This window comes from Burkholderia sp. LAS2 (assembly GCF_018417615.1).
Classification (GTDB): domain Bacteria; phylum Pseudomonadota; class Gammaproteobacteria; order Burkholderiales; family Burkholderiaceae; genus Burkholderia; species Burkholderia sola.
In genome coordinates this window covers 1,254,190-1,309,174 of the sequence record NZ_CP071053.1, presented here as the reverse complement: position 1 = coordinate 1,309,174, position 54,985 = coordinate 1,254,190, and the positions used below count along the sequence as shown (strand labels likewise).

Sequence of the window (54,985 nt, the reverse complement as noted above, 5' to 3'; positions counted from 1 at the left end):
GCCGCTCGCCCGCCAGCTGCGCGTGCTGGCCCAGCCGCGCCTGCTCCTCGTCTATGCGATGACGGCGGTCGGCTACGGCGGCTCGCTGATCGCGTTCACGTACATGGCGCCGCTGCTCGAACAGATCGCCGGCTTCACGCCGTCGCAGGTCAGCCTCGTGCTCGTCGGCTACGGCGTGTCGGTCGCGGTCGGCAACGTGTGGGGCGGCAAGCTCGCGGACGCCGTCGGCCCCGTGAAGGCGCTCAAGCGGATCTTCCTGCTGCTCGCGATCGTGCTGCTCGCGCTGACCTTCACGATCCACGTGAAATGGCTCGCGGTGCTGACGATGCTCGCGTGGGGCGCCGTGGCGTTCGGCAACGTGCCGGGGCTGCAGGTGTACGTCGTCAAGCAGGCGCGCCACTTCGCGCCGGACGCCACCGACGTCGCGTCGGGCTTCAACATCGCCGCCTTCAACCTCGGCGTGGCCGGCGGGTCGTCGCTCGGCGGCCTGATCGTCGCGAACGTCGGCCTCGGCCACACGCCGTGGATCGCCGCCGTCGTCACGCTCGGCGCGTTTGCGCTCACCGCGCTGAGCGGCCGTCTCGACAGCCGTCAGGGCCTGCCGGAACGCACGGCCGAACCCGTCGAACTCGCCCATTGAACGCCATCCTTTTGCAGGAGCCACCCGCATGAACGCATCGACCCAACGTCCGCCGTTCGCCGGCAAGACTTTCGAAGTCCGTTACGACGGCCTCACCGCGCTCAACGCGTACGACGAAGACGGCCTCCACATGCGCTACGAGATCACCGAAGGCCCGTACGCGGGCGCGAAGGGTGAAGTGGCCTATACGTGGCAGCCCATCGCCGACGACACCTACGCGATCTCGTGGCAGGAAGCCGATCGCGCCACCGTCGTGCATATCGACGACTTCGCCGCGGGCACGTCGCGCTCGTTCTTCACCGCGCCGTCGCTCGATTTCTACCGGCTCGACGGCAGCCTGCGCGCGATCTGAACGGAGCCCGACCATGTCCACTTCACTCGACACGCTCGCCGCCGGCGGCTTCAGCATCGGCATCGAACTGCCGCTCGACAACGACTGGACCCCGTCCGGCAACGCGAAACGCCGGCATGACGGCCGCCACCCCGGCGTGCCCGACCTCGACATCCACGCGGAGCTCGCGCAACTGGCCGACACGCTCGGCTTTCGCGCGCTCTGGGTGCGCGACGTGCCGGTGTACGACCCGTCGTTCGGCGATGCCGCGCAGGTGTTCGAAACGTTCTCGTATCTCGGCTACCTCGCCGGAATCACGCACGACATCCTGCTCGGCACCGCGGCCGTCGTGCTGCCGCTGCGCGAACCGCTGCTGACGCTGAAATCGGCCGCGACGATCCAGGAACTGAGCGGCGGTCGCCTGCTGCTCGGCGTCGCGAGCGGCGACCGGCCGGTCGAATATCCGCTGTTCGGCCGCGACTTCGCCACGCGCGGCGAAAACTTCCGCGACCAGATCGCGCTGCTGCGAGACGGCGCGCGCGGACACTTGCCGCCCGGCCTGGAAGTGCTGCCCGCCGCCCGTTCACCGGTGCCGCTGCTCGTCGCGGGCCTCGCACAGCAGACGCCTGCGTGGATCGGCGAACACATGGACGGCTGCCTCGCGTATCCGGGAACGCCGGCCGATCACCTGCAGCGCGCCGCGAACTGGCACGCAGTGGCCGGCGACAAGCCGTACGTGAGCTTCATCCATCTCGACCTCGCGGAAGATCCGCACGAACCGCTGCAGCGGCACCGCTTCGGCGCCCGCGCGGGGCGCATCGCGCTGACGGAAGAACTCGCGGCGATGCGCGACGCGGGCGTGCAGCACATCGGCCTGCATTTCCGCCGCAACCGGCGGCCGCTCGACGAGACGATGGCCGAAATCGCATCGGACGTGCTGCCCGCGTTCCATCCGAACACGACGCCGCAGACGCGCGCCGCATAAGCGGCGACCACGGTCCGGACGCCCATGGCGCGACCTATATTTGACTTCAAATCAAATATTTTTGACTGATGAACGCGTTTATCTCATCAGTCTCACGCGCCAGAATGACTTCCATACCGCAATCGTTCCCCCTCTTTCAGGAGCACATGATGAGCAAGATTCCCGCATTCGGCCTCGGTACGTTCCGCCTGCAAGGCCAGGTCGTCATCGACTCGGTCCGCAACGGCCTCGAAGTCGGCTACCGCGCGATCGACACCGCGCAGATCTACGGCAACGAAGCAGAAGTCGGCGAAGCGATCGCCGCGTCGGGCGTGCGCCGCGAAGACCTGTTCCTCACGACGAAGATCTGGGTCGACAACTACGCGCCGGAAAAACTGGCGGCCAGCCTCGAGGAAAGCCTGCGCAAGCTGCGCACCGACGTCGTCGACCTGACGCTGATCCACTGGCCGGCGCCGGGCAACGGCGTGTCGATCGACGCGTTCATGACCGCGCTGGCGGACGCGAAGGCGAAGGGCCTCACGCGCCAGATCGGCATCTCGAACTTCAACATCGAACTGACGAAGGAAGCGATCGCGGCCGTCGGCAAGGACGCGATCGCGACGAACCAGATCGAACTGAGCCCGTACCTGCAGAACCGCAAGCTGGTCGAGTTCCTGAACGCCGAAGGCATTCACGTGACGTCGTACATGACGCTCGCGTACGGCAAGGTGCTCGGCGACCCGGTGCTCGGCGCGATCGCGCAGCGTCACGACGCGACGCCGGCCCAGGTCGCGCTCGCCTGGGCGCTGCAGCTCGGCTACTCGGTGATTCCGTCGTCGACCAAGCGCGAGAACCTCGCGAGCAACCTGCTCGCGCAGACGCTGCGCCTGACCGGCGAAGACATGGCGCAGATCGCCGCGCTCGAGCGCAACGGCCGCGAAGTCGACCCGGACGGCCTCGCGCCGAAGTGGGACTGAGCACACGCCGCCTTCATCCGACATGACCCGTCCGCGGCCCGCCGGCCGCGGCACCGACAGGAATCCACCATGACCCAGGACCCGCTTTTCCAACCGCTGCGACTCGGCGCGCTGACGCTGCCAAACCGCATCGTGATGCCGCCGATGACGCGCTCGCGCGCCAGCCAGCCCGGCGACGAAGCCAACGAACTGATGGCCGCGTATTACGCGCAGCGCGCGAGTGCGGGCCTGATCGTCAGCGAAGGCACCTACATCGCGCCGCTCGGCAAGGGCTACGCATGGACGCCCGGCATCCACACGCCGTCGCAGGTCGCCGGCTGGCGCAAGGTGACGGACGCCGTGCATGCCGCGCACGGCCGCATCTTCGCGCAGCTGTGGCACGTCGGCCGGCTGAGCCACACGAGCCTGCTCGGCGGCGCGCAACCCGTGTCGTCGTCGCCGCTCCAGGCGAAGGGCGTGAACGTGTTCATCGCCGGCGAGGACGGCAGCACGCCGGGCTTCGTGCAGGCGTCCGAGCCGCGCGCGCTGTCGATCGACGAGATCCACGAGATCGTCGACCAGTACCGCACCGCCGCCCGCCACGCGATCGAAGCCGGCTTCGACGGCGTCGAGCTGCACGGCGCGAACGGCTACCTCGTGAACCAGTTCATCGATTCGAACGCGAACACGCGCACCGACGCATACGGCGGCTCGCTGGAGAACCGGCTGCGCTTCCTGCGCGAAGTCACGCAGGCGCTGATCGACGGGACCGGCGACGCATCGCGCGTCGGCATCCGCCTCGCGCCGCTGACCACGCTGAACGGCTGCGTCGACGACGATCCGGAAACGACCTACCTCGCCGCCGCGAAGCTGCTCGGCGAACTCGGCGTCGGCTACCTGCACATCGCGGAAGCCGACTGGGACGACGCGCCGCTGATGCCGGTCGCCTTCAAGCAGCAACTGCGTGCCGCGTTCCCGGGCGTGCTGATCTATGCCGGCGCATACACCGCCGAGCGCGCGCGCGAGGCGATCGCCGCCGGCTGGGCCGACCTCGTCGCATTCGGCCGCCCGTTCGTCGCGAATCCCGACTTGCCCGAGCGGCTGCGCACCGGCGCCGCGCTCGCGCCGCACGACCGCAACACGCTGTTCGGCGGCGACGCCCACGGCCTGACCGACTACCCGACGCTCGCGCAAGCCGCGGCATAACGATCGACAGGAGTCTCGAATGAAAGCGACGCTCGCCCGGCTCGCGCTCGCCGCGATCCTGCCGTTCGCGGCCGCGCAAGCGGCCCACGCCGCCCCGTCCGAGGCGGCGGCGGCCGGCTGGTATCCGTCCGTCTATGGCGCCGATGACGAAATCGGCGCGGCCAACCTGCTGACGCCCGACGTCGTCAAGCAGGCGGTCGGCCTCGTGAAAGCCGGCAAGACCTATCCGCTGGCCGTGCCGGTGGACAAGAACCTGCCGGCGTACCGCCACCGCAGCTTCCGGCTGTACAACGTGCAGGTCGGCCAGCAGGCCGGCAAGAGCCTCGGCCCGAACAAGTTCACGTTCAACGACGAACTCGTCAACGCATGGACCGGCGTCGGCACGCAGTTGAACGGCATCGGCCACATCGGCATCGACAACGTGTACTACAACGGCAACCGCGCGGCCGATTTCGTGACCGTCGACGGCGTGAAGAAGCTCGGCGTCGAGAAGGTGCCGCCGATCGTCACGCGCGGCGTCGTGCTCGACATGACCGCCCACTACGGCAAGCCGATCGTGCCGGGCGGCACCGAGTTCACGGTCGCCGATATCCAGGCCGTGCTGAAGAAGCAGCGGCTGACGCTGCGCAAGGGCGACGTCGTGCTGTTCAACACCGGCTGGCTCGAACTGGTCGGCAAGGACGACAAGCAGTTCCTCGCCGTCGAGCCCGGCATCGGCATGGAAGCCGCGAAGTGGCTGGCCGATCAGGGGATCGTCGCGTTCGGCGGCGACACGTGGGCGTCGGAGGTCTATCCGAATCCGCATACGCAGGACGAATTCCCGGTCAACCAGTACATGCTCGCGAAGCGCGGCATCTACAACCTGGAGCTGGTCGACAGCCGCGCGCTGGTGCGCGACAAGGCATGGGAATTCCTGTTCGTGCTCGGCCAGCCGCTGTACGTCGGCTCCACGCAGGTCAATATCAACCCGGTCGCGATCCGCTGATCGCGCATCCGCCCTCCGGCAATCGCGGCGACTATCGCCGCGATCGTCATTTCCGAGTTGCGGCCTGGGCGATCGGCGTCTAACGTTGACGGGATCGACGCCATACGACCGTCACCCGACCTGAAAGGACGCCCCGTCATGCCAAGCCGCTCCCCGACACGCGACATGCTGCTGGCCCTTGCGGCCGGTTTTTCCCTCGCGGCCTTTACCGCGCCTTCGCACGCCAACGAGGCTGCCGGCCTCACGGCGCCAGCGCCGGCCACGCCGGTGCTGACGACCACCGCGAGCGGCTTGCAGGTCTACACGTGCGAATACGATGCCGAACACCGGCTCGCGTGGACATTCCAGCACCCCGAAGCGCTGCTGTTCGATGCCGGCGGCACGCTCGTCGTCCGGCACGGCGCGGGACCGTCGTGGGAAGCGCTCGACGGCAGCCGCATTACCGGCAAGAAGCTCGCGGAAGTGCCGAGCGCCAGCCCGGCCAGCATTCCGCAACTGCTGCTCGCGGCGACGCCGGCCGCAACCGGCACGCTCGCCGGCGTGCGCTTCGTGCAGCGGCTCGACACGGCGGGCGGCACGCCGCCGGCCGCGACGTGCACGACCGAGCATGCGGTCGGCCGCTTCCCGTACTTCGCGCGCTATGTGTTCCTGAAGTGACGCGCACGGCGTCGCAGCGACGGGGATCATCCCTTCACCTTTCGCCCCGCTTCCGCTTAATCAGTTTTCCTATATTTGATGCGGGGAAGCGTGAAATCGTCGACACCCTCGCTCCGTCCGGTCAGCGCAGCCGCATCGACAATTCGACGTCGCCGCCGAACGGCACCGACAGGTAGCCGTGTTCCGGCGCGCGCACGTAAGCAAGATAGTCGGGGCTGTATTCCGCGTTGTCGGCCACGACGAACGCGCCCGCCCTGAGCCGCGGCTCGACCAGCGCGAGTATCTCCGGATACAGCGCCTTCGCCCCGTCGAGCAGCAGCAGGTCGACCGAATCCGGAAGATCGGCGGCCAGCGTGCGCAGCGCATCGCCTTCGCGAATCTCCACGAGATCGGCCAAGCCGGCCGCCGCCAGGTTGGCCTGCGCGCGCACGACCTTCGACGGCTCGAACTCGCTCGTGATCAGCCGGCCGCCGCCGTTGTCGCGCAGCGCGGCCGCGAGATGCAGCGTCGAGATGCCGAACGACGTGCCGAATTCGACGATTGCCTTCGCGCCGCCGCTGCGCGCGAGCATGTACAGCAGCATACCCGTCTCGCGCGACACGGGAAGCGGGTAGTCCTTCAGGCGCGCATACAGATCGGCGTAGTCCGTCTTGCTGCGCATCAGCCGCGCTTGCTCGTCGCGCGACACGTTGGTGAAGGCCGGGCTCGTCGCGGGCGACGACGCGTCGGCTTCGTCGAACAGGCGCGCCAGCAGCGAAGCCAGCGGGTCGAGCATCAGGGTGGTCATGCGATATCTCCGTATCGGGTTGAGTGCGTCAGTGCACCCGACTAGAATATGACGAACTATTCAGGTTTTACTATTCGCATTGGCAAACCGCTCATGACCGACCGCCGAAACGCCCCGATCGCCACGCGCAAGCAGCCTCGGCAGGCGCGCTCGACCCGCCTCGTCGAGGACGTCCTGCAGGCGGCTATTCAGGTTTTGGCGAGCGAAGGCGCGCAGCGCTTCACGATGGCGCGCGTCGCCGAGCGGGCCGGCGTGAGCGTCGGCTCCCTATACCAGTACTTCCCGAACAAGGCGTCCGTGCTGTTCCGGCTCCAGCACGACGAGTGGCGGCAGACGCACGACATGCTGTGCGCAATCCTGCAGGACACGCAGAAGACGCCGCCCGAGCGGCTGCGCACTGCCGTCCACGCGTTCATCCGTTCGGAATGCGACGAGGCGCCGATGCGGACCGCGCTCGACGACGCGGCTCCGCTCTATCGCGACGCCCCCGAGGCGCAGGACGTGAAGGCCGAGGGCAACCGGGCGTTCAGCGCGTTCATCCGCGAAGCGCTGCCCGACGTGCCCGACGCCACGCATGCGCTCGCGTGCGAGCTGATCCTGACGACGCTCACGACGGGCGGCAAGGCGTTCTCCGAAACCGCGCGCACGCCCGCGGAAATCGACGCGTACTCGGACGCGATGGCCGACATGTTCTGCGCGTATCTCGCGCATCTCGCGCGCAGTTGAAGCCCGCATCGGGACGGAAACCATGCACGCGCGCCGGCCTCCCGGGCCACCTTGAAAGCCATTCGTAACGTCCAACGCCCCCCGCCCGCCGACCCTGCATTCAAATAGTCGCCTTAACGGATTCGAACTAGGCGTATACACGCGTGTCGGCGCGACGGAGCCCCGTTGCACGCCGATATAAGCGCTGCGACATGCGCTGCATGCTCTTCCCCCGATGGGACGTGATGAGCCGCTCGCCTAACCTTCGCTACGGCAAAGCACACGTGACGGGGTCGACCACACCATGCGTCGTCCGACGCGACACCCTCGCGATCGTTTCGATTCGCCCGTCACGACACGCACCGCGCGTCATGCGTCCCCGCGACGTTGCCGATCAATCCAACCAGATACGAGACACCCTGACGACGGTTCGCTGCGAGCCGTTTCAGCATGCTGATAAAGGAGCAAGCTCATGAGTGATACCCCGGTGCAGCCGACGCTCGGCGTCGGCGCGGAAGAAACCGGCTTGGGCGCCAACGGCGCCATCGACCGGTACTTCGGCATTTCGTCGCGCGGCAGCACGCAACGCCGCGAGATCATTGCCGGCGTGACCACCTTCCTCGCGATGGTCTACTCCGTGTTCGTCGTGCCCGGCATGTTCGGCAAGGCCGGCTTCGACACGAGCGCCGTGTTCGTCGCGGTCTGTCTCACCACCGCGTTCGGCTCGCTGCTGATGGGCCTGTGGGCGAAGCTGCCGATCGCGATCGGCTGCGCGATCTCGCTGACCGCGTTCACCGCGTTCGGGCTCGTGCTCGGCAAGGGGCTGCCTCCGACGGTCGCGCTCGGCGCGGTGTTCCTGATGGGTCTCGTGTTCACCGGCATCTCGATCACCGGCGTGCGTTCGTGGATCCTGCGCAACCTGCCCGCGGGCGTCGCCCACGGCACGGGGATCGGCATCGGGCTGTTCCTGCTGCTGATCGCGTCGAACGACGTGGGCCTCGTGATCAAGAACCCGGGCGCCGGGCTGCCGGTGTCGCTCGGCCAGATCACCGCGTTCCCGGTCATCATGTCGGTCGTCGGACTCGCCGCGATCTTCGGCCTCGAAAAACGTCGCGTGCCGGGCGGCATCCTGCTCGTCGTGATCGCGATCTCGGTATTCGGGCTGATCTTCGATCCGGGCGTGAAATACCGCGGCATCTTCGCGCTGCCGTCGCTGAGCGCACCGGGCCACGCGTCGCTGATCGGCGCGATGGACATCAAGGGCGCGCTGTCGATGGCCGTGCTGCCGAGCGTGCTCGCGCTGGTGATGACCGCCGTGTTCGACGCGACCGGCACGATCCGCGCGGTCGCGGGCCAGGCCGGCCAGCTCGACGCGAACGGCCGCATCATCAACGGCGGCCGCGCGCTGACCGCCGATTCGATCAGCTCGATCTTCTCCGGCTTCCTCGGCGGCGCGCCGGCGGCGGCCTACATCGAGTCGAGCGTCGGCGTGGCCGCCGGCGCGAAGACGGGCCTCGCGGCCGCGGTGGTCGGCCTGCTGTTCCTCGTCGTGATGTTCTTCTCGCCGCTCGCGGGCCTCGTGCCGTCGTATGCGACCGCGCCCGCGCTGATGTACGTCGGGCTGCTGATGCTCGGCAGCGTGAGCAAGCTGCACATGGACGACATGGTCGACGCGATGTCCGGCCTCGTGTGCGCGGTGTTCATCGTGCTGACCGCGAACATCGTGACGGGCATCATGCTCGGCTTCTCGACGCTCGTGATCGGCCGCGTCGCCAGCGGCGAATTCCGCAAGCTCAACGTCGGCACCGTGCTGATCGCGGCCGTGCTCGTCACGTTCTATCTCGGCGGCTGGGCGATCTGAGCGCGACACATGCGCGACGTCGCCTGCAGAAGGGCGGCGCGCATCGGGACGATACCGTCTCCTCCACCATCGTCGTTGATGGCCTCGAGCCTGGGAACGCGAGTTTCCAGGCTTTTTTTATCGGTGCGACGCAGCGCGACGCACTGCGCGAAAACGTCGCGGCGCTCATTCGCGCGCGGTGCTACGATCGCGTTTTGCCCCTTCAGGAGTCGCGATGAACCCACTTGGCATCGTCTCCGAATCGACCACCCGGGCCTCGGCGCGCAAGCCGCCGTTCATTCCGTCGTTCGGCTTCCACGAAGTGCATGAATCGCAGCCGATCGACGCGCCGCCCGCATCCATCATCGATGTCGTCGCCTCGCTCGACATGCGCGCCGATCCCGTCATCGACACGCTGCTGACGATGCGAGAATTCCCGGCAGCCGTCGCGGGCGCGCTGCGCCACGCGCCGGCCCGCCCCGAACGCGCGCGTTTCGGCTTCGACACGTTCACGCCGCTCCATCGCGACGACACGTCGCTGTCGCTCGGCCTCGTCGGACGCTTCTGGCGCCCGACGCCCGACGTGCGCGCCGTCGCCGATGCCGACGCGTTCGTCCGGCACGACGACCCGCGCGACGCGAAGCTGGTGCTCCGGTTCGAGGTCGTCGGGCTCGCGTCGGGCGCGCACATCCTGCGCACCGAAACCTTCGTCCATTGCCCGAGCGCGCGCACGCGCTGGCTGTTCACGCCGTACTGGCTCGCGATCCGAGTGGGCAGCGGCTGGATCCGGCGCCGCACGCTGGCAGCGGTCGAGATGGCGCTCGCCTGAACGCGCCACGTCAGAACGGCTTGATCACTGCCAGCCCGACGACGAGCGCCATCCCGACGATCACCGCGCCCGCCGCGTGCCCGAGCCACGGCGCCGGCACGACGACGAGATCGTCGCGCGCCATGCGCCGCAGCGTGCCGGCCAGGATCCCGTGCAGCACCGACAGCGCGACGACGAGCGCGAGCTTCACCGACAGCCACGCGGCGCCGAACCAGTGACCGCTCAGCGCGAGCGCGATGCCGGCGATCCAGACGATCGCGAGCGCGGGCGCCGTCACCGTGCGATCCCAGCGCCGCACCGCGCGATGCACGGCGAGGTTCGCGATCCGGACCGCGACGGACGACAACAACAACCCGCCGACGAACGTGACGACGGCCGCCAGATGCACCGCCTTCAGCACCAGATAGATCATTGCGCGTGCCGCCTGCGCGCGATCCAGCCGGCGCTCGCGAGCCCCGCGAACGGCACGACGGCCGACAGCACGAGCCGCGCGACCTCGCCCTTGCTCCATAGCCCGCTCGATGCGGTGACGACTACCGCCCACACGTACATCGCGAACGCGATGCCGTGAACCGGGCCCATGATCGACACCGCGACCGGGTAGCCGGCCAGATGCTTGAGCGGCACGGCCACGCAGACCAGCGCGACGAGCGTGGTCGCCTCCAGCAGCGACAGGTATTGCAGGTTCCGCAACGCGTTGCGATCGTCTTGTTTCATCGGCAGGGCTCCAGGTGGTCCGCCGCGATTGTCGCGTGTGGTGCCGGCCCGAGCCATTGGCTAGAATGACATCTTTCAACGGATTCTGGCCACGGCCGCAACGCCATGCACACGGTCGCCGTTCTTGCCTTGCCCGATGTCGTCCCGTTCGATCTGGGCGTCGCCTGCGACACGTTCGTGCGCGTGCGGGCCTCCCATGTCGAACAGGCGTACCGCGTACGCGTGTGCAGCGAACAGCCGCGCGTCGGCGGCGACCTGTTCGAGCTGCGCCCGCCGTTTCGCCTCGACGCGCTGGCCGACGCCGATACGATCATGGTGCCCGGCACGTCGGTGCCGCTCGCGCCGACGTCGCGCCGCGTGCTCGACGCGCTGCGCGCGGCGGCCACGCGCGGGCGCCGGATCGCGTCGATCTGCAGCGGCGCGTTCGTACTCGCGGAAGCCGGGCTGCTCGACGGCCTGCGCGCGACGACGCACTGGCTCGCGGCCGCCGAACTCGCGCGCCGCTATCCGACCGTCGACGTCGACCCGAACGTGCTGTTCGTCGACAACGGCCGGATCCTGACCTCGGCCGGCGCGGCGGCCGGCCTCGATCTGTGCCTGCACATGATCCAGGCCGACTACGGCGCGGCCGTCGCCGTCGACGCGGCCCGCAACGCGGTGGCGCCGCGCGTGCGCGAAGGCGGCCAGGCGCAGTTCATCGCGCCCGAATGGCCGGCCGGCGGCGACGGGCTGCACGACCTGATGGACTGGCTGCACGCGAACCTGCGCCAGCCGCTGACGCTCGACGCGATCGCGCGCAAGGCATCGACGAGCGTGCGCACGCTGACGCGGCGCTTCCAGGAGCAGACGGGCACGTCGCCGGGGCAATGGCTGCAGACCGCGCGCGTCAGGCATGCGCAGCAGTTGCTGGAGGTGACCGAACTGTCGATCGAACATGTGGCGACGGAAGCCGGGTTCGGCTCGGTCAGCGCGTTTCGCGAGCGCTTCTCGCGCATCGTCGGCACGTCGCCGCAGCGCTATCGGCAGGCGTTCCGCACACGCGCCGATGCGTGACCTTCATCGGGCTCGCCGCCTGAACCCGCCGCCCCCTTTCGCGCCAACCGGACCCGACCGATGACCCGCATCCGCAATCCCCTGAACATCGCGCAGCTCCAGGCGTTCGTCTCCGCCGCGCATCTGAAGAGCCTGCGCGCCGCCGCGCGCGAGCTCGGCGTCACGCAGCCGGCGATCACGCACACGATCCGCGAGCTCGAAACGGCGCTCAACGCGGAGCTGCTCGTGCGCAGCGTGCGCGGCGTCGAACTGACCGCCTGCGGCGAGGCGCTGCTGCCGCGCGCCGAGCAGTTGCTCGGCGACGTCCGCCGCACGGTCGAAGCCGTCGAACAGGTGAAAGGCGAGATGTCGGGCCGCGTCGCGGTCGGCACGATGCCGTCGATCGCGCTGACCGCGTTGCCGCACGCGGTGACGGCGTTTCGCCGGTCGATGCCGAACGTGAGCCTGCATCTGGAGGAAGTGACGGTGCCGGACGCGCTCGCGCAGTTGCGCAACGGCACGCTCGACATCGCTGCGATGCACCATGTGCCCGCGCTCGACCGCGATTTCACGCAATTGCCGCTGCTGTCGACCGAATTCACGATCGTGATGCGCGACGGCCACCCGCTCGCGCACGCGCGCCGGTTAGAGGAACTGCTCGACGCCGAGTGGATCGTCACCGTCGGCGCCGAGCAGTTTCCGCACAGCGTGATGGTCGGGATGTTCGAGGCGCACGGGCTGCCGCTGCCGAAACGTTTGCTGCGCTCGCCGATGTCGTTCGCGGTGACGCTCGGGCTCGTCGCGCGCTCGGACGTGATCGGCTGCTTCACGCGCCCGCTTGCCGCGATGGTCGCGCCGCTCGGCATCCGCACGGCCGAACTCGACGAAAGCATGCCGCGCTTCGACCTGTCGATCATCGCGCGGCGCGACCTGCTGCCCACGCCGGCCGTGTCGCACTTCGCCACCTGCCTGCAGCGCGCGGTCAACGAAACGCTCGGCTGAATCGTTCCTGTGTATGAAACGGCCGCGCGTCCGACGCGCCGCCGCCGGGCCCGGTATCGGGGCTTGTCCTAGGCGCCCCGCCGGTATTTTGTCTTGATAATCTTCCGCACGTCGCGCGCCCCCATCGGGCGGGCGAAACGGACTGTCCGACGCGAAGCCGCGGCGGGCCGAAGGCTTACGGCGCGGCACAACCGCGCACCCATCGAACAAAACGAGGAGTCACCGAGTGAAAAAGATTCTTGCGGCAGTGACCGTGGCCCTGCTCGCCGTATCGGCCGGCAGTGCATACGCGAAGGACTGGTCGACCGTGCGGTTCGGCGTCGACGCCAGCTACCCGCCTTTCGAATCGAAAGGCGCCGACGGCAAGGTCGTCGGCTTCGACGTGGATCTCGGCAACGAGATCTGCCGCCGCATCAACGCGAAGTGCGTGTGGATCGAAAACGACTTCGACGGGATGATCCCGGCGCTGAAAGCCCGCAAGTTCGACGGCGTGCTGTCGTCGATGTCGATGACGCCGGCGCGCGCCGAGCAGATCGCGTTCTCGTCGAAGCTGTTCAACACGCCGACGCGCCTCGTCACGAAGAAGGGCGCGAACCTGCAGCCGACGGCCGAATCGCTGAAGGGCAAGTCGGTCGGCGTCGAGCAGGGCACGATCCAGGAAACCTACGCGAAGACGTACTGGGCGTCGAAGGGCGTGAACGTCGTGCCTTACCAGAACCAGGACCAGGTCTACGCCGACCTGATCTCCGGCCGTCTGGACGGCGCGCTGCAGGACGCGGTGCAAGCCGAGATCGGCTTCCTGAAGACGCCGCGCGGCGCGAACTTCGACTTCGCCGGCAAAGACCTCGACGATCCGAAGACGCTCGGCAATGGCGCCGGTATCGGCCTGCGCAAGGAAGACACCGACCTGAAGACGAAGATCGACGGCGCGATCGCCGGCATGCGCAAGGACGGCACGTACGACAAGATCGCGAAGAAGTACTTCGATTTCGACGTCTACGGCAAGTAATCCGGCCGAACGACGCGCGATTCGGCGCGACGGGAACGGGCTCCGCGAGGAGCCCGTTTTTTTTGCGCGCGGCGCGGGCAGCGTTATTTTTTCTGCGCCAACCCGATGATTCTCAACGGAAAACAGAACGCTCCGGCACCGGTTTGATGGCGGCGAGGAAGGCAACGTACAATCGATCTTCCACGCACACGGATCATTCGCGGCTGCGCCGCACTCCCCTCATCATGCAAACGCAGACCCATCCGCTGATTTCCCCCGCCGTCGGCACCGAACGCCAGATCACCAGCTTCCACTACGGCCCGCGCGGCGGCAAGAAGGTCTACATCCAGTCGTCGCTGCACGCGGACGAGTTGCCCGGCATGCTGGTCGCCACGCTGCTGCGTCGCAAGATCGCCGCGCTGGAGACGGCCGGCAAGCTGCAAGGCGAAGTCGTCATCGTGCCCGTGCCCAATCCGATCGGCCTGTCGCAACACGTGTTCGGCGATCACCTCGGCCGCTTCGAGCTCGGCTCGATGCAGAACTTCAACCGCAATTTCCACGATCTCGCGGCGCTCGTGCTGCCGCATGTCGAAAGCCGCCTCACGAACGACGCGCAGCGCAATCTCGCCGTCGTACGCGCGGCGATGCGCGAAGCGCTCGATGAACAGAAGCCGCGCACCGAACTCGACTCGCAGCGTCTTGCGCTGCAGAAGCTGTCGTTCGACGCCGATATCGTGCTCGACCTGCATTGCGACAGCGATGCGGTGATGCACCTCTACACGAATCCCGATCTGTGGGCGGACGTCGAGCCGCTGGCGCGCTACCTCGATGCCAAGGCGTCGCTGCTCGCGCTGAATTCGGTCGGCAACCCGTTCGACGAAATCCACAGCTTCTGCTGGTCGGATCTGCGCAACCGCTTCGGCGACCGCTTCCCGATCCCGAACGGCGCGATTTCCGTCACGGTGGAACTGCGCAGCGAACGCGACGTGTCGTACGAGTTCGCGGAAAAAGACGCGCAGGCGATCGTCGACTACCTGACCGAGCGCGGCATCGTCGAAGGCACGCCGGCGCCGCTGCCGCCGCTCGCGCATCCGGCCACGCCGCTCGCGGGCACCGATCCGCTCGTCGCGCCCGTGTCGGGCGTGATCGTGTTCCGCACGCCGGTCGGCGCGATGATCGAGGCCGGCCAGGCCGTGGCCGACATCGTCGATCCGCTGACCGATCGCGTCGTCACGCTGAAGAGCAGCGTGTCGGGCGTGCTGTACGCGCGCCAGGTCGTGCGCTTCGCGACGGCCGGCATGGAAGTCGCGCGCATCGCCGGCGCGACCGCGATCCGTACCGGTTCGCTGCTGTCGGCCTGAGCCTGAGCGCGGCCCGCGCGCCGGGCCGCGGCGCGCATCGCACGCCATCGGCCGCATCAAACGAAATCGCCCGCTTGCGCGGGCGATTTGCTTTCCGGAGCCGGCGTCGGCAGCCGATGCTGCGCCGCCGCGCGCTGCGCGCGAAGGACGTTCAGAACGCCGGCACGATCGCGCCGCCGAACTTCTGGTCGATGAACTTGCGCACGTCGTCCGATTCATAGGCCGCGACGAGCTTCTTCACCCACGGCTTGTCCTTGTCCTGCGCGCGCACCGCGATCAGGTTCGCGTACGGCCCGCGCAGATCCTCGATCGCGATCGCATCCTTCACCGGCGTGAGCCCGGCCTTCACTGCGTAGTCGGTGTTGATCGACGCGGCGTCGAGGTCGGGCAGCGCGCGCGGCAGTTGCGCGGAATCAAGCTCGACGATCTTGATCTTCTTCGGGTTCTCGGCAATGTCGAGCGGCGTCGCGTTCACGCCGTTCGCGCCGACGCCCGGCTTCAGCTTGATCACCCCGTACTTCTGCAGCAGCAACAGCGCACGGTTGCCGTTCGACGGATCGTTCTGGATCCCGACCTTCGCGCCCGCCGGCAAATCCTTCAGCGACTTGAGCTTCGTCGAATAGAAGCCCATCGGCGCGGTATAGGTGAGCCCCACGTTGACGATCTTGTATCCGCGCTGCTTGATCTGGCTGTCGAGGAACGGCTGGTGCTGGAAACCGTTCGCGTCGAGATCGCCGGAATCGAGCGCCGCGTTCGGCTGCACGTAGTCGTTGAATTCGATGACCTTGATCGCGAGGCCTTCGCGCGCGGCGACTTTCGTCACCTCGGTCCAGATCTGCGCGTCGGGGCCGCTCATCGTGCCGATCTTCAGCGTTTGGGAGTCGGCGTGCGCGCCGGGCGCGGCGAATGCCAGCGCGGCGGCGAGTGCGCCGAGGCCGGTCAGAATCGAACGTCGCATGGGGTGTCCTCTTGTCCCGTGTCGTTTGTTGGAGGACGGATCGTGGCACGGGGCGCGGATGCGGCAAACCAAGCTTATTTCATGTGCATATTCCGGTTCGGAATCGAATCTCAGCCGAAATCGGTATAACCCCCCCTATACAACCCGGGCAGAATTCGGTGTCGCATCGGCACCACAGATTCGTCATATGACAGTCGCTGTCATATTCATTACGTGGCCCGCCGATAAAGTTGCGCCGGTCCGTGAAAGCGCTCCATAGAGAGCGCCGGAACCGCAACTGGACACGCCATTCATTCGCTCGGAGAATCCTTTGAACAAGAAACTGTTGACCATCGCCGCCCTCGCAGCAACGGCCGGCACGGCGCACGCACAAAGCAGCGTGACCCTGTACGGCGTCATCGATGCCGGTATCAGCTACGTGAACCACAGCAAGACCGCCAACGGCGGCAGCAGCAAGCTGTTCAAGTACGACGACGGCGTGGCCCAGGGCAGCCGTTGGGGCCTGCGCGGCACCGAAGACCTCGGTGGCGGCCTGAAGGCGATCTTCGTGCTCGAAAACGGCTTCAACAGCGGTAACGGCACGATCGGCCAAGGCGGCGCGATCTTCGGTCGCCAGGCTTACGTCGGCCTGAGCCAGGCGCAATACGGCACGGTCACGTTCGGCCGCCAGTACTCGTTCTCGACCGACATCCTCGGCTCGAACTACTCGACCGGCGGCAACACGGTCGCGGGTAACTACGCTTACCACGTGAACGACATCGACCAGCTGACGTCGAGCCGCATCAACAACGCGGTGAAGTTCCAGAGCGCGAACTACGCCGGCTTCACGTTCGGCGCGTTGTACGGCTTCTCGAACTCGACCGACTTCGCCGGCGCACCGTCGACGACGACGGGCACCACGACGACGGCCGGTTCGTCGCGCGCCTACAGCTTCGGCCTGAACTACGCGAACGGCCCGTTCTCGCTCGGCGCCGCGTACACGGACATCCGCTTCCCGAGCCAGTCGACGCCGGCCTTCTCGACGTCGATCGCGAACATCGCGCTGACGAACATCCGCGACCTGCGCACGTATGGCGTCGGCGGCCGCTATGTCTTCGGCCCGGCAACGGCATGGCTGCTGTGGACGCGCACGCAGTTCACCCCGATCGCGGCAGGCGCATCGGGCACGTTCTACAACGCATACGAAGCAGGCGTGAAGTATGCGTTCACGCCGGCGCTGTCGGCGGCAGCGGGCTACACGTACACGAACGCGACGCAAAGCGGCAGCTCGGCGCACTGGAACCAGGGCAACGTGGGCCTCGACTACGCACTGAGCAAGCGTACGGACGTGTACGGCCTGGTCATCTACCAGAAGGCATCGGGCAACAACGTGCAGGCGCAGATCGGTTCGAGCACGAGCTACTTCAACACGTCGGGCAACGGTTCGTCGAACCAGCTGGCTGCTCGCGTCGGTATCCGTCACAAGTTCTAAAGCATCCGCTTAACTGTCCGCGTCACGCGCGGATCAGGACGGCACGCAGCGCCCCGCTCCACGCGGGGCGCTTTTTTATGCGCTTTTAAGTTTCGCTTAATTCTGGGCTGAGACGATGCTCTCACCCCCCCTGTTGGCCGCCTGAGCATCGGCGGCTTTTTTTTTGAGACTCCCTACGGCACCGCCATCAACTGCCCACAAGACAGGATCGGAGGCCACGATGATCGAAGATACCGTTTTCAGCCATCTGCACGCGATTCTGACGTGCCAACACTCGCTGCCGGTCCAGAGCTGCCGCGTCTCGGTGGAAATGCAGCGGCCATGGGGCCGTCCGTATCGTCTCGTCGAGTGGACGATGCATCTCGATGCACCCGCGCGGCGCCAGATCGTGCCGGCCGAATCGACCGACGAAGAGATCGCCGAGGTCGTCGCGTCGCACGTGCCGGGCCGGCTTTACGGCGACGGCCGGCTGCAGTTCTGAACGCGTTTCCATTCCACCCGCTTCCCGTCCGCCGGCCGCGCCGCACGCATCGTGCGGCAGTCGGTCTCGTTTGACGCGGCAACGAAACCTGCTACGCTGCGCGTTTTCGTCCACGTCACACACGATGGAAAACGCATTCAACGAACGTGGCGTCATGGTCACGCGCAACGGCCTGTCGGCCGCCGGGCAGGTATTCGCACTGCGTGACATCCGCCAGGTCGATGTCGTCAAGATTCCAAAGAACCGTCTCGTGCCGTCGCTGATCTCGCTGATCGGCGCGGCCGTCGCCGTCGCGGGCGGCATCGGCGCATCGAGCGCCGCGCTGGTGGTCGGCGTGATGCTCGTCGTCGTCGGCTATCTCGCGTGGGCCACGCAGGACATCACGTATCGGCTGATGGTCGAGATGCCCGACGGCAAGCGCGAAGCGCTGTCGAGCGTCGACGCCGCGTTCGTCGAACGCGTCGCGCAGGTCGTGCGCGATGCGCAGTCCGCCACCGCCGCCGGCTGATTCCACTCCATTCGTGCACGCTTCGATTCGCGCTTGCCGCACGCCCGCGGCGAGCGTCGGTGTGCGCGGCCTGCCCGTCGAATCGCGTGCCATGCGCCGCTCCACACGCATCTCGCCTCCACGGCGGACGCCAACCGCCTAGTATGGAAAGAGCGGCTCGCCGCCGCATCGTCCGAGGAGGCCAGCATGAACGCTCAATCGCTGTCCGGCATGCTTCGCGCGCAGGAACTGCTGATCGTGTCGATGATCCGCGCGCTTCCCCCTGACACACGTCGCGCGCTCGTCGAGCTCTACACCGAACAGATCGCGTTCGCCGAACAGGCAGGCATCGAAAGCCACAGCGATCGCGCGACGCACGACGCGTTCATCGCGCATGCGCGCAACCTGCTGATTCGCATCGAAGCGCTGGCTTAGCGCCTGTTTCTCTCAAATTTTGCGCCACGGCTCGCCCGAGCCGTGCATGCAAGTGCTCACTCGCATGAGCCGCTTTGCGTTCTTGTATTGATAACAATTCTCATTTACACTGACAAGGTTGTCAGTTGCCTTTCAAATCGCCGTTTGCCGCCTATCGCGCGCAAACGGGCCAGCCAGGTGAACGCGTCGCCCAGCCAGCCTTCGGGCTTGTTATCGTCAATGGGAGACCACCTGTGCATTGCTATACGCTGGCGCGGCGGCCGATCTGTGCCGCGCTGTTCGGCGCGTTCGGCCTGTCCGCTGCCCCGGCTCACGCCGATTCGTCGCCGCAAGGCGCCAACCCGCCTTCCGCCGTCCTGACCGCCGCCGCGTCCGCGCGCGGCGATGCGGCGCTGCTCGATCCCGTCACCGTCACGGCCACCCGCACCGCCACTGCGGCGAGCCGCACGGCGGCGTCCGTGTCGGTGATCACCGACGAGGATCTCGAAGAACGGCAGGTCACCAACATCAAGGACGCGCTGCGCTACGAGCCGGGCATCACGGTGCGCCGCACCGCGTACCGGCCGGGCAGCGCCGCGCTCGGCGGCGGCCGCGACGGCGATTCGAGCATCAACATCCGCGGCCTCGAAGGCAATCGCGTGCTGCTGATGGAAGACGGCATCCGCCTGCCGAACGCGTTTTCGTTCGGTCCGCTCGAAGCGGGCCGCGGCGACTACGCCGATCTCGACACGCTCAAGCGCATCGAGATCCTGCGCGGGCCGGCGTCGGCGCTGTACGGCAGCGACGGCCTGACCGGCGCGGTGAACTTCATCACGAAGGACCCGCGCGACCTGCTGTCGATCTACGGAAAGCCCTACTACTTCTCGTTCCGGCCGAGCTACGACTCGACCGACCGCAGCATCGGCGCGACCGTATCGGCCGCGGGCGGCAACGATCGCATCCAGGGGATGATCATCGCCGACGGCCGGCGCGGCCACGAGGTCGACACGCGCGGCAGCAACAATTCGGCGAGCACGCTGCGCACGACGTCGAACCCGCAGGACGTCTATTCGGAATCGCTGCTCGGCAAGCTCGTGCTGACGCCCACCGCGCGCGACACGATCAAGTTCACCGCCGAAACGGTGCAGCGGCGCGTGAGCACCGACGTGCTGTCGGCGATCAGCCCGCCGACCACGCTCGGCCTCACGACCTACGACCGGCTCGAGCGCAATCGCTTCAGCGTCGACTACGACTTCCGCGACGACGCGTTCCGCTGGTTCCAGACCGCGCACGTGCAGTTCTACTACCAGGACGCGAAGCAGGACCAGTACGCGTTCGAGACGCGCGGCCGGGCGGCTTCGCGTTCGCGCGACAACCAGTACAAGGAACGCACGTTCGGCGGCACCGCGTTCGCCGAAAGCGGCTTCGCGACCGGCCCGTTCGCACACAAGCTGCTCTACGGCGTGGACGGCAGCGTGTCGCGCGTGACGAACCTGCGCGACGGCACGGTGCCGGGCGTCGGCGAAGCGTTTCCGAACAAGGCGTTCCCCGACACCGACTACACGCTGTTCGGCGCGTTCATGCAGGACCAGATCGGTTACGGCCGCCTGCTCGTCACGCCGGGCCTGCGCTTCGACACGTACCGGCTGAGTCCGACCGCAAACGATCCGCTGTTCACCGGCAAGGCCGTGTCGACGAGCGCGAACGAACTGTCGCCGCGCGTCGCCGTGCTCTACGAGATCACGCCCGCGGTCATTCCGTACGTGCAGTACGCGCATGGCTTCCGTGCGCCGACGCCCGATCAGGTGAACAGCAGCTTCTCGAACCCGGTGTACGGCTACACGTCGATCGGCAATCCGAACCTGAAGCCAGAAACCAGCGACACGTTCGAAGCCGGCCTGCGCGGCAAGGCCGGCACCGGCTACGGCGTCGTGCGCTACAGCGCGGCCGCGTTCACCGGCCGCTACCGCAACTTCATCTCGCGCACGACGATCGCCGGCAGCGGCCGGCCGGTCGACCCGTTCGTGTTCCAGTACGTGAACTTCGCCGACGCGCGCATCCACGGCCTCGAAGGCCGCGCCGAATGGGTGATGCCGAACGGCATCACGCTGAAGACGGCAATGGCGTTCACGAAGGGCTCGACGCAGGACAACGGCGCGGCCAGCCAGCCGCTCGACACGATCAATCCGTTCTCGGCCGTGTTCGGCGTGCGGTACGAACCGAGCGAACGCTGGTTCGTGCAGACCGACCTGCTGTTCCAGGCCGCCAAACGCGACAAGGACATCCCGGCGAACGCGTGCCCGGGGGCGAGAACGTCGTGCTTCGCGCCACCGTCTTCATTCGTCGTCGACCTGCACGGCGGCTACCGCTTCAACAAGCACGTGAGCGCGACGATCGGCATCCGCAACCTGTTCGACCGCAAGTACTGGAACTGGTCGGACGTGCGCGGCCTCGCGTCCGACGCGCAGGTGCTCGACGCGTATTCGTCGCCCGGCCGCACCGTCGCCGTCAGCATGAAAGTGGATTTCTGATGCGCGTCGCCCGCGCGCCCATCCCAACCGTTACTCGAAGGAGTCCGACATGATGCAATCCGCCCTTCCCGGTCAATCGGCCACGCCGGCCCGCGCGGCCGCCGCGCTGCGCGACGCGTTCGTCAAGCTCAAGACCGAGCGTCAGCTGCGCAACCGCGACGTCGCGCAGGCGCTCGGCGTCAGCGAAGGCGAGGCGCTCGCCGCGTTCGTCGGCGAGCACGTCGTGCGGCTCGACGCGCGCTTTCCGGCGATGTTCGAGGAAATGCCGCGCCTCGGCCGCGTGATGGCGCTGACGCGCAACGACACGGCCGTCCACGAAAAGGACGGCGAATACGCGCAGATGAGCCACGACGGCCCGGTCGGCCTCGCGCTCGGCGACATCGACCTGCGCATCTTCTATCGTCACTGGGTGTCGGCGTTCGCGGTGCGCGACGAGACTGCGCACGGCCCGCTGAAGAGCCTGCAGTTCTTCGATGCGCAGGGCCATGCGATCCACAAGGTCTATCTGCGCGCGCACAGCGATCACGCCGCGTACGACGCGTTCGTCGAACGCTGGCGCGCGTCGTCGCAGGAGCCGGGCCTCGCGGTCGCGCCCGCTGCGCCGAAAACGCCCGAGCGCGCCGATAGCGAGATCGACGTCGCGGGCTTTCGCGCCGCATGGGACGCGATGACCGATACGCACCAGTTCTTCGGCATCACGCAGCGCTTCGGCGTGAGCCGCATGCAGGCGCTGCGCCTCGCCGATCCGCACTACGCGTATCCGGTCGAAACCGCGCATGCGTTGCGCCACGTGCTCGAACACGCGGCGCAAAGCGGCCAGCCGATCATGGTGTTCGTCGGCAACGCGGGGATGATCCAGATCCATACGGGCCCCGTCGCGAACGTGCGCGAGGTCGGCGCGTGGATCAACGTCCTCGATCCGGGCTTCAACCTGCATGTCCGCGAGGACCTGATCGCCGCCGCATGGGTCGTGAAGAAGCCGACGAGCGACGGCATCGTCACGTCGCTCGAGCTGTTCGACCGGCAGGGCGACCACGTCGCGCTGCTGTTCGGCGAGCGCAAGCCCGGCAAGGTCGAGCGCGACGACTGGCGCGCGCTCGTCGCGACGCTGCCGGCGGCCGCACGCGGGGGCGCGCGGTGAGCGCGCGGCCGTTCGATCCGCGCCGCCGGTCGCTGCTGGCCGGCGCGGCGGCCGGTGCGCTCGCGGGCGCACTGCCCGCCGGCGTGCTCGCCCAGGTCGCTGCCGCCGCGCCGAAACGCGTGATCGTGATCGGCGGCGCGCTGGCGGAAACCGCGTTCGCGCTCGGCGGCGCCGAGACGCCGCGTTACCGGCTCGTCGGCGCCGACACGACGTGCACGTATCCCGACGCCGCGAAGCGCCTGCCGAAGGTCGGCTACCAGCGCGCGCTATCGGCCGAAGGGCTGCTGTCGCTGCGGCCCGATCTCGTGCTGGCCACCGCGGAAGCCGGCCCGCCGACGGCGATCGCGCAGGTGAAAGGCGCCGGCGTCACGGTGACGACGTTCGACGAGCGCCACGACGTCGAATCGGTGCGCGCGAAGATCACCGGCGTCGCGCAGGCGCTCGACGTGCGCGATGCCGGCACCCTGCTGCTGCAACGCTTCGATCGCGACTGGCAGGCCGCACGCGACGCGGTCGCCGCGCGCGCGCCCGGCGGCGCGCAGCCGCCGCGCGTGCTGTTCGTGCTGAACCATACCGGCACCCAGACACTCGTCGCGGGCCAGCGCACGGCCGCCGACGCGATGATCCGCTACGCGGGCGCGCGCAACGCGATGCAGGGCTTCGAGCACTACAAGCCGCTGACGACCGAGGCGCTCGCGGCGGCCGCGCCCGACGTCGTGCTGATCTCCGACGAAGGGCTGGCGGCCGTCGGCGGCCACGCCGCGCTGCTCGCGACGCCCGGCTTCGGCGCGACGCCGGCCGGCCGCGCGCGGCGCGTCGTGTCGCTCGACGCACTGTTCCTGCTCGGCTTCGGCCCGCGCCTGCCGCTCGCCGTCACGACCCTGCATCGACGCCTGTCGGATGCGCTCGCCTGATTCCGGATCGACCCGATGCCCGCTCACGCTTCGCCCTTCAACGCGCCGTCGCCCGCCTCGCGCGCCGGCGCCGCCCGTGTTGGCACGTCGCGCCGCTTCGCGCCGTTCGTCCTCGCCGCGCTCGCCGTTCTGGTGGGCGCGATGGCCGTCGTCGCGCTGTGCGTCGGCGCATACCGCATTCCGCTGGCGCAAGCCTGGGCCGCGCTGAGCGGCGACGCGGCCGCTCAGCAGGCGCGCGCGGTGCTGCTCGACATCCGCGCGCCGCGCGTCGTGCTCGCGCTGCTGGTCGGCGGCGGCTTCGGCGCGACCGGCGCCGCGATGCAGGCGCTGTTCCGCAACCCGCTCGCCGATCCGGGGCTCGTCGGCGTGTCGAGCGGCGCCGCGCTCGGCGCGACCACGCTGATCGTGCTCGGCCCCGCGCTCTTTGCCGCCCACGCGAGCGCGGCCGCGCTGCCGGTCGCCGCGTTCGCGGGCGGCCTCGCGGTCGCGGCGCTCGTCTACCGGCTGGCCGCGTCGCGCGGCCGGCTCGCGCTGCCGCTGCTGCTGCTCGCCGGCATCGCGATCAATGCGCTGGCCGGCGCGGCGATCGGGCTGCTCACGTTCGTCGCCGACGACGCGCAGCTGCGCTCGCTGACCTTCTGGAGCCTCGGCAGCCTCGGCGGCGCGCAATGGTCGACGCTCGCGGCCGTCGCGCCGTGCGTGGCGCTCGGCTGCATGCTGCTCGTGCGCGAACGCGATGCGCTGAACGCGCTGCAGCTCGGCGAAACCGAAGCGCTGCATCTCGGCGTGCCCGTGCAGCGACTGAAGCGGCGCGTGCTCGTCGCGGTCGCGCTCGCGGTCGGCGCGCTCGTGTCGTGCGCGGGCATCATCGGCTTCATCGGGCTCGTCGCGCCGCATTGCATGCGCCTTGCGTGCGGCCCCGACCAGCGCATCGTGCTGCCCGGCGCCGCGTTGCTCGGCGCGTTGCTGACGCTCGCGGCCGACCTCGCCGCACGCACGGTCGCCGCGCCCGCCGACATTCCGCTCGGCGTGCTGACCGCGCTGCTCGGCGCGCCGTTCTTCCTCGCGCTGCTGTGGAAGAACCGCGGCGCGCTCGGCGGCTGATCCCTTCTTCACGACGACCATGCTGACTGCCCATCACCTCGACGTCACCCGTCGGCACGACACGATCCTGCGGAATCTGTCGCTGTCGATCGAACCCGGCCGCGTGACCGCGCTGCTCGGCCGCAACGGCGCGGGCAAGAGCACGCTGCTGAAAACCTTCGCCGGCGAGCTGACCGGCAGCGTCGCGCCGAACGGCGTGCGCGTGACGGGCGACGTCACGCTGAACGGCGAACCGCTCGCGCGCATCGATGCGCCGCGGCTCGCGCGCCTGCGCGCGGTGCTGCCGCAGGCCGCGCAGCCCGCGTTCCCGTTCAGCGTCGACGAAATCGTGCTGCTCGGCCGCTATCCGCATGCGCGGCGCAGCGGCGCCCGCCACGTCGTTGCGCACCGCGATCGCGACATCGCGTGGCGCGCGCTCGAACGCGCGGGGGCCGACGCACTCGTCGGCCGCGACGTCACGACGCTGTCGGGCGGCGAACTCGCGCGCGTGCAGTTCGCCCGCGTCCTCGCGCAGCTGTGGCCGGACCACGACGCGACGGAAACCGGCCCGCGCTACCTGCTGCTCGACGAACCGACCGCCGCGCTCGATCTCGCGCACCAGCACCGGCTGCTCGATACCGTACGCGCCGTCGCGCGCGAATGGCAGCTCGGCGTGCTCGCGATCGTCCACGATCCGAACCTCGCCGCGCGACATGCGGATACGATCGCGATGCTCGCCGACGGCACGATCGTCGCGCAGGGCACACCGCGCGACGTGATGACGCCGGCCCATATCGCGCGGTGCTATGGCTTCGCGGTGAAGAGGGTGGACACCGGCGACGGGACGCCGCCGGTGATGGTGCCCGCGTAGCGCGGGCGTGTGTCGCATGATCGTAGCGTCGTGCGCTGCCGTCAGCGGCGGCGTTCGCTCGAGATCGTTCGTCTGCCCCTTTCGAGGAAACCTCCGTGCCGCTTCCGATGACCCGCATCATCCTGTACGTCCGCGACGTCGCGTTGCTGAAGGCGTTCTACCAACGATATTTCGCACTGCCCGTCATCGGGAAATCGACGTCGAATGGGTCGTGCTCGACGCAGGCGCGATCGCACTCGCGCTGCATCGGGCCGGGCCGGCGTTCCGTGATGCGGCCGCATTCGCAAACACGAACGCGTACGCAACCACCAGCAACGTGAAACTCGTATTCAGGATCGACGCCGATCTCGACGCGCATCGCGACCGGCTCGCCCGCGATGGCGTGACCGTGCGCGATCCCAAGCGCTACGATGGCTTCCCGTTCCGACTGTATGACGGCGTCGATCCGGAAGGGAACGTCTTTCAGGTAATGCAGCCGGACTGAATGCCGGCACGGCAGGCATGAGCACGAACGCTCAATGCTCGACGTCCGCCGCGCCGAAGGTCCGCATCTTCCAGCCGAGCCGCACCGCGAGCATCCGCATCGAGAAGCCGGCCGCCAGCGCGACGAGCGTCGCGAATCCCGCATCGATGTCGACATGCTGCATCCCGACATACAGCGCGCCCGTGGCGAACGCGACGCTCGCATACAGTTCCTCGCGCAGGATCAGCGGCATCTCGTTGCAGAGTAAATCGCGCAGCATCCCGCCGCACACGCCCGTGATCGCGCCGGCCAGCACGACGATGATCGGCGCCGTGCCGGTCGATGCGCCGATGTCGCAGCCGATGATCGTGAACGCCGCAAGGCCGATCGCGTCGACGGTGACGAACAGCGTCTTCATCCGCGCGACGTGCCGCGCGGCCCATGACGCGACGGTCGCCGCGACGAGCGTGATCACCAGGTATTCGGGATGCGCGATCCAGCCGAGCGGATAGTGGCCGAGCAGCACGTCGCGCACGGTGCCGCCGCCGAGCGCCGTCACCGCGCCGACGAGCGCGAGCCCGAAGCGGTCCATTCCGCGCCGCATGCCCATCAGCGCCCCCGACATCGCTTCTGCGACGATCGCAATCAGATAGAGCGTATGCATCGCGCGCGTCAGTCGTCGGTCCGGAACAGGTCGAGCACGCGTTCGCGCTCGGCCGCATCGACGGCGGCCGGCATCGGTTCGTCGCGCTGGCCGTGGTCGGCCGATGCATCCGGCGCATCGACGGCCGCCGCGCCGCCGCACGCAAAGCGGCTGCGGATATACGCCGGCACGTCGGCCGTGCACGTGCCGCGCGTGTATTCGGCGTAGACGAAATCGCCGTCGACGAGCGCGACGTCCTGCGGCGGCGTCGCATCGACCGGCGTGCGCCCGTCGACGGCCGTCTTCATGTAGTCGAGCCAGACCGGCAGCGCAAGCGTCGCGCCGGTCGCCCGCCCCATCGGGCGCGGCGTGTCGTAGCCGAGCCACGCGACCGCGACGATGCCCGACGAATAGCCGGCGAACCATACGTCCTTCGACCCGTTCGACGTGCCCGTCTTGCCGGCCGCGTCGTCACGCCTGAGCGCGAGCGCGCCGCGCGCGGTGCCGGCACGCACGACGTCGCGCAGCATGCTGTCCATCACGAACGCATTGCGCGCCGACACGACCCGCTCGCCCGCCGGCACGGTCGCCTCGTACATCGCGCCGCCGTGACGCTGCTTCACCGACAGGATCAGGCGCGGCTCCATCCGCGTGCCGCCGTTCGCGAACACGCTGTATGCGCTCGCGAGTTCGAGCGGCGTCACGGCGCCCGCGCCGAGCGCGAGCGGCAGCGACGCCGGATTGCGCTGCGCATCGAAGCCGAAACGCACCGCGTGCTGCTGCACGTAGCGCGCATCGGTGGCTTGCATCAGGCTGACCGCGACGAGGTTCTTCGAGCGCATGAGCCCTCTCCGCACCGGGATGAAGCCTTCGTAGCGATTGCCGAAATTGCGCGGACGCCACGGCCGCGCGCCGGTTTCCGCGTGTGTGAGCGTGCGCTGCGTATCGTCGACGAGCACGCCGGGGAAGTAGCCCTTCTCCAGCGCCGCCGAATAGACGAACGGCTTGAAGCTCGACCCCGGCTGCCGATACGCCTGCAGCGCATGGTCGAACACGTTGCGATTGAAATCCGCGCCGCCGACCAGCGCGAGCATGTCGCCGGTGGCCGCATCGAGCGACACGAGCGCGCCTTCGAGGCCGTTGCGCGCATCGCGTGTCGCGCGCGACTGGCGGCTCAGCGTGCGCTCGAGCGCGGCCTCGGCGGCGCGCTGGTCGCGCATCGAGATCGTCGTCGTCACGTCGAGGCCGAGCGTGTACGCGTCGTCATGAAACCGCTCGACCATCATCCGGCGCGCCCGCTCGGCGACGTACGGCGCCGTGATGATGCCTGGCGGCGGCGTGGTCGCCAGCGCGATCGGCGCGTCGACGGCCGCGCGATACGCCGCATCGTCGAGCTGGCCGAGCGCATGCATCCGGCCGAGCACGTAGTTGCGCCGCGCGGTCGCGCGCGCCGGATTGACGACCGGGTTGAACGCGGACGGCGCCTTCGGCAGCCCGGCGAGCACGGCCGCTTCGCCCGCGCTCAACGCGTCGAGCGGCTTGCCGAAGTACACGTGCGCGGCGGCCGCGAAGCCGTATGCGCGCTCGCCCAGATAGATCTCGTTCATGTACAGCTCGAGCAGCTTGTTCTTGCTGTATGCGCGTTCGAGCTTGGCCGCCATCAGGATCTCGGCGAGCTTGCGGCTCAGCACCTTGTCGCGCGTCAGGTAGAAGTTGCGCGCGACCTGCATCGTGATCGTGCTGCCGCCCTGCCCCGGCTGCCCGGTGACGACGTTCGCGAACGTTGCGCGCGCGAGGCCGCCGACATCGACCGGGCCGTGCTCGTAGAACTTTGCGTCCTCGGCCGCGAGCAGCGCGTGCCGCATCAGCGGCGGGATGCGTTCGAGCGGCACGAACTCGCGCCGCTCGACGCCGTATTCGGCCAGCAGGTCGCCGTCGCGCGAGAAGATCCGCAGCGGCAACGCGGGACGATAGACGGCCAGGTGCTCGACGGACGGCAGTTGCGTCCAGATGCGATCGATCGTCCAGGCGCCGATGCCCGCGCATGCGAGCGTCAGGCCGAGCAGCGCGCCCGCGAGCGTGCGCCATACGCGGCGGCGGCGCGGCGGTGTGGAGGGCGGCGCGGGCGGCGGAGGCGGATTGGCGGTGGGGTCGGTCATGTCGGGCTCCTTCTTCAGTGCCGCGACGGCCGGCGCGAGACACGCGCCGATCGGTCACGAAAGGCGCGCATTGTCGAAGGGATGGCATGAAACCGGAACATTCTTTAGCCAAAGTTTGGCTGGCTAAATTTTATTTAGGAAAGCGCTTTGGAGCCCGCTCGCCCCGTGTATGCGGGTTTGCGGCATTCGTCGCGACGAGCGCGCCGGGCGCGCGAGCCGGTTCGCTTGTACCATCGTCGGATGTTCGATCGATACCTCGACCTGTGGAGCCTCGTCCCCGACGGCGGCCCGATCCTGACCGCAAGCGGCGGCCTGCTGCCGGTCGTCTGGCATGCGCGGCCCGCGATGCTGAAAGTCGCCACTTGCGACGAAGAGCGGCGTGGAAATGCGCTAATGGCGTGGTGGAACGGGCAAGGCGCTGCGCAAGTGTGGCAGCACGACGGCGACGCGATCCTGCTCGAACGCGCGCAGCCGACGCCGACGCTCGCCGTGTTGTCGGCCGCGGGCCACGATGACGACACGATGCGCATCGCGTGCGACGTCGTCGCTCGGTTGCACGCGCATCGTGCGCCGCAGGTGCCGCAGGTCGTGCCGCTGCATGACTGGTTCTATGCGTTGCTGTCGAGCGATGCCGACAATGACGCGCTGCGCCGTTCGGCGGCGGTCGCTCGTCAGTTGCTGGCGGGGCCGTCGGTCGACGAAGTCGTGCTGCATGGCGACATTCACCATGACAACATGCTTCATTTCGGCGATCGCGGCTGGCGCGCGTTCGATTACGCGAATCTGTTCTGCAATCCTGCGCATGAGATCGCGGTCGATCCGGTGCGTTTCGAGCGGCGTGTCGTGGTCGTGGCCGATGCGGCGCGGCTCGAACGGGGACGGTTGTTGAAGTGGATACTCGCGTGGGCCGGGCTGTCGGCGGTGTGGTTGATGGAGGACGAGCAGCCGGCCGATACGCGGCTGCAGGTTGCGATGCTTGCGGCGGCTGCGCTCGGGCTGTAGCGATACGCATCGACCATGAAAACAGCCCATCGCGAATGTCTGCGGGGAAGCGGCGAAGACCACCGGACGGACGGTGCCGCACAGATAGACACAAGCGCTGAACTCCGGGCTCGTTTGAAACCGCGGCCGTCCGATCGTGGAGTAGTATTCCCCGATATCGAGGTGATTACCCGGCCTCTACGGCGCACCGCCGACCCATCTACGTATAGTGGCAACGGCCGTGACGACGGCATTGATGGAAACGCATCATGTCAACCGAGTGGAAGCACCGCGTCCGACTGTTTATCCAGCGCTTCTGGCAGCCGACCAGCGCGTGCATGACCTGCATGCCCGGGAGCTGGGGAAACGTCATGAGCGTTACCCACTGGACTATCGCCTTTCATACGGGTCTGCTGACCGGGCTCCTGGCGATACTTCTGACTTTCACGCCCGTCTCGAAACTCTACGCGCATCGATACGGCAATGCGCTGATCGTTGGCGTCCTGACGACGTTGGGCGACGCCTACTCGCACACGAGTCATTACCGCATCCCCTATGTCGAGCACATCGTGACGGGTGCGATTTCAGGTCTCTTGGCGCTTGCGGCGTCATATCTCTTCGAAGACCGCGCGCGACGCCTTCGGGCGGTGTGGGCTCGGGTTGTCGGACAGCCTATCCGCTGACTGTCTGACCCTACGCTGAACGCGAAAAAAAACCCGCCGGCAAACACCGACGGGCTTTCATATCCGACCTGCGCCGTGCCTTCAGCGCGCCGGGTTCAGCGTCAGATTCATGTGACGGTTCACATCCTTGTACAGCAGATAACGGAACCGCCCAGGCCCGCCCGAATAGCATGCCTGCGGGCAGAACGCGCGCAGCCACATGAAGTCGCCGGCTTCCACCTCGACCCAGTCCTGGTTCAGCCGATAAACGGCCTTGCCTTCCAGCACGTACAGGCCGTGCTCCATCACGTGCGTTTCGGCGAACGGAATCACGCCGCCCGGCTCGAACGTCACGATGTTCACGTGCATGTCGTGACGCATGTCGCTCATGTCGACGAAGCGCGTCGTCACCCATGCGCCGTTGGTGCCCGGCATCGGAATCGGCTCGACGTCCTGCTCGTTCGTCACGAACGCGTCCGGCAGCGGAATGCCGTCGACCACTTGATAGTGCTTGCGGATCCAGTGAAAACGCACCGCGGCATCGCTGACGTTGTGCAGCGTCCAGTCCGCGCCCGGCGGAATGAATGCGTAACCACCCGGTTTCAGCGTGTGCTGCTTGCCCTGCAGCGTCAGCTCCGCTTCGCCTTCGACGACGAACAGCACGGCTTCGGCGTGCTTGTCCTGCTCGGGCTTGTCGCTGCCGCCGCCCGGATTCACTTCGACGATGTACTGCGAGAAGGTTTCCGCGAAACCCGACAGCGGGCGCGCGATCACCCACAGGCGCGTGTGGGTCCAGAACGGCAGCCAGCTCGTGACGATGTCGCGCATCACTCCCTTCGGGATCACCGCGTACGCCTCGGTGAACATCGCGCGATCGGTCAGCAGATCCGTCTGCGGCGGGTGGCCGCCATGCGGCGCGTAATACGTTGTCTTAGACATAGTGCATCCAGGCAATGGGTTGGTCCGGCCCCGGGCGCAAACGGCGTCGGGCGGTTCGCCTGCGCGTGAAACGCGCAGACGACGGCGGGACGTCGTTGCCGGGGTGGCTTGAAAGCGCATGCGCCTTCGGTCGGTCGGCCAGGCTTCGCATCGGGTCCGTCCGTCGAGCGGACGCGGCGGCCCGGATGGTCGGGCCGGCGGTCAGGCCGCGGCCCTCGCGATCATGCAGCGAGGCGCGGATAGCGGCACGGTTCGACTCGGTACGCGAGCATCGCCGACGAGGCGGCACGGTTCGACTCGGTACGCGAGCATCGCCGACGATAGCGAAGTCGATCTCGATCGACCAATTAAATGTTGCGATGACATGCATTCGATTTCGCACTACCCACCGGCGCCCGCGATGCGCGGTGGGGAAGCGTTGCGGGGCGCGCCGGCTATCGGGGAAATCCTGACGGTTGCGAACGCTCGCGCGATGGGTCCGTGCACGACAACGCAGCGTGCAAAGCGCCGGTCTCGATGCATCCCGTTACGCGGATCGAAGGCAGTCGAAACGTGCGCGACAGCGGACCGCTGCGGCATGGTCGCGGGATACGGGTCAGGTCAGAGAACGAGCCGACGTGTCGAAGGAAAAGCGGACGGCATTCGGCCGACCCTGCCCGCGCACATTCGGACGCGGCAACGGGTGTCGTCGAGAAACGGAGAAAACAGCGGAAGAAGAATTGCCGGCCCGTCGATCGGGCACATGGCAGCGGCTGATGAAGCCGGAGGAGAATCGCCGGCGTGGCCGGCGAAGCGGCCCGGCAGCGCGCCGGGCTGAGGCTCGCGTCGGGATGCCGACGCCGTCGGCGCGCCGGTGCGCGGGTCGCGCGGGCCGCGCCAGCGGCGATCAGTCCCAGTCGCGGTGGTGGCGATGCTTGCGGCGATGGTAGCCGCGGTCGCCGTGATCGCGATCGTACGAGCTGCGCGACATGTTGCCGCCGAGTGCCGCGCCGGCGCCGCCGCCGACGGCCGCGCCCAGCAGGCCGCCCGTGCGGCCGCCCATCGCGTTGCCTGCCGCGGTACCCGCGCCGCCGCCGAGGGCGCCGCCGATGATCGCGCCGGTGCGCTCACGACGGTTCGACGTCACCGCGCCGCCGGCGCCGCCGCCGATCGCGCCGCCGATGACGGAGCCCGTGCTGCCGCCGACCGCGCCGCCGACCGCTGCGCCGGCAACCCCGCCGAGCGCGCCGCCGAGCGCGTTGTTCAAGTCACCGGCCATTGCCGGCAGTGCAGTCGCGCCGGTCAACGCGGCGACGACGAGAGCGGGGGCGATTTTCTTCCACATTCCCGTATTCTTCCTTGTTCGCAATTCTGGTTATCGAGGTCCGCTCGGTACGACGATCTGAATCGATCGACGTCGGGGCAGGCATTGTGCCGAACCGCGGACCAATTCATTTCAACGAGCTTGCGGCGAAGAATAGCACCGGTCCCGCATTCCTGCCGTGGACATTGTGGTAACAAGTTGTTTACGAATAACAGACGATAAACGCACCCGCCGAATCCGGCTGAAACCCTTGCCGGCATTGGCTTCGGCACGGTTCTGGCCCCGCATCGCGACAGGCCGGTGATGCAAGCGGCCGCACATTCGAGACACACGTGGCAACACATCTGCACATGCCGCGGCGTGGGCCTCCGAACGACGGTCAGGGAGAAGATGAAGAGGGTCAGTACACGCCGGGCAGCAACCGCCACGTCCGCGCGCAGTACGCGTCGTACTCGGCGCCGAATTGCGAGCGCAGCAATGCCTCTTCCGAGCGGATCCGCGCGACGAGCGGCACGAGCGTCAGCACGACCAGCAGCACGCCGACGCCCGAGCGGAACGCCAGCGCCCAGCCGAACGAATTGACGACCAGGCCCAGATAGCTGGGATTGCGGATGCGGCTGTAGATGCCGCCGGTCACGAGCGTATGGCCCGGCTGGATCGCGACGAGCCCGCTGAAGCGCTTGCCGAGCACGAACACGGGCCACATCCGCAGCACGCCGCCCGCGAGGTACAGCGCGACGCCGATCCAGCGCACCGTGTCGCCGCCGAACGTCCAGACGTCGAGCCGGTCAGTCAGCGCGGGCAGGTACGCGAGCAGGAAGCCGCTCACCGCGAACGCCGCGAGCACCCAGCGGTTGTCGCGACGCTCGCGCTCGCCGCTGCTCAGGTTGCCTTCGGTGAACAGCGCGGTGACGGCCATCGCGAGCGTCGCGAGCACGACGACGGTCAGCTGGGGATGCGAGAAGAATGCAGCGAACCCGCCGATGCCGAGCACGGCGAGCCCGAGATAGACGAGCGTGGACAGGCTCGACAGAACGATGACCTTGGGGGTGGCTGTCATGACGGCCTCGCGGGGATACGCATTCCTGTGAAGTATAGGAACCGCGCAGCCCGCGCGCCGTGCAGCACCGTGATGCGGCGCGCGAACGCGCGGGCATCGTCCGGCCAACGGCAGCCGACCGGGCCGGTATGGCCGCGGCCGGCGTGCTGCGACGGATCAGCGGATGTGGAAGTGGCCGCCGATGCCGACGGTGACGGGCGGCGCGTAATACGCGGGGGCATAGCCGTAGTAGGCCGGCGCGGGCGCGTAGCCGTACGGCGGCGCGACATAGCAGCCGGACAGGCCGCCGATCAGGGCAAGCGTGATGAGAAGTCTGGACATGGCTCGGTTCCCGGCGCGAAAGACGAACGGCATCTCGCGAAGACCGCGCCGCCGCGTGTCGCCGCACCACGCGACGGCCGGCACGAAGAGGCGATCCGCCCCTCCTGTCGCTCGATGAAACAATGCGCGGAGTCTAGCGCCGGGCCCGGCCGGCCGAGTTTCCCGGGCGGTTACACGTGTTACCTGGTGTGACCGCTGAAACAGGCTCTGGCGGCGCAGCGGCCGGCCGGTGGACGGCCGCCGCGCCGGGTGCGGACGGGTTGTTACACGAAGCGGGCACGAATGCGCTGCGCGAGCGCTTCGAGCGTCGCGGCGTCGGCGATGTCGCGCGCGTGCATCCGCAGCTCCGCGCCTTCCCAGCGCGGAATCACGTGGAAATGCACATGCGGGACCGTCTGGCCGGCTGCCGCGCCGTTGAACTGGCCGATGAACACGCCGTCCGGCTCGAGCGCCGCGCGCACCGCCGCCGCGACGCGCTGCGCCATGCGGATGCCGGCCGCGGCCGCGTCGCCGGACAGCTCGAAGATCTGCGCGGCCGGCTCCTTCGGGATCACGAGCACGTGACCGTCGGCCTGCGGCATCAGATCCATGATCGCGAGCGTCGCGTCGTCTTCGGCGACCTTCACGCACGGCAGTTCGCCGCGCAGGATTTTGGCGAACGGGTTGTTGTTGTCGTAGGACATGGCGTTTTCCGATCTCGATTGGACAGTGGGACTGGGACAGCAATGCCGGACGATTATCGGCCGACGGCCGGCCCGATATCAACTCGCGCGACGCGCGACGCGCGCCGAATCGTCGAGCAGGCGACAACGCGACCGCATGCGATCGTCGTCACGCGTCACGCGGCCGCGATTGCAACGCATCGCCCGAACCTGCGACACTGCCGGATCGTTGCCGGCCGGCACGCCACCGAGGACGCTCGCGCATGACGATCCCCCTCAAGAAGCTGATTCTGCGCGGTGTCGCGCTCGCCCTCGTGGCCGCTATCGGCTACACCGGCTACATGCTGTCCCGGCTCGCGCCGATCGCGACCGGCTATGCGGCCAAGGCGCTGTGCTCGGGCGTGTTCGTGTCGGGCCGCCCGGCCGCGTCCGTGATCGACGTCGACATCATGGCCGGCGTCCATCCGCTGCTGAAACTGGTACGCCCGTCGCTCGATCCCGACCATCATCGCGCGATGGCGACCTTCGCCGGCTTCGCCGAACGCGAAGCCGACTTCCGACCCGGGCTCGGCTGCACGCTCGCACTCGGGGCCCCGACCGGTGCGGCGGCGGCCACCTTGCCGGCCGCGTTGCCGCCCCTCCCCGATCCGCCGGTCGCGCCGCCCGACCCACCCGCACCGGCCACGCCGCCCGCCGGCATCGACGCACGCAAGCTGCAGACCGCGCTCGACCGCGCGTTCGACGAACCCGATCCGGCGCGGCCGCGGCGCACGCGCGCGGTCGTCGTGATGTGGCGCGGCCAGGTGATCGCCGAACGCTATGCGCGCGGCTTCACGGCCGACACGCCGCTGCCCGGCTGGTCGATGACGAAAACCGTGACCGCCGCGCTGGTCGGCACGCTGGTCGCGCGGCACAAGCTGTCGCCGGACGCGTCGGCGCTGCTGCCCGAATGGCGCGGCCGCGGCGATCCGCGCGCGGCCATCACGCTCGACGCGCTGCTGCGGATGACGAGCGGCCTGCAATTCAACGAGGACTACGACGACCCGCTGTCCGACGTCGCGGTGATGCTGTTCACGCAGCCCGATACCGCGCGGTTCGCGTCGGCGAAGCCGCTTGCCGCGACGCCCGGCGCACAGTGGTCGTACTCGAGCGGCACGAGCGCGATCGTCGCGCGCGTGATGCGCGAAGCGCTGGGCGGCAGCGACGCCGACTACCTCGCGTTTCCGCGCCGCGCGCTGTTCGCGCCGCTCGGGATGCGCAGCGCGGTGTTCGAGCCCGATGCGTCCGGCACGCTCGTCAGCGCGTCGTACCTGTATGCGAGCGCACGCGACTGGGCGCGCTTCGGTCAGCTTCTGCTGCAGGACGGCGTGTGGAACGGGCAGCGGCTGCTGCCGGAAGGCTGGGTGCATTACCTGACGCGCGCGACGCCGCAGTCGACGCGGCAGGAATTCGGCGCGCAGCTGTGGGTGAAGGTGCCGGAGCCGTTCAACGATCCCGATCCGCATGCGCGCGCGATGCCGGTCGACGCGTTTCATGCGGTCGGCCATGAAGGTCAGTTCGTGAGCGTGGTGCCGAGCCGCGAGCTGGTGATCGTGCGGCTCGGGCTGTCGCGGCCGGAAGCCGCGTGGAATCACGAGGCGTTTCTCGCGCGCGTGCTCGACGCGGTGCCGGCCCCCGGTGCGTGACGACGGGCGCTTGCCCGCCGCACGCGCTACGGCGGCGGCCGTGACGACGCCGCCGCTTCACGCGCTATCCGCGCTGCATTACGGATTCGCGCTGCCGCCGTACTGCTTGAATCCTTCGCGCGTCGCGAGGCGTTCGATGTAGCGCGACACCGCCGGCAGGTCCGGATGCTCGAACGGCGTGCCGAACCAGCGGTTCACCGACAAACCGATCGGGATATCCGCGAGCGTGAACGTGTTGCCGGCCACGTACGCGCCGGTCTTGTCGAGCTGCGCGTTCAGCACGCGCATGTGCGTCGTCCAGCCCGCGATCGACCGTGCGATAGCGTCCGGATCCTGATGGTCGGGCGACTTGCGCACGAGGCCGAGGAATGCGCCGACCCACGAGCGGTTCAGGTCCGAGCCCTGCCAGTCGATCCACTGGTCGACGCGCGCACGTGCCTGCGGCTCGGCCGGATACAGCGCATCGCCGCCGTAGCGGTTCGCGAGGTAGCGGATGATCGTGTTCGATTCCCACAGCACGAAATCGTCATCCTTGATGACGGGCACGAGCGCGTTCGGATTCAGCGCGAGATAGGCCGGATCGTGGGTCGTGCGGAAGCCCGCGCCCCAGTCTTCCTGTTCGAACGGCAGGTTCAGTTCGGTGCACAACCACAGCACCTTGCGGACGTTGATGGACGGAATCTTGCCGAGGACGTGCAGCATGCAGTCTCCTTGTGAGGTCGGGTGCGGAGCGTTCGGCGCGCACGGCACACGCCGAACGCGTTCACGCCGAATTTATACACGACCTCGCGGGAAACGGCAGACCGCGGGCGCGAAATCGGTGTGCGGCCGGTTCGTCAGGTCGCGCAGCGCGTGCTCGGCCGTCGGGAACCGGAACATGAATCCGTCCTGATGCAGCCGTGCCGGCACCACGCGCTGCCCGTCCAGCAGCAGCTCGGCCATCTCGCCCATCGCGGCGCGCAGCGGCGCGGCCGGCACGTGCAGGAACGCCGGACGGCGCAGCACCTTCGTCACGACCTGCACGAACGCGCGCTGGGTCAGCGGCACCGGTGCGACCGCGTTGTAGACGCCATGCATCACCGCATTGGACATCGCTCGCGCGACGATCCGCAGCACGTCGTCGCGGTGAATCCAGCTCATCACCTGCGCGCCGTCGCCGAATCGGCCGCCCAGCCCGACGTAATGCGGCAGCAGCATCGGGCGCAACGCGCCGCCCGGGCCGAACACGATGCCCAGCCGCAGCACCACCGCGCGCACGCCGTGGCGCTCGAGCGGTTGCACGGCCGCCTCCCACTGCCGGCACAGCTCGGACATGAAGCCGGCGCCGGTACTGCTGCCCTCGTCGAGCCGTTCGTCGCCCGGCCGCACGCCGTAGTAGCCGATCGCGGACGCCTGGATCCACGTGCGCGGCTTGACCTCGGCGGTTTCCACCCAGCGCATCAGCGCCTGCGTGACGCCGACGCGGCTGGCGAGCAGCAGCGCCCGCCGGCGCTTGCTCCAGCGTGCGCCCAGCACCGGCGCGCCGGCGAGATTGATCACCGTGTCGAAGCGCTCGTGCGGCTGCAGCTGCTCGACCGACGTCACGCTGCGCACGCGGCCTTGAAACAGGTAAGCCGCGCACAACGGATCGCGTGCCAGCAACGTGACCGTATGCCCGGCATCGAGCAACTGGTTCACGAGCGTTTCGCCGATGAAGCCGGTCCCGCCGGTAACGAGTACGTTGCCCGGCCGCTGCCGGGCGAACGGGTTGGCGGCCGGCGCGCGTGGCGCGATGCGGTATGCTGCGATCCCGTCGCGTACGCCCGACAGCGTCACGCCGACGGCGAACAGGCTGAGCAACCAGCCACGCCAGCCGACGTCGATCGCGTGCAGCGCGGTCGGTTCGTGCGCCCACACGGCGAGCTGCATCGCGACCATTCCGAACAGCGCGCCGCCGTTGACGGCCAGCAGCGTATGCAGCACGCGCTCGGTCGCCGGCAGCTTGCGGCTCTGGTCCTCGACGACGAAATCCCACAACGTCAGCACCACTTCGACGAGCACGACCGTCGCGAGCGCCGCGACCCACGCGCCGTGAAACGCGACGTTCGCGATCGACGCGAACACGAGGCCGTACAGCACGGATCGCACCGCATGAATCGCCAGCTCGAGCCGCGCGCGCGGGCTATGCGGCAGGTCCTGCGTGAGTTCGTGGTGATAAAGCGTGTCGAATGCGCCCATCGCGCCCTGCACGATCAGCAGGTTGAGCGCCCAGTCGAAAGCAGGCAACGTGTTCATGCGGCATCCCTCCTCCAAAGCCAGACGAGCGGCGGCGCCATCGCGACGAGTGCGGCAACGTCGATCGCCACGTGACTCCACACTTGCGCCTGCCACGACAACAGCATGTCCTGCGGCGCCCAGACCGACAGGCCGGCCAGCAGCCAGCCCCACACTTCCCGTTTCCGCAGCCGGTTGCCGAGATGGACGAGCGCGAGCATCCAGACCGACGCGCACTGCACCGTCGCGCCGAGCAGCGACATCCACCAGACCTGCTGGGCGCGCGCGGCTTCGGGCGCGGCTCCCGTCCAGAAATGCCACTCGATGTCGCGGTGATACGCGTCGAGCCAAGATGCGCCGGCGATCCACGGAGCGGCTGCGCCGACCAGCAGGTGCGCGATCGCGGCTGCGTACATCCAGCGCACGACGATGCGGCGCGGGGTGAGCGGACATCGCCCATCGAAGTGGAGAACCATTTCACTTGATCCCATGCTTCGCACTCCTTCTTGTTATCGCAAGCATCATGAATCGATCGATTGACTGCTGTCCCGCGTACGCCGCCGCCCCCACGCGACGGCGGCAGACTTACATCGGCTTGACCACCATCAGGAAATACACGGTCAGCATCGCGAAGAACGCCGGATAGCCGAGCAGTTCCCAGCGCTTCGCATAGCGCCAGTAGCGCTCGGGCAACGCGGCATCGCCGTTCGCGTGCGCGAGCTTCGCCATCGATGCAAGTTCGAGCTGCAGCCACACGACCGGCAGCCAGCACACACCGGCGACCGCATACAGCACGATCGATGCGAGCAGCCACGGCGTATGCCACGGCCAGCCGGCCGTGTGCGCGAGCCACAGCCCGGACGCCGGCTGGAAGATCACGGCCGGCGTCGTGAACCACCAGTCCGCGCGCACGACGAGCCGCGACACGGCCGCGATCGCGGGCACCGACCGCGTGCGGTTCGCGAAGAACAGGTAGAACGCGGTGCCGAACCCCGTGCCGACCAGCAGCACCGAAGACAGGATATGAAGCGCCTTGATGACGAGATAGGTATTCATGCGTGTTCTTCTGAATAGAGGATCAACAGGATGGCGAGGATCGGCACGTTCTTGAGCACGGGGCCGAACGGTTCGGCCAGCAGGCCCGGCATCGTGACCGCGATGACCGCCGAGTACGCGACGATCAGCGCCGCCTGCGCGGCCCAAAGGCGCCGCGACGGCGCGACGACGGTCGCGATGCCGAACGCGAAATCCAGCGCGCTGGCCGCGTAAAGCGCAATCAGCGCGGGCAGGCCCGTCAGGTGCGCAGGCGCCAGCAGCGCGAGGCTCGCGTGCAGCGGATGGATGAACGCGCTCGCGATCGCCGTCCAGATCCACACGATCGCGAGCGCGCCCACCAGCACCGGGCGCCGCCACATCGCGAGCGCGTCGCGGCGCAATGCGCCGGCTTCCGCGCCGATGAAGCTGCCGAGGCCGCGCGGCGGCCGGCCCAGCACAGCCGTGACGGCCGTCGGGTCGCCGGTGTTGCCGCCGCGCAGCATCGCCCACGTGTCGCGCGTCAGCATCGCCCCCGGCAGCGTGCCGAGCAGTGCGGCCGCCGCGCCGACCAGCGGGCCCGGCAGCGTCACGCGGGCCGCCGGCGGAAATCCGAGCGCGGCGCGGTAGCCGGCCAGCATCTCGCGGTATTCGACTTCGTCGCTGCCGACCACGTCGATCACCCGGCTGTCGGCCGCCCGCGAATCGCCCGGCTGTACGACGAGCCGCGCCACGACTTCGGCGAGATCGTCGACATGCACCGGGCGCAGCCGTTGATGGCCGCCCGCCGGCAACATGTGCACGGGCAGGCTCGCGAGCATCCGGAAAAACCGCGCGGACGCGCCGGCCGCCCCGTAGACGAGCGCGGGGCGCACGATGCGAAAGTCGATCGGCAGCGTCTGAAGGAAACGATCGGCTGCACGCTTGCTCGCGAAGTACCGCGTATCGCCGCGTTCGACGCCGAGCGCCGAGATCTGGATCACGCGCCGCACGCCGGCCAGGCAGCACGCGGTAAAGAGCGCGCACGGCGCGGCGCGATGCACGGCATCGAGCGTCGCGCCGCGTCGATCGGCCAGCATGCCGACCGCGTTGATCACCACGTCGACGCCCTTCAGCCGTGCGAGCCACGCTTGCGGATCGACGTCCTGCGCGAAGTCGATCGCGACGTCGTGCGGGCCGGCCGCGCGGCGCACGCCGCGCAACACGCGATGCCCGCCGGCTTCGAGCCGCGCGCACAGCGCCTGCCCGATGAAGCCGTTCGCGCCGCAGACGAGCACGGTCATGCCGCGTGCGCCGGTGCGATCGGGCGGGGAGGTAGACGGCAAGACTGCGTTCATGCTCATCCTATATTTACAGTTATTTCTGTACAGACAGAAATATCAACCCCGAAAAAAGCGGGCTGCGTGCCCGCTCCGCCGTTACCGCTTACTTCGACGGCTTGCGCCTGACCGTCTGGCTGATCTTCGCGCCGATGCCGAGCGCCTTCATCAGCGTATCGGGCTTGAGCCGCAGCATTTCGTCGGACCAGGTCGTGAGCGTCTCGACGAACTGCAGCGTGTCGCGAATGCGCTGCTCGGTCTCGCGGCTCTCGTTCGCGATGTCCGGATTCGTCAGGCAATCGCGCAGCACCGTGAGCGTCGGCTCGATCTCGCGCTGCCGTCGCCCTTCGACGATCAGCTTGAACAACTCCCAGATGTCGGTCGACGTCTCGAAGTGGTCGCGGCGATCGCCCAGCACGTGCACGACCTTCGCGAGCCGCCACGCCTGCAGCTCCTTCAGGCTCGTGCTGACGTTGGAGCGTGCGACGTTGAGCGTCTCGGCGATCTCGTCGGCCGCAACCGGCCGTCCGGCCAGGTAGAGCAGCGCGTGAATCTGCGACACAGTACGGTTGACGCCCCACCGCGAGCCCATTTCGCCCCAGTGGAGAATGAATCGTTCGGCAATCGGTGTGAGTTCCATGGTGGGGAATTTAGTTATTTCAGTTATTTCTGTCAAGAGAGAAATAACCGGGCGATCCGACGCCTGCCGTCCGTGCCCGCCCGCGATCGGCCGCTTCCTTTACAATGCGCGGGATTTTTCCGATTTCAGGCCGTCCCCGCCTTTCTGACTAGAGGTTCTCCCATGATCATCAAACCGCGCGTGCGTGGCTTCATCTGCGTGACGACTCATCCGGTCGGCTGCGAAGCCAACGTCAAGGAACAGATCGATTACGTGACTTCGCACGGCCCGATCGCCAACGGCCCGAAAAAGGTGCTCGTGATCGGCGCGTCGACCGGCTACGGCCTCGCCGCCCGGATCTCGGCCGCATTCGGCTCGGGCGCGGACACGCTCGGCGTGTTCTTCGAGCGCGCCGGCAGCGAAACGAAGCCCGGCACGGCCGGCTGGTACAACAGCGCCGCGTTCGAGAAATTCGCCGCCGAAAAGGGGCTGTATGCGCGCAGCATCAACGGCGACGCATTCTCCGACAAGGTCAAGCAGGTCACGATCGATACCATCAAGCAGGATCTCGGCAAGGTCGACCTGGTCGTCTACAGCCTCGCCGCGCCGCGCCGCACGCACCCGAAGACGGGCGAAACCATCAGCTCGACGCTCAAGCCGGTCGGCAAGGCCGTCACGTTCCGCGGGCTCGACACCGACAAGGAAGTGATCCGCGAAGTGTCGCTCGAGCCGGCGACGCAGGAAGAGATCGACGGCACCGTCGCGGTGATGGGCGGCGAGGACTGGCAGATGTGGATCGACGCGCTGGCCGACGCCGGCGTGCTGGCCGACGGCGCGAAGACCACCGCGTTCACGTACCTCGGCGAGCAGATCACGCACGACATCTACTGGAACGGCTCGATCGGCGAAGCGAAGAAGGATCTCGACAAGAAGGTGCTGTCGATCCGCGACAAGCTGGCCGCGCACGGCGGCGATGCGCGCGTGTCGGTGCTGAAGGCCGTCGTCACGCAGGCCAGCTCGGCGATCCCGATGATGCCGCTGTACCTGTCGCTGCTGTTCAAGGTGATGAAGGAAACGGGCACGCACGAAGGCTGCATCGAGCAGGTGTACGGGCTCCTGAAGGACAGCCTGTACGGCGCGACGCCGCACGTCGACGCAGAAGGCCGCCTGCGCGCGGACTACAAGGAGCTCGATCCGCAGGTGCAGGCGAAGGTCGTCGCGATGTGGGACAAGGTGACGAACGAGAACCTGTACGAGATGACCGACTTCGCGGGCTACAAGACCGAGTTCCTGCGCCTGTTCGGCTTCGAGATCGCCGGCGTCGACTATGACGCGGACGTGAACCCGGACGTGAAGATCCCGGGCATCATCGACACGACGGTCTGACGGGTCGATCCGCCGCCGCCGCGCTCTCGGCGCGGGGTGGCGGATTCGCACGACCGGCACCGTCAACGCGGCGCCGGTTCTTCCAGATAGACGCCCGACGACAGCGTGGCCTTCACCTGCCGCGTGAACTCGTCGGTCGACACTTCCTCCGCCCCTGCCTCGATGGCGTCGTACGCCTGGCGCACGACGTCGGCCGGCGTCGCTTTCGGCACGTCGAGGCCGGCCGTCAGGTCGGTATCGATGAAGCCGGCATGCAGCCCGATCACCCGCGTGCGCTGCTCGCGCAGCGAATGGCGCAGCCCGTTGGTCAGCGCCCATGCGGCCGATTTCGATACGCCGTAGGCCGACAGGATCGGCCGGTTCGTCCAGCTCGCGACCGACAGGATGTTCAGGATCGCGCCGCCGCCGTGGGCCGCGAGCGTTCCCGCGAATGCGCGCGACATCGCCAGCATCCCGAACACGTTGGTCTCCAGGTGTGCGCGCAATGCATCGACCGCGCCGTCGTCGGTCAGGCTGCCGAGCCGCGCGATGCCGGCGTTGTTGATCAGCAGCGTGACGTCCCGCGCCGCCTCGGCGGCCGCGGCGACCGCCGCCGGATCGGTCACGTCGAGCTTCACGGGCACGACGCCCGGCAGCGTCACGCTGGCCGGATCGCGTGCGCCCGCATAGACCTTGCGCGCACCCCGCTCGAGCGCCTGCTTCGCGAACTCGAGGCCAAGCCCGCGGTTCGCGCCCGTGATGAAAACGACTGCACCTTCGATCTTCATGACCCTTCCTTTCGGAGATTGAATCCCGTGCGCGCCGGTTCGCCACACGCCCGGAATCCGGTGAAAAACCACGCTGCCATCGCGTACCGAACCGTTGCACCGCCGGTGCCGCCAGCCGGGCCGTCCCGCCGCCCGCGCCTCGCCGCACCCTGGACGCCGACCGACTTCGATCCATGCTGCGCCGGGTTGCTTCGCTTCGTCCGCGAAGTCGGCTACACTTGAATCTCAATGTCGATCACCATCGTCTTTGCGAAGCATGGTGCCAGCGCGAGGTCGACACGTCAATGGTGATCACCATTGTGTTTTTCAATCGACGCAATTGCGGGAAAGAGGGAGGGATCGATGGGCGTCTCGAGACAACAGGCCGCGGAAAACCGCAACGCGATCGTCGCGGCCGCCGAGCGGCTGTTTCGCGTGCGCGGCGTCGAGGCCGTCGGGCTGACGGAACTGATGAAGGAAGCCGGCTTCACGCAGGGCGGCTTCTACAACCATTTCAAATCGAAAAATGCGCTGGTCGCCGCGGTGATGGAGAAAGCCATGCAGGACCGCGCGGATTCGCCGAGTGCCGGCAGCGTCGCGAAGCAAGTGACAGCCTACCTGTCGACCGCGCATCGCGACAACGTCGAAGGCGGCTGCCCGCTGTCGGGGTTCGCGGGCGATGCGCCGCGGCTGACCGACGCGGCGCGCGCCTGCTACACGCGCGGCGTCGCCGGCTATCTCGACCGGCTGGAGCGGACGTTGGCCGCCGAAGGCTCGGCAGACGCGCGCCGCGACGCGCTCGCCGTCTTCAGCCAGATGATCGGCGCGCTCGTGCTGTCGCGCGCGATTGCCGGCACCGATCCGGCGCTGGCCGACGAGATTCTCGACGCGGGGCGGCGCACGCTCGTGGGGCAGCCGGACGATCCGACCGTGCCGGCGTAGCGGCATGGCGGGGCCGGTCGCGCGCGATCGTCATTGCCGTCATTCCCGCTATTCCACCACCCGCGCGGCGTCCCACAGCGGCTGCGCGCCGCGCGCCGCATTCCACGCGGCGAACTGCGTGCGCCAGGATTCGAACGGTTGCGCGAGCGGATGACGCGGATCGTCGCTGAGCGCATACGCCATTCCTTCGATCAGCCAGCGCGGCTTCGTCACGACCGCGACGTTGCCGAGCACTTCCGCCTGCCGGTGATGGATCAGCTCGTGCGCGAGAAAGTAGGTCTGCCAGCCGCGCGGTGCGATCGCCACGCCGAAATCGCCGAGCGCCAGCGCTGCGCGCGAGCCGAGGCCGAACGCATCGGCGCACGCGCGCGTCGAGCAGAACACGACGCGCGGCGAAGCCCGGAACGCGCCGACGGCCGCGGCCGCGCGCGCGTAGCCGTCGCGATAGAGCTGCCGTGCGTCGTCGAGCTTCGCGGCATCGTCCGTGCAGATGTCGGCGCTCGGGCACGACACGCCGGGAATCAGCGCGGGCGCGACGACGCGCAGCGGCTTGACGAGCGCATACGCGGCAATCGGCAGCGCGACCAGCAGGCCCGTGAGGGCGAAAGCGACATAGGAGCGTTTCATCGAGGCAGCGGTTTGACGGATGCCGTTACGCGAGCTGCTTGTGGAAATACGTCGTCGCGCACAGCGCGCCGTCGGGCATCAGCGCGTAGTTCGGCACGATGCCGACGCGCTGCCAGCCGGCCCGTTCGTACAGCCGTTCGGCGTCGCCGCCCGTCACCGTGTCGAGCACGAGCACGGTCTTGCCGGCGTCGCGCGCGGCCGCTTCGGCCGCGGCCATCAGGCGCCCGGCGACGCCCTGCCGGCGCGCGTGCCGCGACACGAGCATCTTCGCGATGTCCGCGCGATGCGGCTGGTTCTCTGGCTGCGCGGTCACGACCTGCACGGTGCCGACGATCCGCCCGGCCCCGTCCTCGGCGACGAGCAGGATGCGCTCGTCGTTCGCGACGCCTTCGGCCACGCGCGTCCAGAACGCGACGGCGGTCGCCCGCTCGATCGGCAGCATGAAGCTGACGGATGCGCCGCCTTCGACGCAATCGATCAGCACGTCGGCCAGCGCATCGACACAGGCCATCGCTTCGCTCGTGCCGACGCGGCGGACGGTAACAGATTCGGTCATGCCATCTCCGGTAGTCAGGTAGTCAGGTGAGCCGCACGCGCGGGTTCGGCATGGGGCGGGATCGGAACGAACGCCGGCCGGGTGTCGAGGCGCCCACCACGGCGGCCCGCGACAGACGCCCGGCAACGCCGTGCCCGGTCGGCGCGCGTTACCGCCCCATCATCGTACGCGACGAAAATTGTCGTTGCACCGGTGTCGACATCGCCTACACTTAGCCGAATGGATAACCTTCCCCTCCACATCAGCGACGTGTTCCATGCGCTCGCCGATCCGACGCGCTGCGCGATCGTCAGCGCGCTCGGCCATGGCGAGCGGACCGTCTCCGCGCTGGCCGCGCCGTTCGACATGGCGCTGCCGTCGTTCATGAAGCATGTCGCCGTGCTCGAGCGCAGCGGCCTCGTGGAGACCCGGAAAACCGGCCGCTCGCGCACCTGCGCGCTGGTCGGCAGCCGGCTGACCGAGGCCGAGGCATGGCTCGCCGCGCAGCGCGCGCAGTGGGAAGCGCGATCCGATCGTCTCGTCGAATTCGTCGAACGCCGTCACCAGGAGGAGCAAGATGTCAGCCAGCCACGTCGACCCCGCTGAAGCCCACGATCTCGTCATCACGCGCACGCTGCGCGCACCACGCCACGCGCTGTGGCGCGCATGGACCGACCCGGAATTGCTGAAGGAATGGTGGTGCCCGAAACCATGGACCACCGAGGTGCGCGCATTCGATCTGCGGCCGGGCGGCGCTTTCCATACGTTCATGCGCGGCCCCGACGGCGGCACGAGCGACAACCCCGGCTGCTTCCTCGACATCGTGCCGGAATCGCGCATCGCGTTCACGTCGATGCTCGCGGGCGGCTGGCGGCCGCAGACGCCGTGGCTGGGCTTCACGGCGATCGTCACGATGGCCGACGACGACGCGGGCAGCCGCTACGAGGCGCGCGTGATGCATCCCGACGCCGCGACGCGCGAGCGCCACGAAGCGCTCGGCTTTTTCGAGGGCTGGAACACCTGCATCACGCAGCTCGACGCGTTCGCCGCCACCCTGCGCTGAACGCCGCTGCGCGTGCGGTCATTGCATGCCGCCGCGCTCGCGCCTAGGATTCCTGAAGGAAGCATGACGACACGTCGGGCGCCGGCGTGCACCGTCTCGCACGCTTCGCGGGAGGCGACATGTTGCACACGCACACGCATTCGACCCGGGTCAGCCGGCACCTGAACGCGCCGCGCGGGCGGGTCTACCGCGCGCTGCTCGACCCGCACGCGGTCGAGCAATGGAAAGTGCCCGACGGCATGACGTGCCGCGTGCATGCGTACGACACGCGCGAAGGCGGCGCGCTGCGCGTGTCGCTGAGCTACGACGCGCCGTCGGGCGGCGCCGGCAAGACGACCGCGCACACCGACACCTATCACGGCCGCTTCGTCACGCTCGTGCCCGACGAGCGGATCGTCGAGATCGATGTATTCGAAACCGACGACCCGATGCTGCGCGGCGCGATGACGATCACGATCACGCTGTCCGACGAGGCGGGCGGCACGCGCGTGGACGCGGTGCACGACGGCGTCCCGCCCGGCGTGCCGGCCGCCGACAACGAGACCGGCTGGCAGATGGCGCTGGCGCGGCTCGCGGCGCTGGTGGAAGCCGGTTGACGCCGCGCATGCGCGTCAGCCGAGCCGGTACGCGCGCGTGACCGTGCCGCGAAACAGCGCGTCGCGCTCGTCCGCGCCGGCCTGCGCGGTCAGGCGCTTGAACGCGTTCCAGCCGTTCACGAACGAATACGAGCCCTTGTCGACCGGGAAATTGCCCTCGAACATGCAGCGCCCGGGACCGAACGCGTCGATGCAGGTCATCATCCACGGCTTCCACGCGTCGGCGAGCTGCGTCGACGACGGCGGCTTCGCGCCTTTCTCGAAATCGAACCCGTTGATGCGCATCCCGAGCCCGCCGACCTTCACGTACACGTTCGGCAATTGCGCGAGCGTGCGCATCGACGCCGACCAGCGCGCGAACACCTCCGGTCGCTTGTCCGCATAGCTGCCGATCCGCACGACGCCGCCGCAATGATTGACGATGATCCGCGTGTCGGGGTTCGCTTTCGCGAGTTCGAACAATTCGGGCAACTGCGGGAAGAACAGCCACGCGTCGTACGACAGCCCGAGCGGCGCGAGCTGCGCGACGCCGGCCCGGTACGCGGGATCGAGCAGCAGCCCGCGCGGCACCGCCGACAGCGGATTGGCGAGCGTCGGATCGGCATCCCACGTGCTCAGGTGCCGCACGCCGCGAAACCGTCCGCGCCCGGCTTCGACATGCGCTTCCAGCACGTCGCGCACGCGTTCGCCAAGCCGCAGGTCCGCGTGACCGACGATGCCCTTCGCGACGGCCACCGGGCCGTGCTGCAGCGGCTCGGTCACGCCGGCGACATAGGCCGTCTCGCCCACCGGCTTCAGTTCGGCCGGGCCCGAATCGCGATAACGCGTCTGCGCCTGCATGTAGACGGACGCCTGGATGTTGTGACCCGAGCGCGCGTCCTGCAGATAGTCGTCGAGCAGGTAGATCCAGCCCGGCCGTTCATAGAAGTGATGATGCGCATCGATGATCGGCAGGTCGGGCTCGAGCGCGGGTTCGAGCGCCGACGCGAGCCAGTCGGGACGAACCGCGAGGTAGTTGCTTTGCGTCATGCGTGAAGCTCCATCATGGGCCGCCGTGTCGGCAAACGCAGGCAGCGCGAACGATGCGGCGGCCGCGCCGATCAACCGGCGCCGCGTGATCGAAAAAGTCATGTCATTCGCTCCGGTCGAATGCATACAGCGACAGCGTGAGCAGCGTCGTGATCGCCAGCACGATCGCGAGGCCGAGCATCCCGGCCGTGAAGGTGCCGAAGCTGTCCTTCAGGTAGCCGACGAGATAGGGGCCCGCGAAGCCGCCGAGCGCGCCGATCGAATTGATCAGCGCCAGCCCGCCGGCCGCGGCCTGGCCGGACAGGAAGCGCGACGGCAGCGTGTAGAAGATCGTGCGGCCGGCAATCGTGCCGATCAGCGCGAGCGTGATGCCGACGAGCGCCGGCCCGAGCGTCAGGAAATGCGTCGACACGCCGAGCGCCACCGCGCCGATGAACAAGCCGATCGCCAGGTTCGCGATCGGGCCGCCGCGACGGTCCACCCGCTTCGCCCACCACAGCAGCGCGATCGTGGCGAAGAAGTAAGGCACGGCGGACAGCCAGCCGGTCTGCATCGTCGACATCCCGTGCGCCTTCAGCATTTGCGGCAACCAGATGCCGATCCCGTACGAGCCCATCGTGAAGCCGAACGAGATCAGCGCGAGCACGTACACGCGCACGTCGCGCAGCGCGACGCCGAAGCGCTTCTTGCGGCCGGCCGCCGCGCCGTCGCGCTCGAACGCGCGCTGCAGCGCGGCACGTTCGTCGTCCGACAGCCACGCGGCATTCGCCGGCGAATCGGACAGCAGCTTCAGCACAAGGAAACCAAGTGCGCACGCGGGCAGCCCTTCGACGATGAACATCCACTTCCAGCCGGCGAGCCCGAGCGTGCCGTCGAGCTGCAGCAGCCACGTCGACAGCGGGCCGCCGATCAGCGACGACAGCGGCGTCGACACGGTGAACCACGCGAGCACGCGCGTGCGGTAGCTCGCCGGAAACCACACGGCGAGGAAGAAGATCACGCCGGGAAAGAATCCGGCCTCGCCGATGCCGAGCAGCAGCCGGATTGCGTAGAAACTCGTCGGCCCGGTCGCGAGCGCGGTCGCGGCCGCCATCAGCCCCCACGTGATCATGATGCGGGCGAGCCAGCGGCGTGCGCCGAAGCGGTACAGCGCGAGATTGCTCGGCACTTCGAACACGCAGTAGCCGGCAAACATGATCCCCGCGCCCCAGCCGAACTGCGTCGCCGTCAGCCCGAGATCGCGGTTCATCGTGAGCGCGGCGAACCCGACGCTCGTGCGATCCAGATAGTTGAAGAAGTACGCGAGCGCGAGCAGCGGGATGAAGCGCCACGCGGCCTTGCGCACCGCGCGTTGCTCGATCGACGCGTCGGTGTCGCGATCGGCGGCCAGCGCCGGGGAAGCGGATGTCATGGTTGTCTCCGTGGATGCGGCGATCCTCTGCCGCGCGGCGCGCGGCCGGGACGCCTTTGTTCGTTCGATGAATCGCGGCTGCGCTACGCGCTCGCCACTTCGTTCGCCGACGGCGCACCGCCCGGTCCGTCGCCGTGCGCGGCGACGTCCGCGCCGTACCGCCCCGCGACGACGCCGGCATCGATCAGCGCACGCGCGTCGTCCGGCGTGTAGCCGAGCTCGCCGAGCAGCGCGCACGTGTCCTGGCCGAGCGCAGGCGGCGCCGAGCGCAGCCGCAGGCGTTCGCCCGCGAGCGTCAGCGGCAGCAGCGCGGTGCGCGTGTCGATCGGCCGCCCGGCGCTGCTCGCGTCGGCTGGCAGCGTCACGGCTTCGAGGCCGCCCGTGGCGAGCAGATGCGGATCGTCGAACAGGTCCTGCGGCTTCGTGATCGGCGCATACGGCAGGCCGGTCGATTCGAAGATCGCGCCGATCTCCGCGGCCGAGTACGGCGCGAGCCGCGAACGTAGTTCCGGCAACAGCCATTCGCGCGCCTGCACACGCAGGTTGTTGGTCGCGAGGCGCGGGTCGTCCTTCAGCGCGGCGAGGCCGAACGCATCGCAGAACAGCGCCCACTGCGTATCCGACACGACCGCGAGAAAAATCTGTTCGTCATCCTTGACGGAGAACACGTCGTAGACGGCCCACGCGGAAATCCGGCTCGGCATCGGCGATGCGGCCTGCCCCGTCACCGCGAACTGCATCATGTGCTGCGCGACGAGAAACACGTTGTTCTCGAACAGCGAACTCTGCACCTGCTGGCCGCGGCCCGTGCGCTCGCGCTGCGCGAGCGCGGCCATCGCGCCGATCGCGCCGAACATGCCGCCCATGATGTCGTTCACGCTCGCGCCCGCACGCAGCGGCCGCCCTTCGGGGCCCGTCATGTACGCGAGGCCGCCCATCATCTGCACGACCTCGTCGAGCGCGGTGCGATGCTCGTACGGCCCCGGCAGGAAGCCCTTGTGCGACACGTACACGAGCCGCGGATTCAGCGCGTCCAGCTGCGGGTAGCCGAGCCCGAGCCGGTCCATCGTGCCGCTCTTGAAGTTCTCGCTGAAGACGTCCGCCGTCGCGACGAGCCGCCGCACGATCTCCAGCCCGCGCGGATCCTTCACGTCGACCGCGACGCTCTTCTTGTTGCGGTTGAACATCCCGAAGAAGCCCGCGCCGGACCCGCGCAGCGCCCGCGTGCTGTCGCCCGCGATCGGCTCGATCTTGATCACTTCCGCGCCGAGATCCGCGAGCAGCATCCCGCACGTCGGGCCCATCACCATGTGCGTCATCTCGATCACGCGCACGCCTGCGTACGGCAGTGCGGCAACCGGTTGCCGATCGTTCATCGTGCGACTCCCGCCATGCATCCTTCCGGCTGCGCGGCCGAGGGCACGCGGCCATCCGCATAGCGAAAGCCCTTCGGCAGCCCGGCGTCCGGCACGTGGCCGTACAGCGCGTCGGACGGCAGCGCCGCATGCAGGATCGCGCGCGCGGCGAGCAGCGCGTCGACGTCGACGCCGGTGTCGACTCCCATCGCTTCGAGCAGGAACACGAGATCCTCGGTGACGATGTTGCCGGTGGCGCCCGGCGCATACGGGCAGCCGCCCAGGCCGCCTTGGCTCGCGTCGATCGTCGTCACGCCCACGTCGAGCGCCGCGACGACGTTCGCGAGCCCCTGCCCGCGCGTGTTGTGGAAATGCGCGCCGCCGGCCCTGTCGCCGACTTCGCGTTGCAGCCGCGTGAACAGCCGGCGCACCTGCGCGGGATTCGCATAACCGCTGGTGTCGGACAGGCCGATTTCGTCGACGCCGCATTCGGCCATCGCGACGGCCATCGCGATCGTCTCGTCGTCGGAGACCGCGCCGGCAATCGTGCAACCGAACGCCACCGACACGCCGGCCTCGATCTGCACCGACGGAAACCGCGCGCCGCGCAGCGCGACGATCGCGCGCACCTCGTCGATCATCTGCGCGGGCGTCTTGCGGATGTTGGCCAGCGAATGCGCTTGCGTCACCGAGACCGGCAGCGTCAGCTTGTGCACGCCCGCGTCGAACGCACCCTCGGCGCCGCGCAGGTTCGGCGCGAGCGCGGCGACGTGCAGCCCGGGAATCGCGAGCGCGTGCGCGACGACTTCGCGCACGTCGGCCATCTGCGGCAACAGCGTGGCCGGCACAAACGACCCGACCTCGATCTCGCGCAGGCCGGCCGCGGCCAGCGCGGTGATCCAGCGCAGCTTGGCGGCCGTCGGCATCACGGTCTTGATGCTCTGCAGCCCGTCGCGCGGGCCGACCTCGCTGACCAGCACCTTCGAGTTTTCTGAAACCTTCATTCGATACCCCATCGTTCTATCTGAAAGAACATAGTTCTGTTTGACAGAACTTTAAGCGTGTGTCGAATGGGCGATAAGCGGGGTATACCCGCGGAATCGCGTTTTTCTGGAACTTGAGTTCTGTCAGATAGAACGATATAGTCCGCCGACCATCATTCGAAGGAATCAGGCCGTGCCCAGGAATCCAGCAGATCACGCCGGCGACGCAGCCGATCCGGCGACGGAAGAGGCGTCCAGCGGCGTCGCGGTGCTCGACCGCGCGTTCGCGATCCTCCGTGCGTTCGGCCAGACCGACGACCGGCTGTCGCTCGCCGAGTTGTCGCGCCGCACCGGGCTGTACAAGAGCACGATCCTGCGTCTGCTCGCCGCGCTCGAACATGGCGGTTTCATGCGCAAACTCGACGACGGCCAGTACGCGATCGGGCACGAGCCGCAGCGGCTCGCCGCGCTGTACCAGCGTTCGTTCCGCGTCGGCCCGGTGGTCGAGCCGCTGCTCGAGACGCTGAGCCGCGAACTCGGGGAAACGGCATCGTTCTATGTGCGCCAGGGCGATGTGCGCTCCGTGCTGTATCGCGTCGAGCCCGCGCGGGCGGTACGCGTGTCGATCCGCGTCGGCGAGGAGTTTCCGGTCGGCCAGGGCGCATCCGGGAAGGTGCTGCTGGCCTTCACCGACACGCAGGACGCCCGCTGGAACGACGTGCGCGAACAGCTGTGGGCCGCGTCGTACGGCGAGCGCGACCCGGAAACGGCGTCGGCTTCCGTGCCCGTGTTCGGCGCGGCCGGCGAATGCGTCGGTGCGCTAACGGTATCAGGCCCGAAGTCGCGGCTCGCCGCCGCGCCGGCGATGACGGCGGCGCTCGCGATGCTGCTGCCGCTCGCGCAAAAGGCGACCGTCGCACTCGGCGGCGCGGGCGCGCGCTACGACGCGCCGGCCGTGCGCGACAGTCTCGCGCGGCTCGCATCGTCGGCGGACGACGCCGCCCGGTCGTAGGGAGCCGGTTGCGCGCGGCACGCGATACGGCAGCGCGAAAGACGGCCGCATGCGACACTGGCCGCCGATGCGCGCAGCGCGCCGTTCTCAGGCGACGCACCATGCGTGCAACCGACCACCGGACCCGCCCGAGGAGACCCCCGCGATGAACGCCGCGCGCACCGCCAGCTGGTATTTCGATTTCGTTTCGCCGTTCGCCTATCTGCAGCAGGAACAGTTCGACCGGTTGCCGCCCGCCGCCGCGTTCGAGCCGCGGCCGATCGTGCTCGGCGCGCTGCTCGCGCACTGGGGCCAGAAAGCGCCGGCGGAAATCGCGGCCAAGCGCGTGTTCACCTATCGGCATGCGCAATACCGGGCGGATAAGCTGGGCATTGCGTTCCGGATGCCGCCCGCGCACCCGTTCAACCCGATCAAGCCGCTGCGTCTCGCGATCGCGATGGGCAGCTCGCGCGACGCGATCCGGCGGATCTTCCGGCATATCTGGCGCGACGGCCAGGACGTGTCGACGCCCGCAGGCTTCGCCGCGCTGTGCGAAGCGGTCGGCTTTCCGGAAGGCGTGACGGCCGTCGAGGCTCAGCCGGTCAAGGACGCGCTGCGCGCGAACACGGATCGCGCGATCGCCGAGAACGTGTTCGGCGTGCCGACCTTCGCGCTCGACGGCGACCTGTTCTGGGGCGAGGACGCGACCGACATGTTCGTCGACTGCGCGACGTCGCGCGCGTGGCTCGATTCGCCCGAAGTGCGCCGCATCAGCGCGCTGCCCGAAGGGATCCGGCGCGGCTGACGGCGAGCCGCCGCCACCGCGCCGCCCGCTTCAGCCGTCGCGCCCTTCGACGAGCGCCGGCACCGCCTCCCGCATCATCGCGGCGAACCGCACGAGCCGCGACGGATAGAACTGCGCATGCGGATAAGTCAGGTAGACGGGCAGCGCCGCGGCCTGCCATTCGGGCGCGAGGTGCACGAGATCGCCGCGCGCGAGATCGTCGGCCAGCATCCACGACGATCCGACGCACGCGCCGACGCCCAGCAGCGCCGCGCTGCGCAACGCATACAAGTTCGCGGTCGTGATGCGCGGGCGGATCGGAATGCGTCGCGTGTCGCCGGTGGTCGCATGCGTCAGCGCGAGTTCGGTGCGGTAGTACGTGCGCAACGCGAGCCACGGCAGCGCGGCGAGCGCGTCCGGATCGGCCGGCACGTCGGCGCCGCTCAGCACGGACGGCGCGGCGACCACGAAGCGCGGCACCTTCGTCAGCCGGATCGCGACCACGCCCGGATCGGTCGGTTCGCCGACCTGGATCGCGCAATCGATGCCGCTGCCGACGAAATCGCGCACCTCGTCCTGCAGCAGCCACTCGACCGACACGCGCGGGTAGTCGCGCAGGAACTGCGCGAGCGGCGCAACGAAACGCTGCTGGCCGAACGCGTGCGGCACCGCGACGCGCAGCAGCCCGTCCGGCTCCTCCTGCGCGCCGCGCAAATCGGCCTCGAACGCCGCCCAGCTCGCCAGCAGCTCCTTCGCCTGCTTGAAGCACCGCTCGCCGTCGACGGTCAGCCGCATCGTATGGGTCGTGCGCTGCAGCAGCCGCATGCCGAGCGAATTTTCCAGCGCCTGCAGCCGCCGGCTGATGGTCGGCTGCGTCGTGTGCAACTGCACGGCGGCCGCCGACAGGCTGCCGGCCTCGACTATGCGCACGAAGGTTTCCATCAGCTCGAAACGATAGCCAGCGCCGTCCACCGGCACCGCCTGAATGCGCCGAGACCCGCCAGCAGCGGGAGAGGGAGAGGATTTTTCGGTCATTCGTGGAGCGTATAACAAATCTGCGCCAGGCGGCACTACCGTCGCCGGCC

The 54,985-nt window shown here is 68.5% G+C and carries 57 protein-coding genes and 2 pseudogenes (1 of these 59 cut by a window edge); 34 read left to right on the top strand and 25 right to left on the bottom strand.

Annotated elements, in window-relative coordinates; translation table 11 throughout:
* From JYG37_RS26340 to JYG37_RS26310, 7 genes are all read left to right on the top strand, one after another.
* Nucleotides 1–640, top strand: partial view of an MFS transporter gene (locus JYG37_RS26340; RefSeq protein ID WP_050012129.1) — the 3' portion only. The gene continues 563 nt to the left of window position 1, outside the view; only the last 640 of its 1,203 coding nucleotides appear in the window; the start codon falls outside the window, past its left edge; it ends in the stop codon at nt 638–640.
* Nucleotides 641–668: 28 nt separating this feature from the next.
* The gene (locus tag JYG37_RS26335) at nt 669–992 is read left to right on the top strand and encodes a MoaF-related domain-containing protein (RefSeq protein WP_050012130.1); all 324 of its coding nucleotides are present in this window, start codon (nt 669–671) and stop codon (nt 990–992) included.
* Between the two features lie 13 nt (nt 993–1,005).
* Nucleotides 1,006–1,956 (top strand): LLM class oxidoreductase, encoded by a 951-nt coding sequence (locus tag JYG37_RS26330; RefSeq protein WP_050012131.1) that lies wholly within the window; start codon nt 1,006–1,008, stop codon nt 1,954–1,956.
* A 149-nt stretch (nt 1,957–2,105) separates the two neighbouring features.
* Nucleotides 2,106–2,912 (top strand): 2,5-didehydrogluconate reductase DkgB, encoded by an 807-nt coding sequence (gene dkgB, locus JYG37_RS26325; protein WP_050012132.1) that lies wholly within the window; start codon nt 2,106–2,108, stop codon nt 2,910–2,912.
* 69 nt (nt 2,913–2,981) lie between these two features.
* Nucleotides 2,982–4,097, top strand: a complete 1,116-nt coding sequence (locus JYG37_RS26320; protein ID WP_089489845.1) for an alkene reductase — start codon at nt 2,982–2,984, stop codon at nt 4,095–4,097.
* A gap of 19 nt (nt 4,098–4,116) precedes the next feature.
* Entirely contained in the window at nt 4,117–5,082 is a 966-nt protein-coding gene (locus tag JYG37_RS26315) for a cyclase family protein (RefSeq protein WP_089489846.1), read from the top strand.
* 138 nt (nt 5,083–5,220) lie between these two features.
* A complete protein-coding gene (locus JYG37_RS26310) occupies nt 5,221–5,739 on the top strand; it encodes a DUF3455 domain-containing protein (protein WP_050012135.1) in 519 nt (172 codons plus the stop codon).
* A gap of 121 nt (nt 5,740–5,860) precedes the next feature.
* Here the strand turns inward: JYG37_RS26310 and JYG37_RS26305 are convergent, their stop codons facing one another.
* Nucleotides 5,861–6,526: an O-methyltransferase gene (locus JYG37_RS26305; protein ID WP_089489847.1), complete on the bottom strand. Its 666-nt coding sequence runs from the start codon at nt 6,524–6,526 to the stop codon at nt 5,861–5,863.
* A gap of 48 nt (nt 6,527–6,574) precedes the next feature.
* Here JYG37_RS26305 and JYG37_RS26300 point away from each other — a divergent pair, with 48 nt between their 5' ends.
* From JYG37_RS26300 to JYG37_RS26290, 3 genes are all read left to right on the top strand, one after another.
* Nucleotides 6,575–7,252: a TetR/AcrR family transcriptional regulator gene (locus JYG37_RS26300; RefSeq protein ID WP_213346178.1), complete on the top strand. Its 678-nt coding sequence runs from the start codon at nt 6,575–6,577 to the stop codon at nt 7,250–7,252.
* A 451-nt stretch (nt 7,253–7,703) separates the two neighbouring features.
* Nucleotides 7,704–9,092: an NCS2 family permease gene (locus JYG37_RS26295; RefSeq protein ID WP_050012138.1), complete on the top strand. Its 1,389-nt coding sequence runs from the start codon at nt 7,704–7,706 to the stop codon at nt 9,090–9,092.
* A 214-nt stretch (nt 9,093–9,306) separates the two neighbouring features.
* Entirely contained in the window at nt 9,307–9,900 is a 594-nt protein-coding gene (locus JYG37_RS26290; RefSeq protein WP_050012139.1) for a hypothetical protein, read from the top strand.
* Nucleotides 9,901–9,910: 10 nt separating this feature from the next.
* Here JYG37_RS26290 and JYG37_RS26285 read toward each other — a convergent pair whose 3' ends face one another.
* Together JYG37_RS26285 and JYG37_RS26280 are read right to left on the bottom strand one after the other, a co-directional pair.
* The gene (locus JYG37_RS26285; RefSeq protein ID WP_050012140.1) at nt 9,911–10,312 is read right to left on the bottom strand and encodes a CopD family protein; all 402 of its coding nucleotides are present in this window, start codon (nt 10,310–10,312) and stop codon (nt 9,911–9,913) included.
* Entirely contained in the window at nt 10,309–10,617 is a 309-nt protein-coding gene (locus tag JYG37_RS26280; RefSeq protein WP_050012141.1) for a DUF3817 domain-containing protein, read from the bottom strand. The genes JYG37_RS26285 and JYG37_RS26280 overlap by 4 nt, the downstream gene beginning before the upstream one ends.
* A 105-nt stretch (nt 10,618–10,722) precedes the next feature.
* Here JYG37_RS26280 and JYG37_RS26275 point away from each other — a divergent pair, with 105 nt between their 5' ends.
* The 4 genes from JYG37_RS26275 to JYG37_RS26260 all read left to right on the top strand — a co-directional run bounded on the left by JYG37_RS26275 (nt 10,723) and on the right by JYG37_RS26260 (nt 15,000).
* On the top strand, nt 10,723–11,670 hold the full coding sequence (locus JYG37_RS26275; RefSeq protein WP_050012142.1) for a GlxA family transcriptional regulator: 948 nt from the start codon (nt 10,723–10,725) through the stop codon (nt 11,668–11,670).
* A 60-nt stretch (nt 11,671–11,730) separates the two neighbouring features.
* Nucleotides 11,731–12,651, top strand: a complete 921-nt coding sequence (locus tag JYG37_RS26270; RefSeq protein ID WP_050012143.1) for a LysR substrate-binding domain-containing protein — start codon at nt 11,731–11,733, stop codon at nt 12,649–12,651.
* Between the two features lie 226 nt (nt 12,652–12,877).
* Nucleotides 12,878–13,660 carry an ABC transporter substrate-binding protein gene (locus JYG37_RS26265; protein WP_050012144.1) on the top strand — a complete coding sequence of 261 codons (783 nt, stop codon included), beginning with the start codon at nt 12,878–12,880 and terminating at the stop codon, nt 13,658–13,660.
* A gap of 224 nt (nt 13,661–13,884) precedes the next feature.
* On the top strand, nt 13,885–15,000 hold the full coding sequence (locus JYG37_RS26260; RefSeq protein WP_050012145.1) for a succinylglutamate desuccinylase/aspartoacylase family protein: 1,116 nt from the start codon (nt 13,885–13,887) through the stop codon (nt 14,998–15,000).
* 151 nt (nt 15,001–15,151) lie between these two features.
* On the opposite strand, the gene JYG37_RS26255 is transcribed toward JYG37_RS26260, so the two are convergent.
* Nucleotides 15,152–15,958, bottom strand: coding sequence for a MetQ/NlpA family ABC transporter substrate-binding protein (locus JYG37_RS26255; protein WP_050012146.1), 807 nt, complete (start codon nt 15,956–15,958; stop codon nt 15,152–15,154).
* Nucleotides 15,959–16,268: 310 nt separating this feature from the next.
* Here JYG37_RS26255 and JYG37_RS26250 point away from each other — a divergent pair, with 310 nt between their 5' ends.
* The 10 genes and pseudogenes from JYG37_RS26250 to JYG37_RS26205 all read left to right on the top strand — a co-directional run bounded on the left by JYG37_RS26250 (nt 16,269) and on the right by JYG37_RS26205 (nt 25,835).
* Nucleotides 16,269–17,429 carry a porin gene (locus JYG37_RS26250; RefSeq protein WP_050012147.1) on the top strand — a complete coding sequence of 387 codons (1,161 nt, stop codon included), beginning with the start codon at nt 16,269–16,271 and terminating at the stop codon, nt 17,427–17,429.
* A gap of 220 nt (nt 17,430–17,649) precedes the next feature.
* Nucleotides 17,650–17,910: a DUF2866 domain-containing protein gene (locus tag JYG37_RS26245; RefSeq protein ID WP_011548992.1), complete on the top strand. Its 261-nt coding sequence runs from the start codon at nt 17,650–17,652 to the stop codon at nt 17,908–17,910.
* 124 nt (nt 17,911–18,034) lie between these two features.
* Complete coding sequence (locus tag JYG37_RS26240) at nt 18,035–18,418, top strand: DUF6232 family protein (RefSeq protein WP_050012148.1); 384 nt, start codon at nt 18,035–18,037, stop codon at nt 18,416–18,418.
* A 186-nt stretch (nt 18,419–18,604) separates the two neighbouring features.
* Nucleotides 18,605–18,832 (top strand): hypothetical protein, encoded by a 228-nt coding sequence (locus JYG37_RS26235; RefSeq protein WP_012339294.1) that lies wholly within the window; start codon nt 18,605–18,607, stop codon nt 18,830–18,832.
* Between the two features lie 233 nt (nt 18,833–19,065).
* Nucleotides 19,066–21,342: a TonB-dependent hemoglobin/transferrin/lactoferrin family receptor gene (locus tag JYG37_RS26230; protein WP_089489850.1), complete on the top strand. Its 2,277-nt coding sequence runs from the start codon at nt 19,066–19,068 to the stop codon at nt 21,340–21,342.
* 49 nt (nt 21,343–21,391) lie between these two features.
* Complete coding sequence (locus JYG37_RS26225; protein ID WP_089489851.1) at nt 21,392–22,483, top strand: hemin-degrading factor; 1,092 nt, start codon at nt 21,392–21,394, stop codon at nt 22,481–22,483.
* Nucleotides 22,480–23,397 (top strand): heme/hemin ABC transporter substrate-binding protein, encoded by a 918-nt coding sequence (locus tag JYG37_RS26220; RefSeq protein ID WP_213346177.1) that lies wholly within the window; start codon nt 22,480–22,482, stop codon nt 23,395–23,397. The genes JYG37_RS26225 and JYG37_RS26220 overlap by 4 nt, the downstream gene beginning before the upstream one ends.
* Nucleotides 23,398–23,412: 15 nt before the next feature.
* Complete coding sequence (locus JYG37_RS26215) at nt 23,413–24,501, top strand: FecCD family ABC transporter permease (RefSeq protein ID WP_213346176.1); 1,089 nt, start codon at nt 23,413–23,415, stop codon at nt 24,499–24,501.
* 19 nt (nt 24,502–24,520) lie between these two features.
* A complete protein-coding gene (locus tag JYG37_RS26210) occupies nt 24,521–25,351 on the top strand; it encodes a heme ABC transporter ATP-binding protein (protein WP_213346175.1) in 831 nt (276 codons plus the stop codon).
* Nucleotides 25,352–25,446: 95 nt separating this feature from the next.
* Nucleotides 25,447–25,835, top strand: a pseudogene (locus tag JYG37_RS26205) (VOC family protein).
* 31 nt (nt 25,836–25,866) lie between these two features.
* Here the strand turns inward: JYG37_RS26205 and JYG37_RS26200 are convergent.
* Nucleotides 25,867–26,478, bottom strand: coding sequence for a trimeric intracellular cation channel family protein (locus JYG37_RS26200; protein ID WP_050012154.1), 612 nt, complete (start codon nt 26,476–26,478; stop codon nt 25,867–25,869).
* 8 nt (nt 26,479–26,486) lie between these two features.
* Nucleotides 26,487–28,616: a penicillin-binding protein 1A gene (locus tag JYG37_RS26195; protein WP_213346174.1), complete on the bottom strand. Its 2,130-nt coding sequence runs from the start codon at nt 28,614–28,616 to the stop codon at nt 26,487–26,489.
* Nucleotides 28,617–28,856: 240 nt separating this feature from the next.
* On the opposite strand from JYG37_RS26195, the gene JYG37_RS26190 reads away from it, so the two are divergent.
* Nucleotides 28,857–29,618, top strand: a complete 762-nt coding sequence (locus tag JYG37_RS26190; RefSeq protein WP_213346173.1) for an aminoglycoside phosphotransferase family protein — start codon at nt 28,857–28,859, stop codon at nt 29,616–29,618.
* Nucleotides 29,619–29,866: 248 nt separating this feature from the next.
* The gene (locus JYG37_RS26185; protein WP_050012157.1) at nt 29,867–30,280 is read left to right on the top strand and encodes a hypothetical protein; all 414 of its coding nucleotides are present in this window, start codon (nt 29,867–29,869) and stop codon (nt 30,278–30,280) included.
* Between the two features lie 81 nt (nt 30,281–30,361).
* Here JYG37_RS26185 and JYG37_RS26180 read toward each other — a convergent pair whose 3' ends face one another.
* From JYG37_RS26180 to JYG37_RS26160, 5 genes are all read right to left on the bottom strand, one after another.
* Nucleotides 30,362–31,198 (bottom strand): bifunctional allantoicase/(S)-ureidoglycine aminohydrolase, encoded by an 837-nt coding sequence (locus JYG37_RS26180; protein ID WP_050012158.1) that lies wholly within the window; start codon nt 31,196–31,198, stop codon nt 30,362–30,364.
* Nucleotides 31,199–32,084: 886 nt separating this feature from the next.
* On the bottom strand, nt 32,085–32,522 hold the full coding sequence (locus JYG37_RS26175; RefSeq protein ID WP_050012159.1) for a hypothetical protein: 438 nt from the start codon (nt 32,520–32,522) through the stop codon (nt 32,085–32,087).
* A 379-nt stretch (nt 32,523–32,901) separates the two neighbouring features.
* The gene (locus JYG37_RS26170) at nt 32,902–33,561 is read right to left on the bottom strand and encodes a methyltransferase family protein (RefSeq protein ID WP_089489853.1); all 660 of its coding nucleotides are present in this window, start codon (nt 33,559–33,561) and stop codon (nt 32,902–32,904) included.
* Between the two features lie 156 nt (nt 33,562–33,717).
* Complete coding sequence (locus JYG37_RS26165; protein WP_162838116.1) at nt 33,718–33,882, bottom strand: hypothetical protein; 165 nt, start codon at nt 33,880–33,882, stop codon at nt 33,718–33,720.
* A 263-nt stretch (nt 33,883–34,145) separates the two neighbouring features.
* Entirely contained in the window at nt 34,146–34,565 is a 420-nt protein-coding gene (locus JYG37_RS26160) for an HIT family protein (RefSeq protein WP_050012161.1), read from the bottom strand.
* A gap of 242 nt (nt 34,566–34,807) precedes the next feature.
* Between JYG37_RS26160 and JYG37_RS26155 the strand changes: the two genes are divergently transcribed.
* Nucleotides 34,808–36,229 (top strand): serine hydrolase domain-containing protein, encoded by a 1,422-nt coding sequence (locus JYG37_RS26155; protein ID WP_213346172.1) that lies wholly within the window; start codon nt 34,808–34,810, stop codon nt 36,227–36,229.
* Between the two features lie 78 nt (nt 36,230–36,307).
* On the opposite strand, the gene JYG37_RS26150 is transcribed toward JYG37_RS26155, so the two are convergent.
* From JYG37_RS26150 to JYG37_RS26125, 6 genes and pseudogenes are all read right to left on the bottom strand, one after another.
* A complete protein-coding gene (locus JYG37_RS26150; RefSeq protein WP_050012163.1) occupies nt 36,308–36,931 on the bottom strand; it encodes a glutathione S-transferase family protein in 624 nt (207 codons plus the stop codon).
* A 72-nt stretch (nt 36,932–37,003) separates the two neighbouring features.
* The gene (locus tag JYG37_RS26145; protein WP_089489855.1) at nt 37,004–38,503 is read right to left on the bottom strand and encodes a TIGR01777 family oxidoreductase; all 1,500 of its coding nucleotides are present in this window, start codon (nt 38,501–38,503) and stop codon (nt 37,004–37,006) included.
* Nucleotides 38,500–38,922 (bottom strand): annotated as a pseudogene (locus tag JYG37_RS26140) (DUF393 domain-containing protein); the annotation flags it as partial. The gene JYG37_RS26145 and the pseudogene JYG37_RS26140, both read right to left, overlap by 4 nt.
* Before the next feature lie 145 nt (nt 38,923–39,067).
* Nucleotides 39,068–39,538: a DUF2269 family protein gene (locus JYG37_RS26135; RefSeq protein WP_089489857.1), complete on the bottom strand. Its 471-nt coding sequence runs from the start codon at nt 39,536–39,538 to the stop codon at nt 39,068–39,070.
* Nucleotides 39,535–40,851, bottom strand: coding sequence for an SDR family oxidoreductase (locus tag JYG37_RS26130; protein ID WP_089490016.1), 1,317 nt, complete (start codon nt 40,849–40,851; stop codon nt 39,535–39,537). The genes JYG37_RS26135 and JYG37_RS26130 overlap by 4 nt, the downstream gene beginning before the upstream one ends.
* Before the next feature lie 88 nt (nt 40,852–40,939).
* A complete protein-coding gene (locus JYG37_RS26125) occupies nt 40,940–41,473 on the bottom strand; it encodes a GbsR/MarR family transcriptional regulator (protein ID WP_050012168.1) in 534 nt (177 codons plus the stop codon).
* 162 nt (nt 41,474–41,635) lie between these two features.
* Between JYG37_RS26125 and fabV the strand changes: the two genes are divergently transcribed.
* On the top strand, nt 41,636–42,838 hold the full coding sequence (gene fabV / locus JYG37_RS26120; RefSeq protein WP_089437238.1) for an enoyl-ACP reductase FabV: 1,203 nt from the start codon (nt 41,636–41,638) through the stop codon (nt 42,836–42,838).
* A 62-nt stretch (nt 42,839–42,900) separates the two neighbouring features.
* On the opposite strand, the gene JYG37_RS26115 is transcribed toward fabV, so the two are convergent.
* Nucleotides 42,901–43,605 carry an SDR family oxidoreductase gene (locus JYG37_RS26115; protein ID WP_089489858.1) on the bottom strand — a complete coding sequence of 235 codons (705 nt, stop codon included), beginning with the start codon at nt 43,603–43,605 and terminating at the stop codon, nt 42,901–42,903.
* Between the two features lie 342 nt (nt 43,606–43,947).
* Here JYG37_RS26115 and JYG37_RS26110 point away from each other — a divergent pair, with 342 nt between their 5' ends.
* Nucleotides 43,948–44,526, top strand: a complete 579-nt coding sequence (locus JYG37_RS26110) for a TetR/AcrR family transcriptional regulator (RefSeq protein ID WP_050012171.1) — start codon at nt 43,948–43,950, stop codon at nt 44,524–44,526.
* A gap of 48 nt (nt 44,527–44,574) precedes the next feature.
* Here the strand turns inward: JYG37_RS26110 and JYG37_RS26105 are convergent, their stop codons facing one another.
* Complete coding sequence (locus tag JYG37_RS26105) at nt 44,575–45,153, bottom strand: hypothetical protein (protein ID WP_050012172.1); 579 nt, start codon at nt 45,151–45,153, stop codon at nt 44,575–44,577.
* A 25-nt stretch (nt 45,154–45,178) separates the two neighbouring features.
* A complete protein-coding gene (locus JYG37_RS26100; protein WP_213346171.1) occupies nt 45,179–45,709 on the bottom strand; it encodes a GNAT family N-acetyltransferase in 531 nt (176 codons plus the stop codon).
* A gap of 219 nt (nt 45,710–45,928) precedes the next feature.
* On the opposite strand from JYG37_RS26100, the gene JYG37_RS26095 reads away from it, so the two are divergent.
* The 3 genes from JYG37_RS26095 to JYG37_RS26085 all read left to right on the top strand — a co-directional run bounded on the left by JYG37_RS26095 (nt 45,929) and on the right by JYG37_RS26085 (nt 47,347).
* Nucleotides 45,929–46,294: an ArsR/SmtB family transcription factor gene (locus JYG37_RS26095; RefSeq protein ID WP_124555265.1), complete on the top strand. Its 366-nt coding sequence runs from the start codon at nt 45,929–45,931 to the stop codon at nt 46,292–46,294.
* The gene (locus JYG37_RS26090) at nt 46,266–46,751 is read left to right on the top strand and encodes an SRPBCC family protein (protein WP_050012175.1); all 486 of its coding nucleotides are present in this window, start codon (nt 46,266–46,268) and stop codon (nt 46,749–46,751) included. Before JYG37_RS26095 ends, JYG37_RS26090 begins: the two co-directional genes overlap by 29 nt.
* A 119-nt stretch (nt 46,752–46,870) precedes the next feature.
* Complete coding sequence (locus JYG37_RS26085; RefSeq protein ID WP_050012440.1) at nt 46,871–47,347, top strand: SRPBCC family protein; 477 nt, start codon at nt 46,871–46,873, stop codon at nt 47,345–47,347.
* A 15-nt stretch (nt 47,348–47,362) separates the two neighbouring features.
* On the opposite strand, the gene JYG37_RS26080 is transcribed toward JYG37_RS26085, so the two are convergent.
* The 4 genes from JYG37_RS26080 to JYG37_RS26065 form a co-directional block, all read right to left on the bottom strand.
* On the bottom strand, nt 47,363–48,478 hold the full coding sequence (locus JYG37_RS26080; protein ID WP_124555263.1) for an amidohydrolase family protein: 1,116 nt from the start codon (nt 48,476–48,478) through the stop codon (nt 47,363–47,365).
* A gap of 1 nt (nt 48,479) precedes the next feature.
* Nucleotides 48,480–49,787: an MFS transporter gene (locus JYG37_RS26075; protein WP_050012177.1), complete on the bottom strand. Its 1,308-nt coding sequence runs from the start codon at nt 49,785–49,787 to the stop codon at nt 48,480–48,482.
* A gap of 83 nt (nt 49,788–49,870) precedes the next feature.
* Entirely contained in the window at nt 49,871–51,163 is a 1,293-nt protein-coding gene (locus JYG37_RS26070; protein ID WP_089489864.1) for a CaiB/BaiF CoA transferase family protein, read from the bottom strand.
* Nucleotides 51,160–52,146 carry a hydroxymethylglutaryl-CoA lyase gene (locus tag JYG37_RS26065; protein WP_204383929.1) on the bottom strand — a complete coding sequence of 329 codons (987 nt, stop codon included), beginning with the start codon at nt 52,144–52,146 and terminating at the stop codon, nt 51,160–51,162. The genes JYG37_RS26070 and JYG37_RS26065 overlap by 4 nt, the downstream gene beginning before the upstream one ends.
* A gap of 172 nt (nt 52,147–52,318) precedes the next feature.
* Between JYG37_RS26065 and JYG37_RS26060 the strand changes: the two genes are divergently transcribed.
* On the top strand, nt 52,319–53,137 hold the full coding sequence (locus tag JYG37_RS26060; protein WP_050012180.1) for an IclR family transcriptional regulator: 819 nt from the start codon (nt 52,319–52,321) through the stop codon (nt 53,135–53,137).
* A gap of 145 nt (nt 53,138–53,282) precedes the next feature.
* On the top strand, nt 53,283–53,921 hold the full coding sequence (locus JYG37_RS26055) for a 2-hydroxychromene-2-carboxylate isomerase (protein WP_089489866.1): 639 nt from the start codon (nt 53,283–53,285) through the stop codon (nt 53,919–53,921).
* 30 nt (nt 53,922–53,951) lie between these two features.
* On the opposite strand, the gene JYG37_RS26050 is transcribed toward JYG37_RS26055, so the two are convergent.
* Complete coding sequence (locus JYG37_RS26050; protein ID WP_080334160.1) at nt 53,952–54,935, bottom strand: LysR family transcriptional regulator; 984 nt, start codon at nt 54,933–54,935, stop codon at nt 53,952–53,954.
* Between the last annotated feature and the right edge of the window lie 50 nt (nt 54,936–54,985).

What these genes read in the sequence shown, in the direction of transcription:
- JYG37_RS26315 (WP_089489846.1), top strand. Translation starts at nt 4,117, where the DNA reads ATGAAAGCGACGCTCGCCCGGCTCGCGCTCGCCGCGATCCTGCCGTTC.
- JYG37_RS26090 (WP_050012175.1), top strand. Translation starts at nt 46,266, where the DNA reads ATGTCAGCCAGCCACGTCGACCCCGCTGAAGCCCACGATCTCGTCATC.
- JYG37_RS26225 (WP_089489851.1), top strand. Translation starts at nt 21,392, where the DNA reads ATGATGCAATCCGCCCTTCCCGGTCAATCGGCCACGCCGGCCCGCGCG.
- JYG37_RS26195 (WP_213346174.1), bottom strand. Translation starts at nt 28,616, where the DNA reads ATGACCGACCCCACCGCCAATCCGCCTCCGCCGCCCGCGCCGCCCTCC.
- JYG37_RS26200 (WP_050012154.1), bottom strand. Translation starts at nt 26,478, where the DNA reads ATGCATACGCTCTATCTGATTGCGATCGTCGCAGAAGCGATGTCGGGG.
- JYG37_RS26215 (WP_213346176.1), top strand. Translation starts at nt 23,413, where the DNA reads ATGCCCGCTCACGCTTCGCCCTTCAACGCGCCGTCGCCCGCCTCGCGC.
- JYG37_RS26095 (WP_124555265.1), top strand. Translation starts at nt 45,929, where the DNA reads ATGGATAACCTTCCCCTCCACATCAGCGACGTGTTCCATGCGCTCGCC.
- JYG37_RS26165 (WP_162838116.1), bottom strand. Translation starts at nt 33,882, where the DNA reads ATGTCCAGACTTCTCATCACGCTTGCCCTGATCGGCGGCCTGTCCGGC.
- JYG37_RS26330 (WP_050012131.1), top strand. Translation starts at nt 1,006, where the DNA reads ATGTCCACTTCACTCGACACGCTCGCCGCCGGCGGCTTCAGCATCGGC.
- JYG37_RS26180 (WP_050012158.1), bottom strand. Translation starts at nt 31,198, where the DNA reads ATGTCTAAGACAACGTATTACGCGCCGCATGGCGGCCACCCGCCGCAG.
- JYG37_RS26160 (WP_050012161.1), bottom strand. Translation starts at nt 34,565, where the DNA reads ATGTCCTACGACAACAACAACCCGTTCGCCAAAATCCTGCGCGGCGAA.
- dkgB (WP_050012132.1), top strand. Translation starts at nt 2,106, where the DNA reads ATGAGCAAGATTCCCGCATTCGGCCTCGGTACGTTCCGCCTGCAAGGC.
- JYG37_RS26260 (WP_050012145.1), top strand. Translation starts at nt 13,885, where the DNA reads ATGCAAACGCAGACCCATCCGCTGATTTCCCCCGCCGTCGGCACCGAA.
- JYG37_RS26065 (WP_204383929.1), bottom strand. Translation starts at nt 52,146, where the DNA reads ATGAAGGTTTCAGAAAACTCGAAGGTGCTGGTCAGCGAGGTCGGCCCG.
- JYG37_RS26150 (WP_050012163.1), bottom strand. Translation starts at nt 36,931, where the DNA reads ATGCTGCACGTCCTCGGCAAGATTCCGTCCATCAACGTCCGCAAGGTG.
- JYG37_RS26285 (WP_050012140.1), bottom strand. Translation starts at nt 10,312, where the DNA reads ATGATCTATCTGGTGCTGAAGGCGGTGCATCTGGCGGCCGTCGTCACG.
- JYG37_RS26190 (WP_213346173.1), top strand. Translation starts at nt 28,857, where the DNA reads ATGTTCGATCGATACCTCGACCTGTGGAGCCTCGTCCCCGACGGCGGC.
- JYG37_RS26255 (WP_050012146.1), bottom strand. Translation starts at nt 15,958, where the DNA reads ATGCGACGTTCGATTCTGACCGGCCTCGGCGCACTCGCCGCCGCGCTG.
- JYG37_RS26145 (WP_089489855.1), bottom strand. Translation starts at nt 38,503, where the DNA reads ATGAACACGTTGCCTGCTTTCGACTGGGCGCTCAACCTGCTGATCGTG.
- fabV (WP_089437238.1), top strand. Translation starts at nt 41,636, where the DNA reads ATGATCATCAAACCGCGCGTGCGTGGCTTCATCTGCGTGACGACTCAT.
- JYG37_RS26320 (WP_089489845.1), top strand. Translation starts at nt 2,982, where the DNA reads ATGACCCAGGACCCGCTTTTCCAACCGCTGCGACTCGGCGCGCTGACG.
- JYG37_RS26100 (WP_213346171.1), bottom strand. Translation starts at nt 45,709, where the DNA reads ATGACCGAATCTGTTACCGTCCGCCGCGTCGGCACGAGCGAAGCGATG.
- JYG37_RS26110 (WP_050012171.1), top strand. Translation starts at nt 43,948, where the DNA reads ATGGGCGTCTCGAGACAACAGGCCGCGGAAAACCGCAACGCGATCGTC.
- JYG37_RS26135 (WP_089489857.1), bottom strand. Translation starts at nt 39,538, where the DNA reads ATGAATACCTATCTCGTCATCAAGGCGCTTCATATCCTGTCTTCGGTG.
- JYG37_RS26280 (WP_050012141.1), bottom strand. Translation starts at nt 10,617, where the DNA reads ATGAAACAAGACGATCGCAACGCGTTGCGGAACCTGCAATACCTGTCG.
- JYG37_RS26075 (WP_050012177.1), bottom strand. Translation starts at nt 49,787, where the DNA reads ATGACATCCGCTTCCCCGGCGCTGGCCGCCGATCGCGACACCGACGCG.
- JYG37_RS26185 (WP_050012157.1), top strand. Translation starts at nt 29,867, where the DNA reads ATGTCAACCGAGTGGAAGCACCGCGTCCGACTGTTTATCCAGCGCTTC.
- JYG37_RS26130 (WP_089490016.1), bottom strand. Translation starts at nt 40,851, where the DNA reads ATGAACGCAGTCTTGCCGTCTACCTCCCCGCCCGATCGCACCGGCGCA.
- JYG37_RS26105 (WP_050012172.1), bottom strand. Translation starts at nt 45,153, where the DNA reads ATGAAACGCTCCTATGTCGCTTTCGCCCTCACGGGCCTGCTGGTCGCG.
- JYG37_RS26235 (WP_012339294.1), top strand. Translation starts at nt 18,605, where the DNA reads ATGAACGCTCAATCGCTGTCCGGCATGCTTCGCGCGCAGGAACTGCTG.
- JYG37_RS26240 (WP_050012148.1), top strand. Translation starts at nt 18,035, where the DNA reads ATGGAAAACGCATTCAACGAACGTGGCGTCATGGTCACGCGCAACGGC.
- JYG37_RS26245 (WP_011548992.1), top strand. Translation starts at nt 17,650, where the DNA reads ATGATCGAAGATACCGTTTTCAGCCATCTGCACGCGATTCTGACGTGC.
- JYG37_RS26125 (WP_050012168.1), bottom strand. Translation starts at nt 41,473, where the DNA reads ATGGAACTCACACCGATTGCCGAACGATTCATTCTCCACTGGGGCGAA.
- JYG37_RS26115 (WP_089489858.1), bottom strand. Translation starts at nt 43,605, where the DNA reads ATGAAGATCGAAGGTGCAGTCGTTTTCATCACGGGCGCGAACCGCGGG.
- JYG37_RS26210 (WP_213346175.1), top strand. Translation starts at nt 24,521, where the DNA reads ATGCTGACTGCCCATCACCTCGACGTCACCCGTCGGCACGACACGATC.
- JYG37_RS26295 (WP_050012138.1), top strand. Translation starts at nt 7,704, where the DNA reads ATGAGTGATACCCCGGTGCAGCCGACGCTCGGCGTCGGCGCGGAAGAA.
- JYG37_RS26050 (WP_080334160.1), bottom strand. Translation starts at nt 54,935, where the DNA reads ATGACCGAAAAATCCTCTCCCTCTCCCGCTGCTGGCGGGTCTCGGCGC.
- JYG37_RS26080 (WP_124555263.1), bottom strand. Translation starts at nt 48,478, where the DNA reads ATGACTTTTTCGATCACGCGGCGCCGGTTGATCGGCGCGGCCGCCGCA.
- JYG37_RS26270 (WP_050012143.1), top strand. Translation starts at nt 11,731, where the DNA reads ATGACCCGCATCCGCAATCCCCTGAACATCGCGCAGCTCCAGGCGTTC.
- JYG37_RS26300 (WP_213346178.1), top strand. Translation starts at nt 6,575, where the DNA reads ATGACGAACTATTCAGGTTTTACTATTCGCATTGGCAAACCGCTCATG.
- JYG37_RS26290 (WP_050012139.1), top strand. Translation starts at nt 9,307, where the DNA reads ATGAACCCACTTGGCATCGTCTCCGAATCGACCACCCGGGCCTCGGCG.
- JYG37_RS26085 (WP_050012440.1), top strand. Translation starts at nt 46,871, where the DNA reads ATGTTGCACACGCACACGCATTCGACCCGGGTCAGCCGGCACCTGAAC.
- JYG37_RS26175 (WP_050012159.1), bottom strand. Translation starts at nt 32,522, where the DNA reads ATGTGGAAGAAAATCGCCCCCGCTCTCGTCGTCGCCGCGTTGACCGGC.
- JYG37_RS26275 (WP_050012142.1), top strand. Translation starts at nt 10,723, where the DNA reads ATGCACACGGTCGCCGTTCTTGCCTTGCCCGATGTCGTCCCGTTCGAT.
- JYG37_RS26305 (WP_089489847.1), bottom strand. Translation starts at nt 6,526, where the DNA reads ATGACCACCCTGATGCTCGACCCGCTGGCTTCGCTGCTGGCGCGCCTG.
- JYG37_RS26070 (WP_089489864.1), bottom strand. Translation starts at nt 51,163, where the DNA reads ATGAACGATCGGCAACCGGTTGCCGCACTGCCGTACGCAGGCGTGCGC.
- JYG37_RS26170 (WP_089489853.1), bottom strand. Translation starts at nt 33,561, where the DNA reads ATGACAGCCACCCCCAAGGTCATCGTTCTGTCGAGCCTGTCCACGCTC.
- JYG37_RS26055 (WP_089489866.1), top strand. Translation starts at nt 53,283, where the DNA reads ATGAACGCCGCGCGCACCGCCAGCTGGTATTTCGATTTCGTTTCGCCG.
- JYG37_RS26335 (WP_050012130.1), top strand. Translation starts at nt 669, where the DNA reads ATGAACGCATCGACCCAACGTCCGCCGTTCGCCGGCAAGACTTTCGAA.
- JYG37_RS26310 (WP_050012135.1), top strand. Translation starts at nt 5,221, where the DNA reads ATGCCAAGCCGCTCCCCGACACGCGACATGCTGCTGGCCCTTGCGGCC.
- JYG37_RS26155 (WP_213346172.1), top strand. Translation starts at nt 34,808, where the DNA reads ATGACGATCCCCCTCAAGAAGCTGATTCTGCGCGGTGTCGCGCTCGCC.